Below are 57671 nucleotides of genomic sequence, written 5' to 3'. Positions count from 1 at the left end.
TTTTAGGTGGCGCTAATTGCGTATCAGGGTTAGCGACCAATTTTTTTAATTGGCTAGGAGGTAAATGAATGGCATCGATTGCTGCCAAACTCACATGTACAGTTTTATCTACTGGTGTGCCCGTTGGGGCCAAAATACCACTTACAGTAAATGGCGCTTGGTCATGATTCACAAAGCTAGTACTACCAATGCCGTGGGCTATTACAATTTTATCGCCTTGCTTGTATCCTAACTCTTTGGCTACATCGGCACCTAGCACGGTTTCGAATGGACTGGCGAACTCTGTACCCGCGGCCATAGTGAGGGGCTTATCACTACCGTATTTAAAATATTTAAAATAATCAGTATTGGTACCCATCACGCGAAAACCACGATGGGAGTCACCCAAAGAGACCGGAATAGCCCAAGACACCGATTTATTGGCCTTTAACATAGTAAAACTATTGTAATCGATATTATTAGTGGGGCTCCCCATTCTAAATACCGAGTACAAAAGTAAGTTTAATTCACCACTAGGTGCACCTACTATTAAATCCACACCGGATATGGTTCGGTTGAAGCTTTCTTTTGCTTGCAAGCGTATATGCTCAACGCTTATCAAGACACTAATACTTACCACTAAAGATAAGAAGGTTAGAAATACAGTTTTTCTTCGGCTAACTAAACTGCGCCACGCGATTGAAGTAAGCATTAACCAACCACCTCATCACTGATGCCATTGCAAAATGACGTAATTGGTGTACGCAACGAAAAAAATGGCTCTAGACCAGTATCATGACTCACAAAAATCATGGTGGTGTTGTGAGCCTGACACATTTCTAGTAGTAAGGTCATAAATCCATGTTTAGCAGAGTTATCAAGTGCTGAGGTTGGCTCATCAATTAAGAGTAATTTAGGCGCATTAATAAAGGCTCGCATAATCGCCACCCTTTGCTGTTGCCCCACACTTAAACTTGAAACCGGCGTATGTAAAATACTACTAGGTAATTTCAGTGCTGCCATCAGCTGTTGTAAAGATTCAACTAATTGCTGTTTTGAGGATTTAGCCAAGTACACAGCTAACTCAATGTTTTTTGCAACACTTAAGTAAGGGATCAAATTAAATTGCTGAAACACCACACCTATGTTTTCAGCTCGAAAGCGGTCTCGCCCACTGTTAGACAAGTCGCTCATTTCGGTTCCAAATAGCTTAATGCTACCCTGCTGAGGGGCTAAAATTCCTGACAGTAAATTAAGTAAGGTTGATTTGCCCGAGCCTGAGTCGCCATACAGAAATACCTGTTGGCCTATCTCAACTTTCCACTGGCTAAAGTGTAATGATTTGCTATTGGCTTGTTGCTTACCATAGGTATGCACCACATTTTGCAACTCAATGGCTGCAACTTGGTTAATTATTTTATCGTTTGAAATACTTTCTTTTAAGGTCATAAATAAGATGGAGCTAGCGCTTATTATTATTGATATGATATAACATTATTCATAGTATTACTGGTCACACTGACAATCAATCATGAACACTAAAAAAATATGCCATTTGCAGTACCTTAGCATTGTTCTTATAGCAACACTTTGGTTCGCCAATGTAAATGTCAAAGCAGCTGAAACACAAAACTATCAAGAGGTTGAATGGATTCAGTTGATGCCGCAAGATGATTTAGAAGCCTTACTCAATCCGCCAGACTATCTAGCTGATATTCAAGATGGCAGTGAGCAAGACTCGGTTGATGCTTTCTCTGGTGTAACAAGTGAAGATGCAACAACCCAGCGCTTTCAACAGGCATTAACCTCAGTTAGAGTTATGACAGAATTTGATAACAAGCCCATTAGAATTCCTGGGTTTGTCGTCCCTTTAAAGTCTGATGAGCAACAGCGAGTCACAGAGTTTTTTATTGTTCCCTACTTTGGCGCGTGCTTACATATGCCACCTCCACCCCCTAATCAAATGATATACGGTAAGGTAGAAACAGGCTTTGAATTAGCCCAGCTGACTGAGCCTTTTTGGTTTGAAGGTGTACTGCAAATAGAAACCATGAGCAATACCACAGGTACATCTGCTTATGGTATGTCCTTAGACAATATTAAAGCTTACGAATAGAGAGTCGTTCAATGAAACTTAAACTGGTTACCTTACTATTATTGATACCTAGCACTATGCAGGCTTTGGCGTGTGAATTTCACGGCGGTGGTTTTGGAATGGGCTCTTTTGGGCAATTTCACCCCCTTGCACAACAGCATATGAATAACTCTGCCCCAGTCGAGTTGAAAGTAACCCACGATAACCGAGTAAAAGTAACCGCAGCCACAGATGCTAAACTTCAGTTACGTTACGTGGTACCTGATGACTATACCAATGCCGAAGTCATTCTTACCCCTAGTAAAAATTTGATACTGGCTGATTCATCCCCTCTTAGTTTATCTAAAGATAAAGGCTTGATAGATGTCACCTTCCAAGCCACGGGGCCAGGTGAGCACTTTATTATGGTTAGAATAGATGCCACACAAAGCTACAGACCCTATTCAAAAATTCAACGAGTGAGTGTAACCGCTATCTAGTTAGGCTGTATTTTCCTACAATGGGATCGCAACTAAAAAGTAAGCTTAAAATCATCTTAACCTTTGTACTATGCATTGGCTTAGGTGTGGGGGTTGGGCGTTTAGTCTTAGATAATTGGGCAAGCATCAAACAAGCTGTATTTCATAAGCAAACCCTGTATGCAACGTCAGATCCTGCACTGCAATCTTTGGCCAACCAAGCTCAACCCTTTGTCCTAAAATGGGCTTCACTGTTACCCAGCGAAGAACATGAAGTGATTGCTCGCTATCAAACTACACAGCCTCAAAACTTAGAAGAAATGACAGCACAGGTAATGCGCTCTATCAACGCGTCAACAGACCAAGATTATCAAAATGCCTTAATCTCTACCCAAACCATGACTGAGTTTGAAAATAAAATGGTGAGTATTTCCGGGTTTATTGTTCCCATCGATTTTTATGATGATAAAAGCGTAAAAAGCTTCTTTTTTGTTCCTTACTTTGGGGCGTGTATCCACTTACCCGCTCCACCGCCAAATCAAATGATATACGTTGAACTAGAAAAAGGTTTTAAAGATGTGGACATCACTAATACCTATACCTTAACGGGCAAACTCAACATAGAATTGTTTGAAGATTTAATGGGGACGTCAGCCTACACTCTAGACTTGGTTTCTATTATACCTTTTTACGGCCAACCCGATGACTTTCGGACACACTAACCAGCGTGCCAACGAAACCTTTAAGTCCTAAGACAAAAAATCTAAGGTAAGTAATAAACGTTTCTCACCTTCACGATATGGTGGCGATCTATGCACTACAGCAGTCTCTTCATTACCTATCCAAGCAGACCCTTTAAGTAAGGCGACGTCTCCAGTGGTCATATTTTTTATGTTTGCATCCGATATATACAGCCCAGACTCGCTATCATCCAAGCCTTTACTACCGTGACCTAACTTACTTCTATCGATATGATTACTGCTTAACCACTGTGTACCTTGCCCGCAAAACGTAGTGACTAAACGGCAAGGTACGCGGTCAATATGAAATCGTGGGCACATAGGAGAGTCAAGTAAACGAATCCGAAAACCCACTTGGTCTAAATCAAACAAAGTGCAAAACATATCTATCACTTCACTGGCGTTACTAATAAAGGCATTACCTAAAGTAGTGTATTTTAATTCATCACGGAGATCGTCTTCAATGTGCTGCATTCGGATAAAGGCCGATCGATCCAAATGTGATGCTGTATTAATAAAGCGTGTGACATCCGCCTTAATTTCATTGGATAAATCACGTTGCCAAATGGCTAAATTCACCGACTCATCATAAATGTCAGTAAGAATACTTGGTTCATCAAAACAGCTGGAACGTCTAATGAGGCTATTAGTTGTTTGGTCTTTTAAAACAGCTTGCGACGGCATACTCCACTCCGATTTAAATTTAAAATGTTAACTGGTGCTTTTAGCTGAAACAGGATGACATTGATTTAACTGTCTGCGGGCTTTAAAATTTATGATATGGCCGTAAGCCACCAAGATAGACCCTAATACTGAGGCAAATACCTCGCCCTGTTCACCAAAGACATCGTGCCCCAAAATAGCCACAGTCACTAGAACTCCCATGCCCATTGATGTAATCAATATCACTAACCAGCTGCGATGATGGAAATACCCTAGCACCACGGCAAAAGCACTAATCGGCAGTACCGCATACAGTAGCCAAGTATGAAAGCGCTCATCGCTAAAGAAGGTCAAGGTCGTTAAAGTAGGTAGTAGAATTAAAATAAGCGGCAACACTAAACAGTGGATCATGCAAAGTGTCGATAGAAATATAGCTGAACGATCAGCAAGGTTCATAAACCTCTTAAACATAATAACCCTTTACTAATAACGCCTTTAAAAAAGCTAAGTTAGACAGCTGTTTTTGCTTAGGCCTATTTAAGCCAATGCTCACCATTAATTAAATTCCATATCTGTAACACTGTTTGTAAGAGTCGCCGACCCTTGCCCAGACTCTATACTCCATTGCACCTCAAGTGTTTGCAGACTATGCATCTTGTCAAATATGACGAAAGACAAGCCTTTCACTTGGTTTGTACATTGCAGTGTATAAGACACTTCAATATTCTGATGATGAACTTCGTGCTCTTCATCATGGCCGTCGTGATCACCGTGAGTCTTATGGTGCTCGTCATGCTCATCATGTTCATCATGTTCATCATGTTCGTCATGATGATGCTCTTCTTCCTCATCATGAAGGTTGCCATGTTTGTGTTCTGCGCCTTCTTGACCTTCAAATACATCTAAATTGTGAGAATAATCGAGCTGTTTACATTTACCATCTAGTTGTACTAGGTTCTCTATCTTTTCCAAGGTATGACCAAGGCTTGCAAGACTATCTCTTTGCTGTTTATCTTCAGGGGCATGCTCAAATCCCAATGCATCTGCGGCCGGCAGCACATATTGCATTTGCCAATTAGCACCATCTTGAATGACAAAAACAGTGCCCGCTCCATGCACGTGTTCTTGCGCTTTAGCAATTCCGCCAAAACAAAGACTTAAGCATATTAATTGTTTAGTAAATTTCATTTTTCTCTCCACCTAATTCAACACTATTCATCTACAAACATTAGCAAACCTAAGTTCACGATAGCTAGAAAATGATTGAAAGCCAATTTGTTACAATATAACATAACCACCACTATTGTTACAATATAACATAATAAAAGGAATATAATGCATCACTTATCTCGCATTGCAGCGCTCATGGGGCTGCTTTTACCCACAAGTGTCTTAGCTGCGCAATCTTTAGAAGGGCTAGTTGAAAACAATAGCGGTAAAGCTGTATCTGGCGCATTAGTTCGTGTTGAAGGTACCAACCTAAATGCTGTAACGGGAAAAGATGGCCGCTTTGTTATTGATGACTTAAGTATCGGAAATAACGAGTTCCACATATCGGTTTCAGGTTATGCACACTTGCATAAAGATATAGTTTTTTCTGAAGATGAGTCAAAAACCATAACACTTACCCTAACTCGCTCACCAATAGAAGTGATTGATGTAGTCGCTACACCTATTCATATGTCGGTCATGGAATCTGCTGCGCCCGTTAGTGTGCTTGCCGGTGAAGCATTACGTCGTCAACAAGCAGCCACAATAGGAGATAGCTTAGAAAAACTCCCCGGTGTGCAAAGTAATTTTCATGGCAATGTTGCCAGTACACCTATTATTCGAGGGTTAAGTGGACCTAGAGTTTTAATCGCGCAAAATGGATTAGACGTAAGCGATGTATCTAGAGTGGGGCCAGATCACTCCGTTGCTGCTGAAGCATCAACTTCGCAACAAATCGAAGTATTAAGGGGCCCTGCCACCTTATTTTATGGAAGTGGCGCGATTGGTGGCGTAGTAAATGTAGCCGATGGCCGCGTACCAACAGATAGTGCAACCCGTGGCGAATGGTTACTTGAAAATAGCTCAGTAAACGACCAAAAACTAGCTTCTTTCAATGTTACCACTGGGACAGAATCATTTGGGTTTTATGCCGATGGTTATTGGCGTAAATCAAACGACTATGAAGTCCCAGTAGACCCAGACTCAGATCACGATGAAGATGACGAAGATCATGAAGAACACGACTTTGTAGTAGAAAACAGTGCCGAAGAATCAAACGGTATAACACTCGGCGCTAGTTATCTTTTTGATAAAGGTTTTCTTGGGATAGCTGTCGAGCAGTTTAATCGTGAATACGGCATTCCTGGTCACACCCATGGCGATGAAGAAGAACACGACCACGATGAAGAAGAGGAAGAAGAAAGCGTATTTGCAGATCTAGAGCAAACTCGAGTGCAATTGCTTGGTGAGTTTAATGCCGATGGCGAGTGGATCAAAAAAATCAATTTTCGCGGGGGCTTTACTGACTACGAACATGCTGAAGTTGAAAATAGCGAAGTTGGAACTCTGTTTGAAAACCAAACCTCCGAAATAAAACTAGATTTCATTCATAGCACCTTTGCTGACTGGAATGGCGGTATCAGCTTCCATTTTAAAAACAGCGATGTCGCAGCCCAGGGTGAGGAAGCCTTTACGCCACCATCTAAAGCACAGACCTTTGCACTAGCCATAATGGAAGAAAAGCATATTGGTGAAGTTTTAGTGCAGTTTGGTGGTCGTATAGAGCAAGTAACTTTAGAAGCGGACAACGTATTACTTCCAACGCTAGAAACCCACCATGAAGACGAGGAAGAAGATGACCACGACCATGATCACGACGACGAAACCAGCATCACCCGAGTGTTTGCAGTAGATCATGAGTTTACCCCAGTCAGCTTGTCAGCTGGGCTAGTGTGGGACTTTACCGAAGGGTACAACTTAGGTCTTTCTGTATCACGCTCACAACGTGCTCCTTCAGCCGCTGAGCTTTTATCTTTTGGACCGCATATTGGTACCGGTAATTATGAGGTAGGCGCTTTGTTTGCCTTGTATGAAACGGAACACGAAGCTTATATTGGTTTGTCTGATGAAAAAATTGATCTAGAGACAGCCAACAACATTGACCTAACCTTCCGAAAAACTGAAGGGGACATAGCTTTTGTATTTAATGCCTTCTATAACCAAGTAGATAACTACTACTATCAAACGTCTACTGGGCTATCAGCTGAAAGTGGTCATGACCATGATCACGGTGATGAAGAAACCGAAGAAGAAAGTAGCGAAGAACTACTGCCTGTTTATATTTTCGAAACCGATGATGTAATTCTACATGGTTTTGAAGCGCAAGTAGCGTGGCAAGTTACCCATGTATTTAAGGCGACCTTCTTCTCTGATTACGTGCGTGCCCGACTCAAAGATGGCGGTAACTTACCTCGCACTCCCCCCCTTCGATTAGGAACTCAATTCAGCTATGAAAATGAAAGTCTTAGTGCACATTTAGATATTACTCGTTATGACACTCAAGACCGGATTACATCTGATGAAACCGTTACTGACGGTTATACCTTAGTTGATGCTAGCGTGTCTTATGACATTCCTGTTTTTAATCAAGACATCGCTCTTTACCTCAAAGGCAGCAACCTAACCAATACCGAAGCCCGAGTACATAGCTCGTTTATTAAAGATGTTGCCCCACGTCCGGGACGAAACATAGCAGTGGGCGTTAGAGGCTACTTCTAACCCCCTATATAACGTTTAAATACTTAAGGAAGATATAATGAGCAAATTACCAAAATTGAACATACTAGCAATGGCCATCGCCAGCTTAATGCTATATGGCTGCGGTGACGCAACAACAAAAATCATTGAAAAAGAGTCCATCGTTGAGGAAGAAGACGAGCATGATCATGACGAAGATGATGATGAATATACCATAGAGTCAATGGGGCGACTTGCCGTGTTGTCAGCTGAAAACAACGAAGCCACTATCTTTGATTTAGACGACAATGAATTGTTGGATACGTTTACGTTAATTCACGATACAAACACTCTTACCGCATCAGCTGACTATCGATTTGCAGTGGTCACCAGTCGAAGTAATGACTATGTAGGCTTTATTGATGGAGGAATGTGGCGAGAAGATCATGTGGAGCATTTACATGACTATGAACAGACTCCAGTTATGAGTGACTTTGAACTCGAAGGAAGTCGTCCAACACATGTCATTAAACATGACGGTCAAACTGCTGTATTTTTTGATGGTGACGCTGAAACAGGTTTAGCTGCATCAGTTCAAGTGGTATCAGATACAGACATCAGCAGTAACACCACTGAAGTTGCTACCCTAGAATACGCGGTAAACATGCATGGCGTGGCAGAACCAAATAGTGACCATTTACTATCAACCATTCGTCGTGACGATGCAGAAACCACTTCAGCGACGACTATATTACCGGACCAAGTTGGTGTTTATCATCTTCATGATGGTGAATATGAGCAAGAACAAGTGTTAGATGTTACCTGTCCTGATTTACATGGTGCCGCCCAAAATGAAGAATATACGGTATTCGGTTGTAGTGATGGTGTGTTAGTTGCTCATCAAGAAAGTGATGACGAGTATCATGCAGAAAAAATACCTAACATTGATGCGTTAAACGACGTGCGTATTGGCAGTATTTATTCCCATGAAGAAAACGATTCATTCATTGGCGTTGCCTCTGCTTACGGAGTAGAAGGAGTTATTTTAGTCAACATAACCCCCGAAAGTGGCATGGAAGTTTTAGAATGGCAACCTGAAACTGATGCGGCTCCCATCTCTTATGGATTTGCTTACGAAGGCGAACATTTTCTTATTTTAGATGAGCTAGGATTTCTTAATGTACTTAGTGGTCATGACCACGATGGTGAAATTGAGTGGGAATTAGAGACCAGTATAGATATATCTGATGAAGACTTGTCTAACATGCCAGAGGGCATGTCATTTAGTTTTGTTGCGGCTCAAAATGGTCACTATGTGTACGTATCTGATCCGATTGCACAGCATATATTGCAAATTGACCTTGAAAGCATGACTATTACAGATGATATAGAAGTAGACTTCTCACCCGCTTCTCTAACCTGGTTAGGAATTGCAGAAGAGGAGCATGACCACGACTAGCTCTGGATGGGGTATGAACAAAATAAACCTTTGTTCATACCCCCCTCAGTATAGTTTTCAATTAGGTAATAAATAATGAACAAAGCAGGACAACTAATAACACTGTGTTTCGGTGCAAGCATATTCGTAGGATGCACGGCTAACCTAGTATCAGAAGAGAGAAAAGAGAGCTGGGTAGAATATGAAAACAGCGCGAAATTGACAGCTCTTCCCCTTTCTAACTCAGTTAAATGGCACACTAAAAGTAAAGAATATCAACTTATTACCCAAGGTGTATATCAGCGAGCAGAACAACAATTACCAGTGGTTGCTTTACAAAATGAACCTTGGGTAGTGGTGATGGATGTTGATGAAACGGTATTAGATAACAGCCAGTATCAGGTTATGATAGACCAAACAGGTGGCCATTATACCTCTGAGAGCTGGGCTAATTGGATAGCAGCCAAAAAAGCGACGCTTGTACCTGGTGCTGCAGAGTTTATGAAAAAGGTTTATTCATTAGGTGGAAAAGTCGCGCTAGTCACAAACCGCGAAAAAAGTCTCGATGCATATACTTGGGAAAATATTTCAGCATTAATCCCTGCAACCTTCGAAAATACATGTTTACTGGGGCGCACTCAAGCAGACAAAGACGCGATTGACGAGCACTCCATCATTAATGATAAAGACCTACGCCGCCAGCAATTAACTAGTGGTAATCTAGATTGCTTTTCGACGCAGGCAGTTCTGCCAAGTTGGCAAAAAGCCCACACCATAGTTATGCAAATTGGTGACAACATAGAAGATGTAAATAAAATTACACAAGAAAATGCCGATATCAAGGCCTTAGGTGAGCGCCTAAATAAAAGTATTTTTATCTTGCCTAACGCTATGTACGGCTCTTGGTAAAACACTTAGAAGGAAAGTAAAACATGGTTACTCGCAGACAGTTCAATCAAGGGATGGTGGCCGTTGCTTTAAGTGGCCTAGCTACACATTTAAAAGCAGCCACTCTTTTTAGTGAATCAGCCACACTCACTGGCAACACTCAATTAATACCCGATGCTAACGGCATACTCGATTTACCCGAAGGTTTTAGTTATGAAGTGATTTCAAAACTCGATGACCCCATGAATGATGGCTTAACCGTGCCAGACAGGGCTGATGGCATGGGCTGCATTCCTATCGATGATAAACGTGTAGTATTGGTGAGAAACCACGAGATTCCTTTATCTAAAAAAGCGCAACTAGCTCAAGACAAAGTGCAGCCAAGTAGGGTATTAAAAGCCTACGACACCTATGCCTCGGGACTACCTCTATCAGGGGGCACAAGTAGCATAGTGTATAACCTGCAAACCCGTGAAGTTGAACATCAATGCATGTCTATACTTGGTACTATTCGAAACTGTTCAGGTGGCGTAACACCATGGGGTAGTTGGCTAACATGTGAAGAGTCAGTTGACAAAGCTTCAGATAGAATTGGTAAAGATCATGGTTATGTATTTGAAGTGCCGGCAACGGCTAGAGAGCTGGTAGACCCAGAGCCTATAAAAGCTATGGGGCGCTTTAACCATGAAGCAGCCTGTGTTGACCCCGCCACAGGTATTGTTTACTTAACCGAAGACAGACAAGACAGTTTGTTCTATCGCTACATACCTAATATACCCGGGAAGCTACAAGCTGGCGGCAAGCTGCAAGCTTTAATGGTTTCAGGGCAGCCCAAATTTGATACACGCAACACTAAGGCTCCTTTCATAGAAGAGCAACAAGACTATGCTTGTGAATGGCTTGATTTAGATAATGTTGATAGCCCAGAAGATGACTTGCGTCATAGGGGATACGCCAAAGGAGCCGCTTTATTTGCTCGCGGTGAAGGCATACATTTTGGCACAAATGAGATGTATTTTTGCTGCACCAGTGGAGGTAAAAAAGAATTAGGCCAGATTATGCGTTATGTCCCTACCCCACTGACCGCTAATCAAAGCAGTGATGAACAAACGGGTTCCTTAAGCATATTTGTTGAAAGTCATAGCAAAGCCACATTTAACTTTGGCGACAACATAGCCCTCGCGCCAAATGGCCATTTAATGGTATGCGAAGATCAATACTCAGCCATAGTGGATAACCACCTTAGAGGGGTAACGCCAGAAGGTGAGGTTTATGATTTTGCAAAGGTACGTTGGCAAACCGAACCCGCTGGCGCATGCTTTTCGCCAGACGGTAAAACACTGTTTGTGAATTTGTATTCTCCTACTCTTACCTTAGCTATTACTGGACCTTGGCAAAACCTGTATGGATAAAATTGCACAAGTCCCCACCAATATTATTACTGGTGCACTTGGGGTAGGTAAAACCACACTTATCCAAGCATTGTTAAAGGCTAAACCCAGTGATGAACGCTGGGCTGTGCTTGTAAACGAATTTGGCGAAATTGGCGTAGACGGAGCATTATTATCCTCACCTGAAGACAAAGGTGTATTTATAAGGGAAGTCCCGGGAGGTTGTATGTGCTGTACCTCTGGGTTGCCCATGCAAATTGCCTTAAATATGCTACTCGCCAAAGCCAAACCACACCGATTACTCATTGAGCCAACTGGACTTGGACATCCTAAAGAGGTGTTGCAAACGTTAACTGCAGAGCACTATCAAGGTGTGTTAGATGTTGGCACAACACTTACTCTTATCGACCCGAGAAAATTGGCAAGCAAACGCTGGCGCGAGCATCAAACTTTTCAAGAACAGTTACAAGTAGCAGATCATATCGTTGCGACTAAATCTGATTTGTATGAGCAAGACTTGATCCCAGAGCTACAAGCTTACTTAAACACACTAGAGATTACTGACACGCCTATTAGTTTGGCAGAGCAAGGTGAAATTGATATAAACATATTGTTTGGGCAGTCTAAATATCAACAGACAGTAAACGAAAATAGTCATTCTCATTCACATTCTGCGATTGAACACAGCCACAATATTACAGCTCCTGCAGTTGGATCCATAAAAGTTGCCAATAATGGTGAAGGCCATTATTCCTTTGGTTGGATATGCTCACCGACACTAATATTCAATTACAAGCTTGTGATGGATACATTATTCACTGTAGCTGTCGATCGTTTAAAAGCGGTGATCATTACCGAGCAAGGAGTACTTGCCTGCAACATCAGCGATGGGTGCGTATCTGTAAATATAGTGGCTCAAGAAGCAGTAGATTCGAGAATTGAGTTTATCACTGAAGATGAACAACTTGCTCTGCAAACGTCTGAAAAAATTGAAACAGTTTTTGGCTTAGCCTCTGAGTAGAAACGATTAAACGTTGATGAACGTTTTGCAGTGAATTGTTAGGTATGTAGACACTAACGATCTATAGCTCTTAAGTATTCGACTTATGATAAAAGTTTTTGAAATAAAAACTCCAGCAAACATTTCTTAACATAAAGCCCCTTATTTTCCCCGCAAAACTTACAACAGGAATGAAACATGATTAGTTTATATGAAATGACCATAACCAACTTTATACGCACCTTAGATGCGACAGTTGATGTGATGAAAAAAGGCGAAGTATATTTTAAAGAGAACAAGATCAATACAGACGAAATCGTTACTATGCGATTTGCAGAAGATATGTTGCCCTTTAGTGCTCAAGTTAATATAGCAGCCCACAATGCCGCAGGGGCTATTCAGTCTTTATTTGATGGTGAATTTAAGCCGCCTCAAGTATCTTTAGATGGCCTTAGCTATTCAGAGCTTATCGCTTACTTTGAAAAAACAGTGGAGACCTTAAAAGCTTTTGCTGAAAACGAAGTGAATGCGCTTTACGGCAAGCCATTACAGTTTAAAGTAGGCGGTAATGAGCTACCTTTCACTACAGAAAATTTCATGATGTCATTTGCGGTCCCTAATGTGTATTTTCATACGACAACCATTTATGACATGTTAAGAATTAAAGGTGTGCCACTTGGTAAGAAAGATTATTTAGGCGATATGGCAGTAGGCGCCCCAGTTTAAACAATAAACTATTTAACAATAATGCCCTTAGTAAATTACATTGAAAGGGGCTTTTATACTTATCTTCGAAACTAATATGACTATTTCAATTTTACGCTTTTTAAGTTTTCGTTTCTTCCAAAGCAACTAGTTTCAAAATTTGTCACTTACAACAGCTTGGGGGAAATTATTACCGCTGCATTTTTAAACGAATACATGTTTGCGAAAGTTATTCTCAAAAATTCTAAAAAAGCTACTTTATACCAATCAAAACGTGGTATTTTTCATGGAATATCAATATTTTATTTGTAGTTGGTACTTTTTACAGGTCAGCGACAAAATATCCTTATAAGAAGTACAGAAATAATAAAGGTTAGTATGAAGTATCTTCTTTGGCTTGGATGCACTGCACTATATTTATCATCGAGTTTAGTATCAGCCACTAAAGCTAACTTTAGTGGTTTTGCGACCATTGGCGCTACGTATTCAGATAACCGAAACCTTGAGCTTACCACTGACTTCTTAAATAAAAGTGATAGTGGCTTTACTTTTTTAAACGAATCTAAAATTGGTTTTCAAACTAACCTAACGCTAGCAGATAAATGGGATGCAGTAGGTCAAGTTGTGCTTCAAGATCGCAACCATAAAACGTTCAATGAATTTATTGAGCTAGCTTTCATTCGCTACCGCCCTAATAGAAACTGGTCATTACGAGCAGGAAGAGTAAATAGTGACTTATACCTTTTATCTGATTATCCCTATGTAGGGTATGCCTACCTTTGGAGCAGGCCACCCAATGAGTTCTATTCTATTGCTTCACCCGCCAACAACTTTGACGGCGTGGATCTCGAATATAAAAATCATATAGCTAATGGTTTCTTCAGGTTTCGATTAGGATACGGACAAACCAGCCCTGAACTACAGGGAGTAGGCAGTCGGTTTGGCTTTACATCCAAAGACTTGGTTCTCCTTAGTGCTTCTTATCAGCTCAACAATTGGTTAATACGTTTAACCCATAGCCATTCAAACTTTGACGATTTAAGAGCCCCTGAACTTTCTGAAGCTCAACTTATTTTAGAGCAAGCTCCTGACGATATATGGCCTGCAAAGGTTGAGCTTTTAGACAAGTTTGATATTTCTGGTAAATCTTCATCTTATGATGCGTTAGGTATTTCTTATGAAAGTCAGTCATGGTTATTCTATTCTGAAGGTGGCATATCAAAAAATGACTGGCTACCTTTTAGCTCATCTACTTCTGGGTATGCCACTTTGGGGTACATCCAAGAACAAACTACCTACTTTATGAGTCTATCTACCATTAAAAATTCAGATAGAATACCGACGTATTCATCCCCGGTATTTGATGCGAGCACTCCTGCAGAGTTAGCCGCCTACCTCTACGCGGTTAGTGATGCCGTTACAACCATACTAGACTCCATAACAGCGAGACAAACAACAATAAGCGCGGGTGCAAAACTTGACTTAACATCGAGTATGAATATAAAACTACAACTAGACCATACCAATATTAGCCCTAAAGGATATGGCCTTTGGAACACCACAGCAACTGAAATATTAACGACAAGAGACAAAGTAAATACACTTAGCCTCAGCTTTAATGTGTTGTTCTAATGAAATTAAAACAACTTTACATACTGCTTCTTTTCATATGTTCAACACACGTTCATGGGCTCGTTATTGTCGTTAACGAAAATAATCAAATTGATAGCCTGACTAAGCGACAAGTGATAGATATATACATGGGTAGATTCAACACTTTCCCTGACGGTCAAAAAGCAACGCCAATTGACTTCCCTGCACAATCAGCCATAAAAAGTCAGTTTTATATGCAGCTAGTACAGCAAAATGAAAGAAAGGTAAGTACATATTGGGCTCGTTTACTTTTTTCAGGAAATGCGACGCCTCCCACAACAATAGAGTCTGTCAAAGACATCATTAATACAGTACGTGCAAATAAGGACATGATTGCATATATCCCAGAGTCAGAGGTAACAGAAGGCGTAAAAGTGGTATTTAAAGTTGCTTCCAATTAGTCAAAAACTATATGTAAAAGTTGCACTGACTATTGCTTTCATAGCAATAATTATATCTTTACTAGCATCTGCACTTTCTTATTATTTGGGCCTGGAAGCCCGGAGTCAATCCAGCCACATATTAGCAGAGCAATTATCTAAGACAGTGGAAAAAACTGCCGTTGTTGCAGCCTACATAAACGATGCTGACCTTGCTCAGGAAATAGTAGATGGGCTAGTTATTAATGATTTGATAAAAGGTGTAAAGCTAAGTAATGACGTTGGCTTAGAGGCTATATCCGGTAATCTAAATGGTCAAAGTAAGAAAATTTCAACCTTATTGAAACACCCTTTCTTACATGAAGAAAAAGTAGGCACCTTAGACGTTTACTTAGATCAACAATATATTGAGCTACAAACTAAAAGAGAAATTATAAAAGAAACACTGATTAAACTACTTCTATCACTAATATTAGCTTTTTTTGTCTCTTTAGTTGTTCACCGGAAATTAACTAAGCCAATTCAAAAGTTAGTTGATAACTTCGAGTACATAGATCCACACCGCCCAGAGACAATGCAAGTTTTACCTCACAAAAATAAAGATGAAATAGGTAAACTGATTCAGGGTATTAATGCGTTAATACAAGGGTTGCACCATTCATTTAGCGTAGAAAAAAATCTACGGATCAAAACTCAAAATCTAGAAAACCAATTCAGGCTTATATTCGAGCAAGCCAGCGCTGGGATTTGCTTAGTCGATCAAAACAACAATATTTCGGCCTTTAACCCTGCTTTCTCCAGATATTTTACTCCTATTGATAATGAGACACTCAACCTCAAGCACTTTCCTAGTCTATTTGTAAACCCAAATAACTTAGAGCAGATTTTAAATTCGATGCGTAATGACCCTTTATTGGATCAAGTAGCCTTAGACCTTGAGTACTCTGCTGGTAAACAGAAGAAATGGATGCATTGCTTATTTGCTAAAGTCACAGAGCAACGTACTGAACGTAAAAAAGATACAGGCCCTATTATCGAAGTTATTTTATATGATATTACCGAGCGCACAGAACGGGAACATCAAACCCGCTTCGAGGCCGATCATGATCCACTCACACATATACTTAACAGACGAGCGGGTGAAGAAAAACTGAATAGTATGTTAGATCTTAGTGTTGAAACTCAAAAGCCATTGATGTTGATGATGATTGACCTAGACAAATTTAAGCCAATTAATGACACCTATGGCCACGAAGCTGGCGATAGAGTGCTTCAAGAAACTGCGAAAAGAATTACAAACAAATATAAGTCACAGAATGATGTATGTATCCGCTGGGGAGGTGATGAGTTTGTTGTCGCAAGTAACGCGCCGAATAGCCAGCAAACCTTCGTCGAACAAGCCGAAGAGTTACTTCTATCAATACAACACCCTATTGAAGTACATCCTAGCGTAACCTGCAGTATTGGCGCGAGTATTGGTTTAGTTATCGCACCAATTCACGGACATGACCTACATCAACTATTGATGCATGCAGATAGCACTATGTATCAAGCTAAAGAACAAGGACTTTCTCGTGTTGAATTATACTCTGCTGTAAAAAACACAAAATAAAAATAAAGTTAGAGGCCATTTAAAACCTATCAAATGACCTAGCAATTACATTTACGTTTGAGCTGAACTAGATGTGGGAGCTTCTTCAGAGAGGTCAACTTGCTCCTCAATATACTGGATAGCTTTATGCAAACTACCAAAAGCATTAATTAAATTTTGACGGCCTTTGTTCATTATATCTGGGTTGTTAGTGTCTGACATCATCCATACCCAAGTACGAATTAATGATTCAGGTGGAGCATTTTTCATATAGCAATTGTTCTTAAAAATTAGTGAATCCTCACTAATTATATCCTGTAGAATAGGCCACATTGAAGTTCTTTTTTGTAACAATATCACACACAATATGTTGCAATATCGATTTGCTTAATTTTAATAGCCTAGGGGCACACACAAGGGAAAATAGTACACCTATGATAAAAATTGCAGTGGGTTCTACTAACCCCATTAAGGTTAATGCGGTAAAAAAAGCTACCTCGGAAATTTGGCCAAATCAAGATATTCAGTGTTTCTCAATAAAAGCTCCATCCGCAGTATCTGAGCAACCTATGACAAGCGATGAAACCCTAAAAGGTGCAGTGAATAGAGTTAAATTCTGCCAGCAACAAACCAAAGCGGATTTCTATGTGGCAATTGAGGGTGGAGTAGACAACTTTGAATACGGCCCTGCCACATTTGCTTATGTGGTTATTGCCGACCACGAAAGAAGCTCAGTAGGTCGCAGCAGTAACTTACCGCTGCCGCCTGTGGTATATCAGGCCCTTAAGAATGGTGAAGAACTAGGTCACGTAATGGACGACTTGTTTACAACAGATAATGTGAAACAAAAAGAAGGGGCTATTGGCTTATTAACCAATAATCTAGCTACCAGAGAAAGCGTTTATACATTGGCTACAACACTTGCTTTAGCACCCTTTATTAATCCTGACTTATACACAGGACTTTAAGCCATTTCATTTAGTTTTTTGTCTAACATCTTGAGGATATCTCGACGAGTTAGCACCCCAACCACTTTATTAGCACCATCAACAACTGGGTATGTCGTGGCGCCACCAGATAACATTTTTTGAGCGACATCAAGGGGCTCACTATTTAATGAAACGGTGACTACATCTGTTTGCATTACATCTGCCACAGTGGCTACTCGGGTATTGTGGTAAACGACTTGAAGGGTGCAATGTAAACATTCTTGGTCTGAAATCCAGCCAATAAGTAAGCCTTCACTATCAAGAACTGGGCCTCCCAATAATGATTTCTTAATTAGATTAGCAGAAGCTTCCGCAACAGGCATATCTGGCTTAAGGATTGCGAAATCTTTAGTCATACATTCTGCGATACTAGCTAAAATCATGTGAATTTCCTTATTATTTAGGTTGCCATCGACTTGAGTGTCCCTTTGTTTAGCATTGAAGTCCAGTGTATTTATTTAACCTTTCAATCATGCCCTTAAATTAGCGACTAAACACTAGGCTAACAACAACACCCGAATCACCTTTAAGGTTATGTATATTGAGTACCCCTTCATGGTATTCAGCAATGATTTTTGCGATATACAAGCCTAACCCTAAATGGGGCTGGGTTGAATTTTGTACCTTGCGAACAGAAACCATAGAGTCGAGTAATTGATCTTGCATGTTTTCTGGTAACAAACAGCCTAGGTTTTCAACACTTAAAACACTGCCTTGCTCATGACTTTTTAAATTCACCGTAATCACTGAATTATCGTCACTAAACTCCACAGCATTGGCAATGATTTTGTCTAACATTTGTGCAAACAATTCAGGGGAGCCAGCAACGGTTACATTTGAGTGAGAAATATTTAAAGCAAACACTCTGTTGCCATATGCTAATTCGTACCCAGCGACACAACCTTGCAGTAAATCACCGAGTTCAAACTCCTCCCGCTCATTACTTTGCATCGCTTGCTCAAGGCGGGTCGCCTCGCTCATGTTAGACAAAATTTTGCTAAGCCGAGTAATACCTTGCTTAGCTCTATCAAGATATTGTTTGTTATCTTCGCTTTGCTCTTCTAATAGTAAGTTGTCTAATGAGGAATTAACGATAGCCACTGGGGTCCGCAGCTCATGAGATAATCGAGAAGCCATATTCTCTAAATATGCATTGTATTGGCTCAGTTTACTCAAGACACTGGTGAAGGTACGAGATAAGTCACCTATCTCATCTCTAGTGTGGGATGGGACTATGTCACCTATAATTTTACCTTGTTGGTCTATGGCACTTTCAGTTTCGTTACGTAATTTGCGAATGCGCCAAGACAATCTTGATGCAATCAAAAATAAGGCAATAGTACTAATAAGGATCACCAGCAAAATATAGTGGAATTGACGTTCTAAGGCTTTATTTCTTAACGTACGAATACCATGGGTAGTTTGCTCAACAACTACAGCTCCCATTACAGTATCGTCGATGTAAATTGGATGCGCAGCAGACATAATTACCGCTTTATTGTCGGGACTTAATCGCCATAAAGAACTTGGCTTACCTGTTAAGGCTTCAATAATGTCTTGACCTCGCAAAGAATAGGCATCTCGCAAATCATCAACAAAGTCTGCAGGGGGCTTAGTTAATATTTGATAGTACAAAGGCAATAACCAGTTAGTTTCTATATATTTCCACCAGCTTTGTGAAGCATCAGACTTAACAGTACTGTTTACCCCTTGAGCTTTGCTTATATCACCCGAACGCGCTAATACCCGCATGTGTTTGTCTACCACCCACACCCTAGCGTTCGAATATTTTAAACCTTTTAATATTTTTTCGATTTCTGGAGAAGGCACCAAAACCGTACCTAGGGAGTCCACCTTTGAAGGATTTGCGGTTCCCATTATGTTCTCTACTTCCCGTGTAACTGGGTTGTCCACATCAACAATTGCAAAGGCTATCTTGCTCGACATCATAGCTAATGGAAACCGCAACTCTAACTGATAGCCATTATCCGTGTTGCGCCATTGTCCTTGAATTTGCGTCTCTAATCTGTCTGGTTGCAGTGACCCTAAATCATCTTTCAGCAAATAAGCATTAACCCACCCCTCTTCTGAGGGCGCCACAATATACCGTTGAAAGACCCCTATAGAGTCAGTCATTGCAATTTGTAAATGATCATTCTTGTCGATACGCAAGCTATTTTTGGGCCGCAACAAAACTGTATTGTCTGTGACATCAAACATGGCGTAGAGATAGCGGTCATACTGTCCAACCATATGCCGAAAGTGCAAACTGCTAGCCTCATAATCGCTAACTTGGTCAATTAAGTTTTGTTGGGCGTATTCTATGGTCAATTGCTTATAATCTTGCCAATCATCTAGCTTGCCATCAAGCCGAATAGGGTAAGCAATCTTATAGGCATACAAATCTGTGCCAGGTTTAACATCTTTTAAGTAAGCCGACTGATTATCAAATAAAGCAGGTCTCTCATGCAGCGCAGTAGCAACCGCTCGAGCTGTACCCACCATAGTTTGCTCTTGTCCAATACGTAAATAGGTTTCCATTTCCCATACATATTGATACCCCAACCAGGGGATAGTCAGTAAAAAAGAGGAGAAAAATAGTAGTTTAGCTCTTAACCCAAACCTTACTCGGCTCATCGCCTAAAAGCCCTTAATAGATTGAAATTTAATCGTTTTATATTCATGACTAATTATTCTTCCATCTATAACCCATGCCATATACGGTTTCAATACAGCTAAACTCATCATCTAGTTGTACAAACTTTTTGCGAATGCGCTTTATGTGCGAAGTAATAGTGGTGTCGTCTACTACCATTTTAGACTCGTCCATTAACTGCTGACGGCTTTTCACATGACCCGAATACTTTGCAATGGCGTGTAACATCCAAAACTCTGTAACTGTTAATTCAATACTTTGGCCTTTCCAGCTTACCGTCATACGTTTACTGTCTACCGTTAAATCCCCAGTTTGAATGATATCACTGGGGAGTTGGGGCATGGCTAACAGCTCGGTTCTTCGAAACAGTGCTGCAATACGGGCCAACAAATGAGGCAGGCTAATATCTTTGGTAAGGTAATCATCCGCTCCCATACGCAGACCGCAAATGGTGTCGTAATCATTATCTCTAGCGGTAAAAAAAATAATGGGTAAGGTTTTAGACAAGCTTCGCAATTGTTGACACACAGCAAAGCCTCCGTCTATTTCATCTTCAAGACCGATATCGATAATCGCTAAGTCAGGTAAACGCTGTAAGAATACTTGTTCTGCAGAAGTTCTATTACCATAGGCTTGCACTTCGTAGCCTTGTTTCGTTAGGGCTGCAATATAGTTTTCTCTAAGGGCTAGGTCATCTTCTACTAGGGCAATACGTTTAGACATAGTTTCACTCTGTAATAATATAATTGCACTATATCGTAAAAAGTTGACTAGGTGAGGCCTTATAACCAAGGCCAATGCAATTTCCATTTTTTCGCCACAATTGCCCTCAACATTGCCATTTTGTCTCCCTGAACCGGCCACACAAACTTTGTTTACTAGAGAGGAATCAATCAACACTCTTGGAGAAAACAATGAAACTTACCAGCAAAAAGATCACAACCGCCATCACCTTTACTTGTTTATTGTCGGGTAGCACATTTGTACAAGCAGCCACTAAAGAAGAACAAACCAACGAAATAATAGGCGTTAGCTCAGGCGCTATAATTGGAACAGTTTTAGCTGGCCCTGTAGGAGGCTTTGTTGCAGCTGTATTTGGTGCCATGATTGCCGAAGATGTTAACTCGGACAAACGCCTACTTCAGGCTGAACTGTCATTAGCAGATAAAGACCAGCAGTTGCTCACCTTGCAGCAAAATTTTCAACAAGCCAAAGAACGTACCACGATACAACTCGCGGCAATGGATCAAGCCTTGGAACAGAGTATTTCTGAAATAGAAAGCAATATTCAGTTCAAAACTGGATCATATGCCCTGGAACAGCACTACCAATCCCAGTTAGATTTAATTGCCAACACCCTAATAAAAAACCCCAAGTTGAGCATAAGCTTATCTGGCTTTGCCGACCAGCGAGGTGACAGCACCTTGAACCAAGCATTATCAGAACAACGCACCATAACAGTAAAAAACTATTTGGAAAATAAAGGCGTAAAAAACAAGCAAGTAATCACTAACTCTTATGGTGAATCATTGTTAGTTAATGCAGAAAGTAACTATGAAGGGGACTTTTTTGACAGGAGGGTAATGTTGAAAGTATCAAGTGAGCAACCAGAAATGGCCACAGCTGCGACTCATTCAGACCATTAATTTAGGACACAATTATGCTATCACTACCTAAGCTTGCTCTTGTTAGTTTAGTGGTTATTGCCATAGGGGCGCTGCAACAAGCAGTGCCCGCTTTTACAGGCGAGCAATCCAAACTAGTAGACGCTGAACCCTCAAACTCACCACAACTAGCAGACTTAACCGTGCTGTCTAATCAGGCTGTCACAACCTATCAAGATACAGAAAACGGAACTTTATATTTAATAACAGACGAGCTCATTCAAGGGGCTGAAGGCAACAAAAACATACCCCCAACAACTATGAGTCCGTTGCTTAATACAAAAGTAGAAATAAACGTAAATGGCATTGTCGCCCGAACAAAACTCACTCAGTCCTTTAAAAATGCCAGTGAGAATTGGGTTAACGGCATGTATGTATTTCCTTTACCAGAAAATGCCGCAGTTGATCATTTAATGATGACAATTGGAGACCGAAAAATCGAAGGGAAAATACAAGAAAAGTCGCAAGCAAAAAAATTGTTTACTCAAGCCAAATCCGAAGGCAAAAAAGTGAGTCTAGTCGCACAACATCGCCCTAATGTATTTAGTAATCAAATTGCGAATATTGGACCAAATGAAACGATAGAAATCAGTATCGAGTATCAACAAACCTTAAATTTACAAGAACGAGAATATAGTCTGCGTTTCCCCATGACAGTGGCACCTCGATACACCCCAGCTAATTCAGACGAAATCATTGATACAGCAATACCCAAAACTGATATCAGTCCAGACCAAAATATCCAGTTATCAGTTAATTTACAGGCGGGTTTTGAGCTAGATAATATCGAAAGTGAGTTCCACTCCATAACTCAAAGCCGCTTACCTGATGGCAGCTATAACATAACCTTAAACAACGATATTCAAGTCAATCGAGACTTTGTATTGCATTGGCAACCAGAATTGGGGGCAGATCCTAAGGTTGCCCATTTGACTCAGCAGATTAATGGAGATGAGTATGGACTAATTATGATTAATGCCCCTAACAGTAAAGAATTTGTTTCGGCTTTGCCAAGGGAGGTTATCTTTGTATTAGATACATCGGGGTCAATGGAGGGTGAGTCAATCTTGCAGGCCAAACAAGCTTTATTATTAGCCATTGAACAACTTAACGAACAAGATAGCTTTAATCTCATCGAGTTTAATAGCAGAGCGCAAAATTTATGGCGAGTCCCTAAAAAAGTAACAGCCACAACCAAAAAGCAAGCGGCTGACTTTGTAACTAGCTTAAAAGCCAACGGCGGCACCGAAATACACAGAGCCCTTAACTTGGCTTTCTCACTTAGCGCAAATCAAACAACTGAATCAAGTATGAGCCAAATCATATTTATAACAGATGGCAATGTAGGGAATGAAGAGTCATTGATGCAGCTGATAAAAAGCGAGATTGGTTATTCTCGATTATTTACAGTGGGTATCGGCAGTGCTCCTAATACTTACTTTATGAGTGAAGCTGCCGAAATGGGAAGAGGCACCTTTACCTATATTGGCTCTACCAGCCAAGTACAACAGAAAATGGCTGGCTTACTTACCAAGTTAAAGCACCCCACCCTTACAGATATAGAGTTATTACTAAGCTCATCTATTAAAAATCCAAAACAGAAAATAGAAATCTACCCTAAGAAGATTAGTGACCTGTATCTAGGGGAGCCATTAATAGTAAGTTATAAAGTATCTCAACCCTCAATAGAAACTGAAGACTCATTTGGTAAAATCACCTTAACTGGCCGTTACAGGGATCAAGATTGGCAACAACAATTACCTAAAACCGTTACCTCAAGGGAAGCTGGACTCAATGTGTTATGGGCAAGAAAAAAAATAAAACAGCTCTCCCAAGATAAAAGACGAGCACAAATGCAGCCAACACATTCAGCAAATCTACAAAGCGAATATCAAGCCCAGATCACCAATACCGCTATCGAGCATCATATAGTCAGTCAATATACCAGCTTGATAGCTATAGACGTAACCCCTACAAAGCCGATGACGGAACATCACCATACACAAAAGCAGGCTGACTATTTAGCTAAAGCTAAACAAAATAGAGTAGCAAAAATGATGGGTAGCCTACCCCAAACTGCTACACCCGCAGAATTAAAAATGATTATGGGTTTATTTATAATAGGATTAGCGATATGTATGCACTTACTTACAAGAAGAAAATTTTAAGCCGAAGACTTACCTCATTTATCTATAAATATAAATGGATAACATTGATTTTACTCCTAGGGGCTTATCAATTTTCCAGTGGTATCTATATATTTGCTAAAGCAGAATTAGCACAACAACTAATTGCTAGGGCCTGGCACAAAAGTCTTGATTTCAATGAGCCTGTTAAACCATGGCCATGGGCAGACACACACCCTATGGCTGAGTTACAAATTAAGGATAAAACTTGGTTTGTACTAGCAGGGGCAAGTGGTCGTAATTTGGCCTTTGCACCTAGCCATGTTAGTGCGACTCCAAAACCAGGCCAAAGTGGCAATAGCGTCATTGTGGGTCATCGTGATACCCAGTTTAACAGTCTAAAAACATTACAAAAAGGCGACATCATTGACATTAGCACTCGCCAAACGCAACAAAGATTTCAGATTATACAATTACGAATTGCCCATGAATCACAGGTTGAATATTTGCAAAATGATGAAACCATTAACGGTGTAGCGCTTGACGGAGTAAGCTTAACGCTAATTACTTGTTATCCCTTTGATAGTATATTACCCAACCCGACCCACAGGTATGTCGTTAGAGCCATAGCCATATAACTGTAGTCAGCAGCAGACAGGAAATCACAAGTTATACAATAATCAACATCAACAAGCGGGAAAATCATTGAAAATCAATTAATTAAAAATATGGAATGGAATTCGCTAAGCATTCAATAACGCAAATAAAGCGGCTAGCCGCTGAGTAAACTAATAAAAGGAATCAAAAATGAATTTATCAAAAACGTCACTAGCAATCGCCTTAACAGCCCTAAGTCTTAGCTTAAGTGCATGTACAGAAAGTCAAAAAGAGTCTGCTGAAGCTGCAAAAGAAGACGCCAAAGATATTATGGCTGAAGCCAAAGAAAAGTCAGTGACTTTATATGAAAAAACTAAAGCTGAAACCTCTGAACTGGTAGATGACGCTGCAGATATGGCAGAAGATGTGAAAGAGAGTGCATCTGAAACTTATGATGCAGCCAAAGAAAAAGCCAATGACGCCTATGAGGCAACGGCAGAGAAAGCAAGTGAAGTTATGGACACTACAAAAGAGAAAACCGCAGAGTTAAAAGCCGATGCAGCCGAAAAAATGAAGGAAGCCTGCATATCTGCAAAAGAAAAAATGGATGAAGATCCAAAAGATTGTTAACAAGTAAACCAGTCTCTAATAAGCAACAAAGAAGCTAGCTTTTTTGTTGCTTTTTTTGCCCTCATCAATTCACATCACCTGCATATCTGACCTCTTTCTAACACCACATATATTTAAAATACGTTATGCTATGGTCTACATTGCCGACAGAAACCAAAATGTTACTCGCCCCTTAAGTTTTTAAAATAAGGAGACTTTGATGTCTTATATAGATGGGTTTATCGCTGCAGTTCTCAAAACCAATAAAGATAAATATTTAGAACACGCAAAAAGCACTGCTGTTGTATTTAAAGAGTATGGCGCTCTCAACGTAGTAGAAACTTGGGAAGATGAGGTTCCCGATGGTGAAGTCACCTCGTTTCCAATGGCAGTCAAAAAACAACCAGATGAAGCTATAGTTTTTTCTTGGATAGTTTGGCCATCAAAAGGAGTTCGTGACTCAGGATGGCAAAAAGTAATGGAAGATCCACGCATGCAGCCAGATGAAAACCCTATGCCATTCGACGGTAAAAGGCTTATTTACGGGGGCTTCAATACAATATTGGATGCTTGACCCTATATCAAATAATCAAAGTCTTACTCCTCCGATAATGTACCCACCATCAATTTAGCAGAAACTATGTGACTGTAAGAGGCGCAGGGTTGGTAATTATCGATAAACAGCATATAAGCAATAGGTCGTATACGGTAGAATAACGGGGTGGGTAAAGTTATACAGTTAAGTCACAATTCAACCTAACTGATGGACTAACTTGTGTTAGCACTAAGATAAGCACAATCTTAACTTGAAATGGTATAAACAGACGCAATATCATTAACGCTGAGCAAACCAAGCTCTCACTTCTATAACGTTCTTTTAGCAAGTTTTAGCCGCTAGAGTTCAATATACAATTCGATTTAACACATTAGCTGGCAGTTTATATGAACGCACTTAGCATTAAAGGGTTGACCAAAACTTATAAAGGCGGCACAAAAGCCTTACAAGGTGTCGACCTAGAAGTAAAACAAGGGGATTTTTTCGCACTACTTGGGCCAAATGGTGCAGGTAAATCTACGACCATCGGTATTATTAGCTCTCTAGTCAATAAAACAGATGGCGAGGTAGATGTATTTGAATACTCCTTATCTGCACAGCCAGTTCAAGCCAAATCTTGCATTGGCTTAGTCCCTCAAGAATTTAATTTCAATCAATTTGAAACACTGTCGCAGATTCTTCTAAATCAAGCAGGTTACTATGGTGTGCCTAGGCATCTAGCAAAACCAAGAGCAGAAAAATATCTGAAGCAGTTAGACTTGTGGGAAAAACGCAACTCACCTTCAAGGCAGCTATCAGGAGGGATGAAAAGACGCCTAATGATAGCAAGGGCCTTAATGCATGAACCAAGAATGCTTATTCTAGATGAACCTACCGCTGGAGTAGACATAGAAATAAGGCGCTCCATGTGGACATTTTTAAAAGAAATTAACGAGCAAGGTGTGACAATTATTCTCACTACCCATTACCTCGAAGAAGCCGAAATGCTATGCCGAAATATTGCCATAATCGATAAAGGAAAAATCGTACAAAATACCAGCATGAAGGCATTGCTTGCCACCCTAAACATTGAAACCTTTGTACTAGATTTATCTAAGAATGTTAGTTCTTTAACTATAGAAGGATTTCAAAGCAGATTAACAGCTGAACGCACCCTCGAAGTTGACGTACCCAAAGAGACTAGCTTAAACAATGTGTTTGAGCAGTTAACCACCCAAGACATTGAAGTCTTGAGTATGCGTAATAAGTCTAATCGCTTAGAGGAGTTATTTGTACGGTTAGTCGAGTCTGGTCGCGCAGAACAACAAGCATCACAAGTGAAAGCCACGATCCAAGGAGCAAACTCATGAACTCATTAAGTATGGTGGCCCTAAGAACAATTTGGATTAAGGAGTGCACACGATTTTTGAGGATTTGGATCCAAACCCTGTTACCACCAGCCATTACTATGTCTTTGTATTTTGTGATTTTTGGTAATCTGATTGGTAGTCGCATAGGAGATATGGGTGGCTTTAGCTATATGGAATTTATAGTGCCTGGGCTAATTATGATGTCGGTGATCACCAATGCTTACGCTAATGTTTCGTCTTCTTTCTACAGTGCTAAATATCAGCGCAATGTTGAAGAGCTGCTAGTTGCCCCCGTATCTAACTGGATTATTATTGCTGGTTATGTTGGAGGTGGTGTCGCTCGGGGCATGTTAGTGGGGGTGATTGTAACTTTGGTCTCACTTATATTTGTTGATGTGCACATTCATAGTTTAACGCTTATTTTAGTGACCTTATTTTTAACAGCGGTTTTGTTTTCTACAGCAGGCCTTATTAATGGAATTTATGCCAATACCTTTGATGATGTCAGCATAGTCCCTACTTTTATTTTAACGCCACTAACCTACCTGGGTGGTGTATTTTACTCCTTGTCTTTATTACCAGAGTTTTGGCAATGGGTAAGTAAAATTAATCCTATTGTGTATATGGTTAACGGCTTTAGATATGGATTTTTAGGTGTCTCTGACATGAGTCACTTCATCTCTTTAGGGATATTAGCGATATTCAATATTGTATTACTTGGCTTCGCATATAGCCTGATTAAACGTGGCGTAGGTATTCGTAGTTAAAATGAAAAGCTTCGCTCGTTCCATCACAACCAACCAAGTTGGCATACATCAAAATCTACAGAAGGTGGTGACACGCCACCTCAATTCTAGTAGTCAAAAGCCTTTATCAGATCACACTAAAAATGCCTTTCAAGAAGTATTGAAGTGGTTAGGAGATTGGCAAGGTCAACTTATTTTAGACTCCTGTTGTGGTGTAGGAGAAAGCACTGCCAATATTGCCTTAGCTTACCCAGAATCCAAAGTCATTGGGGTTGATAAATCCGCACTGCGAACTCAAAAACATCACGTATACTCAGTTGAAACAGACAACTACCTTGTGGTGCGAGCTGACTTACAAGATTTTTTAAGATTACTTGTTCTTGAAGAAAAACAGTTATACAAACACTACCTTTTATACCCGAATCCCTACCCTAAATCTGCTCACTTACAGCGTAGGTGGTACGCTTCTTCTACTTTCGCAGACATACTAAAGTTAGGTGGTAAATTCGAGGTAAGAAGTAATTGGAAGTTATATATCGAAGAATTTGCACATGCTCTACATATTGCAAACATTCGAAGTGACATCACTCAAGTTGAAAAAATCACTCCTATGACCCCCTTTGAACGTAAGTATTGGGAAAGTGGTCAAGATGCCTGGAAGGTAACCGCTACCCTCCCCGCTAACTACACCTAATAACTTCCCATAATTAATCAACATTGGCTTTAGGTTGGCTAAAGTAAAACCCTTGAGCATATTTGAGGCCTAGCTCTCTTACTTTTGTTAACGTTTCTCTTTGTTCTATGCGCTCAGCTATAAGGATCACGTCATTCTTTTTTGAAGCACTGATTAATAATGCAATAAGCTCAGAATTAGTAGTATCAGGCCCATCGGACTCAAACAAGCTCCCTTGTACCTTGATTGCAGCGACAGGCAGACTAAACACCTTTTCAACATTTTCTTTAGTCAAATCAAAGTGGTCGATAATGATTTTCACACCATAATCTGCGCACATTTCAGCAAAACGCGAGAAGCTTTGCAGGTCTGCTAAGGCGTTCTGTGCGGTGATCTCAACAGAAACTCTGTTAGGGTTAGGGTAATCACCAAGTTGGGAACGGAAAAATTGGTGGGTCTCAGAGTCTGTCATGTCTGAAAGGCTGACATTAATATTCCACGCCATATTAATGTCTCTAAAATAACTGGCACTGCGCTTAAAAATAGTTTCTGTTAGCTGAGCTACCGTGTGTTGCCTTTCAACCAGAAATAGAAACTGGCTAGGTAGGTAAGTATTGTCATGTAAGTTAACTAAACGTGCTAAACACTCGTAACTCCATACAGTATTATTTTCTAAATCCATAATTGGTTGAAAAAAGGGTACGACACATTCTAAGCTAAAACTATCTGTAACTTCCGTGATTTGCATATTTATGATTAATGATTTTAGTTAAACTTTATTTAATATAACAACTTGTTAACAAAGTTAAAATAGCTACATAAAAGGCTGGCTTAATCCTTATTAGTCGCGACAACCTTACCCTATGGATTTTGATGTAATCAACACTGAGAATGTAATGCTGCGATTAAAACCCTTTAAGCAGGTTAAAATTAGTACCATTAAGTCAATCAAGTCCTAATAGTCTTGATTCTAGCTATTGGTCTACAAGCCGATTTAATGTAAAGTTCGCGACTTATCCGATTTCATATAAGGTAACAGCGTGAGTGGAGCTGAGGTTAGTCTAGGTCATTTGTTCAAGGTATTTACTATGCCTGAAGGCAAAGATTCTAAGCTTGCACAAATTGAACAACATCTTTCAGACAACTTATCAGATTTTTTATCTCAACACGTTGTAACTAAAGTTAAATCTCTGGAACAAATCGAAAAACACTTTTCAAAAAGTAGTGTCCCAGAAGAGCCAGAGTTTGTTTCAAAACATGCTGAAGACTTGCTAGACAAGCTTGTAGCTAATTCTGTTAATACCTATTCGCCTACGTTTATTGGCCATATGACATCGGCTTTGCCTTATTTTCACTTGCCCCTCGCTAAGCTTTTGGTCGGCTTAAATCAAAATTTGGTGAAAATTGAAACATCAAAAGCCTTCACCCCCCTTGAACGTCAAGTTTTGGGGATGATGCATGAGTTGGTCTATAAACAATCTGATGATTTTTATAATACCTATCTACACAGTGCCAACCATGCACTAGGAGCCTTTTGCTCTGGGGGTACCCTAGCTAACATTACCGCTTTATGGGTTGCCAGAAACAAAGCATTACCCGCAACCACACAGTTCAAAGGAGTGGCGCAAGAAGGTCTAGCCGCTGGCATGATGCATTATGGCTATAAAAAAATGGGTATTATTTCTTCAAAGAGAGGCCATTATTCACTTTCTAAAGCTGTTGACATACTTGGGTTAGGTAGACAGCAAATGCTTACTATCGACTCTCCATCACAACGCTTATCGCCCGAGAAAGCATTAGAGGTCGGGCGTCAATACCAACAAGCTGGTAATAAAGTATTAGCCATAGTAGGAATTGCCGGTACTACTGAAACTGGCCACATAGACCCACTTGATGAGTTGGCTGATGTAGCTAAAGAGCTAGGTTGTCACTTTCATGTGGATGCTGCTTGGGGCGGAGCAACATTATTTTCAAATGAGCACAGCCAGTTATTAAAAGGTATTGATAGAGCTGACTCTGTAACCTTAGATGCCCACAAACAAATGTACGTGCCTATGGGCGCAGGTATGGTGTTATTTAAAGATCCTAACGATAGTAATACTGTGCGTCACCATGCCCAGTATATTCTCAGAGCTGGCTCAAAAGATTTAGGGGCAACCACCATCGAAGGCTCCCGTAACGGCATGGCAATGATGGTATATGCATCCTTACATATATTCGGCCGCCAAGGTTATGAACTGTTAATCAATCAAAGCATTGAAAAAACCAAGACCTTTGCGAGAATGATCCAGTCTCACCCTGACTTTGAACTAGTAACTCCCCCTACTTTGTCATTATTAACCTACCGAGTTAATCCTGAAGAAGTTCAGCTGAAAACCAAAGCCCAACCACAAATTGGCCATGCTATTAACATGGAGTTAGATAAATTAACTGTGTCTGTGCAGAAACAGCAAAGGGAAGCTGGAAAATCTTTTGTATCTCGTACTCGTTTACAAACAGAAAAATATCCCGATCAAGCCATTACTGTCTTTAGGGTGGTATTAGCGAACCCTTTGACCACAGAAACCGATTTACAAAATATTTTGGATGAACAAATTGCTATAGCAAGCAAAACCAAAATTTGGAAAAAGCTTTGTTATAAACACAAAAAAGCGAACTGATTAGCTCGCTTTTCGAGGGACAGTACCCGCTATAAATTAAACTGAATATTGTCGATCAATCTTGTTTTTCCTAAAAACGCCGCTGCCAATAACACTAAGCCTTTATCTTCGTGACCAGGCTGCAGCAAAGTTTCATCATTACGAATCTCTAAATAGTCAGGGCTAAAGCCTAGCTCAGCTAACTGAGTTTTATACTCCTCTGTTAACCTGTTGAAATCCCGTCTACCATCCGTGATCTGTTTCACCATTGACTGCATTTTTACATATAAAGTAGGCGCTAACTTACGCTCTTCCTCTTTTAAATACTGGTTTCTGGAACTCATAGCTAAACCATCGTCTTCACGAGTAGTTGGCACACCAAATACTTCTAAATTCATAGATAAATCAGTCACCATGGCCTTTATAACCTGTAGTTGCTGAAAGTCTTTTTCACCAAAAAATGCTAAATTAGGCTGCACCATATTAAATAACTTACACACTATGGTGGCCACGCCTCTAAAGTGCCCAGGGCGACTTGCTCCACAAATCATGTAAGAAATACCCGGGACTTCAACAAAGGTTTGTTGCTCTAAGCCCCTAGCGTAAATATCGCTAGCGTGTGGTAAAAACAAAGCTTCAACGGATAGCTCTTCTAATAAACGTTTATCGTTTTCAATGGTTTTTGGATAAGCATCTAAATCTTCGTCAGGCCCAAATTGCATAGGGTTAACAAAGATAGAAACCACTACAATATCGGCATGATTTTTAGCTTCTCTAACTAAGTTCAAGTGACCTTGGTGTAAATTTCCCATGGTAGGAACAAAAGCGATTACCTTGCCATTATTTTGCCAAGTACGCCTTACTTCACGAAGATCTGAGATCTCACTAATAACTCGCATAAATCTAATTTACCTTACTAGCTTTAGTTAAAGCTATGTTCATCAGAAGGAAAGCTCCCTTCCTGTACTTCTTGAATATAAAGTCTGACTGCTTCACGCATATCGGTGCTGTGCTGTAAGTAATTTTTCGAAAACTTAGGCATATAGTTAGCACTGATCCCAAACATGTCATGCATGACTAAAATCTGACCGTCAGTTTGTACTCCTGCCCCTATACCGATGACAGGGATAGATAAACGCTCGGATATTTTAGCGGCTAAGTCTGTCGGAATACACTCCAGTACCAACATCTGAATACCAGCTTGCTCTAACTGAATAGCTTGTTCAAGAATACGCTCAGCTTGTAAATCGTTACGACCTTGAACTTTAAAACCACCAAACACATGCACTGATTGTGGTGTTAAACCTAAATGGCCACAAACAGGCACACTTCTTTCTTGTAATCCTTTGATGGTTTCTAATAACCATTCGCCACCTTCTAGCTTCACCATACTGGCACCAGCACGCATTAATGTTGCAGCATTTACGTAACTTTGTTCAGGTGTGGAATAAGACATAAACGGCATATCAGCAACAACAAACGCTCTGTCTACCCCTGCTCTCACTGAGCGAGTATGGTAAGCAATATGCTCTATGGTGACACTTAGTGTGTCTTCGTCACCTTTTAATACCATACCTAAGGAATCGCCAATCAGTAAAACGTCTACCCCTTGTTCATCAAACAATTTGGCAAAACTTGCATCGTATGCAGTTAAAGCGGTGATTTTTGTATTGTCTTGCTTCATTTTTAGCAAGCTTGAAGTCGTCACTTTCTTCATTTGAGATACCTCAATATTTATTTGATCAACTTAGTTGTAGACCAACGACATTAGCGGTCAGCTAGGTATGCGCACTATACGGATTTTTTTCTGAAATTCTAGGGATCAGTATTTAGCAGAATTTGTTGTAACCCATTTTTGGGTGTACGACTAACTAACTCACTCAATATTTTACCATCAGGTAACACAAGGTCTGGTGTTATTTCATATAAAGGATACAACACAAACTCTCGTTGCTGCATACCATAGTGGGGAACGGTTAGGGTCTCAGTAGAAATAACTTGTTGCCCGTATAGTAGAATGTCTAAGTCTAAGGTTCTTGGACCCCAGCGCTCACCTGTTCTTTGTCTACCTTGTTCATTTTCAATAGCTTGGGTATGATTTAACAACACTTCAGGTAACAATTGAGTTTCTATTAAGGCGACACTATTAACATAGTCAGGCTGATCTTGAGGGCCCATTGGCTGACTGCCATAGAAACTGGACACACACACCAAACTAGAATCAGGTAAAGCACCTAAAGCGGAAATGGCTGATTGCAGTTGTTGTAATGGCTCAGCTAAATTACTACCCAAGCCAATATAAACTTGGGTCATGCTTGAGGTTTAGGTTTAGGCTTACGTCTTTTTCTTGGACGACGAGTTGGTCCGCCCTCTTTTTCACGTAATACTTGTAGCATATTTTTACGGCCGCCTTCGTCAGCCTCTTGAAAATCTGTCCACCAGTCTGCCAACTCAAGCAATGGTCCACCTTCAATTTGACCACGCATTAACAAAAAGTCATAAGCCGCTCTAAATTTAGGGTGTTCAAGCATTTGATAGGCTCTACGCCCATAGCGTTTTGGTAAACGATTTTGTAGTTGCCAAATATCGCGTACAGGTATGCTAAACCGCTTGGGGATCATAATCCGTTGAATTTGGCGGTGCATCACATCATTTAAAGCTAGGTTAAAGGCATCAAAATGATTTAAGCCCCCCTCAGCCATTAATTGTTGGCAACGCTCTTCTAATGGGTACCACATAAAGGCTGCAAATATAAATGCTGGTGTGACACGCTGACCTGTATTAATACGGTTATCAGTATTAGTAAGTACCAACTCAACAAAATTAGATTCTTTACCTTCTGGATGTACTAACAATGGTGCTAGTTGCGGAAACAAAGGTTCGAATAAATGAAACTGACTCAATAATTTGTAAGTCTCTAACCCTTGACCGGACAGCAATAACTTGAGAACTTCCTCAAATAACCGGGCAGGTGGAATATTTGCCATCAGAGGCGCCATAGCTTTTATAGGCTCTGCACTTTCTTTACTAATTGTCATATTGAGCTTGGCAGCAAACCTAACTGCGCGCAACATTCTAACGGGATCTTCTCGGTAACGAGTTTCTGGGTCACCTATTAAGGCAATTTTTCTATCTTTTATCGCTTGCATACCTCCAGCAAAGTCACTGATTGAATAGTCTGCAATATTGTAATACATAGCATTGATAGTGAAATCTCGTCGCTGTGCGTCTTCTTCAATGGTGCCAAAAACGTTGTCTCTTAGTAATTGCCCATGGTCACTTTGTTTACTTAACTTAGACTCATCGTCATCATTATTCTGATGATGCCCTCTGAAGGTAGCGACTTCTATAATTTCGCGGCCAAATACAATATGAGCTAATCGAAAGCGACGACCTATTAGTCTACAGTTTCTAAATAAGCCTTTAATCTGCTCTGGCGTGGCATCAGTGGTGACATCAAAATCTTTTGGCTCTTTGCCTAATAAAATATCTCTAACACAACCACCCACTAAATAAGCTTGGTAACCACTATTATGTAAGCGATAGAGTACTTTTAACGCGTTATCACTAATCGCATCCCTTGAGACTGGGTGTTCACTTCTAGGAATAATGGTGGCGACAAGGGGGGCTGGACTTGAACCAGAGTTACCGCGAAATGCGCCTTTCATTTTGTCGATTACACGAGAAATAATAGTGCTTTACTCCATAATTACGGATGGCTGAAAATGTGCCGAAAAATTCGGCGCTTATCATATACTGTCTAGGCCACCAATTCTATTGTCAATACGTGCCGTTTTGGCTGTTATTTGCCTTAAATCCCAGCGATCTACTGCCCAAGCAATAATATTTTGTGGTGTTTCAGTTCGGCAACTCTTGGGGACTGTCATTCCCAAAAACGCTAGGGCATCACACAAGTTGTGATTTACTTGCTTAACATCAATAGCCTTAGCATGATTTTGCTTGCTCAACTTTTTACCACTTGGGGTCACAACCACAGGAAAGTGCATAAAAGAAGGTGCTGAAACTTGAAGTGCCTTATACAAAGCTAACTGAAATACGGTGGCGTCTAGCAGGTCTGCACCTCTTGCCACTTCAGTAATGCCTTGCTGAATATCATCTACCACTACGGCTAACTGATACGCATATAAACCATCTTTTCTTTTTAAAGAAAACTGAGCGGGTATGGCATTTTTGTCGAACGTTTGCGTACCCAACAACCCATCTTGAAATTCTAGTATAGGGTCAAGGTGTTTAAATTTAATAGCAGAGTTTTGAGTCAATGATGGTGATTCTGCACAGCCGCACACGTTACCATTTGCTAGCTCAGACAGCTCAGCACGAGTACATTGACAAGCATAGGTATGACCTTGTTCCATCAACCCGTGTAGTGTTTGTTCGTATAAAGCACTTCGAGTACTTTGGTAAGTTACGTCTTCATCCCAAAAAAGATGATGGGCTTCTAGACACCTAAATATATTTTTAGAGGCGCCTTTTATTTCACGGGGAGGATCGATATCTTCTATTCTTAGCAACCAACGCCCTTGCTGTGATTTAGCTTGCAAATAACTCGCTAATGCAGTGACTAATGAGCCGAAATGTAGCGGGCCCGATGGGGAAGGTGCAAAACGCCCAACGTATTGAGACATATCTGAGGGAGAGTCGATTAAAATATATTCATTAAATATTTTCATACTCGCTGTAGACGAGTATCAGCCTAACCCCAAGTAGTACCTATTCGAAAATATTTACTACTTAGGATTATTATTGCTGTTAACCTTGCAGTTGTTTCTCTTTGATCTCTGCCATGGTCTTACAATCGATGCACATATCTGCTGTAGGTCTTGCTTCTAGGCGTTTTACACCTATCTCAATTCCACAAGCATCACAAAAACCAAAGTCATCGTCTTCAATTTTTTTCAGTGTTTTTTCAATCTTCTTAATCAACTTACGTTCTCTATCACGAGTTCGTAACTCCAAGCTAAACTCTTCTTCTTGAGCTGCTCTGTCAACTGGGTCAGGAAAATTAGCGGCTTCATCTTGCATATGATGTACGGTACGGTCAACTTCTTGACGAAGCTGATCGCGCCATGCTGAAAGTAACAAACGAAAATGCTCTAATTGAGCGTCGTTCATGTACTCTTCGCCTTTTTTCTCTTCGTAAGGCGATAAACCGGCTAAGGCTAATAATCCAAGTGTTTTATTTGTTTTTGCTGTTGGCATCTGCCAAATCTCCTAAACGACGGCACTAGCTGCATGTGCAGGCGGCTATGTATACCAGAAAGCCACTTAACAGGCAATTTTTTGCTCGTTAGTATTAAGTAAAAAAGAAAACAATTTTGAGCCAAAGATATTGGGACGATGCTTAATAAATCAACTTATTCTTAACTATTAAACTTTAGTGCTTGGTTTATATAGATTTTTTTAGAACTAATAGCACTTCCGTAACATATAACTTCGACGCCATTTTTAATGGCTATCTTGAGTTCTTTGGCATAAGCAGGATCAATATGTTCTGCAACTTTTACATTTTCTATACCTGTATGCTGCACACAAAATAACAAAACGGCTCGCTTACCCTGACGAATAACTTGCTGTAATTCTCGCAAATGTTTTAGCCCTCGTGTTGTTTTTGCGTCTGGAAAGTAGCCTACATTATTATCTAATAGAGTGACGGACTTTACTTCTACATAACAATCTTGTTTATTTGGGTCGGATAACAAAAAATCTATTCGGCTATTTTCAGTGCCGTATTTGACTTCAGCTTTAAGACTTTCGAAGCCCCGCAATTCGCTAATTACTCCGTTTTCAATAGCTTCTTGCACCAGCCCGTTGGCCCTATGGGTATTAATGCCAATCCAATGATGTTGCTCAGTTAAAACCACCTCCCAAGTAAAAGCCAATTTACGCTTTGGATTGGTGCTCGGTGATAACCATACTTCCCAACCTGGTTCTGCACAACCAGTCATTGAGCCAGTATTTGGACAGTGAGCAATTACTAACCCTCCACTTTCTAATTCAACATCAGCTAAGAAACGTTTATATCGCTTTAGCAATTTGCCTTTAATAAGAGGTAACGGGAATTCCATAAATAACTACTTTTTAGATGCTCGACTATCAGAGCATGGTATTGTATATCTAATCTTGCTCATTCCCAAAGACGCTAAACTAGAGCTCACTTAAACCATTTGGAATTACTATGCCTAACTTATCTGTTTTACTCTCAACTCAAGCCGCTGCAGACTTCTATGCACCAGGCACTGCTCTTTCAATTACGGCTCAAAGCGCAACCATTCATATTACAGACGCTTTGGGTGACCTACGCACAATCCAAAGAGCGGCACGAAGCCTTGATAGTTCTGGAGTGTTAAAAGTCGAACTTACAGGTGATTGGGAAATTGAACAACAATGGGCTTTTGCCAAGAGTTTCAGTTCTATTAAAAAGCAAAATACTATTACTTGGTGTAAAAACACCGACGCTCAAGAACTCGAAAACCGTTACCAAGCTATGATTTTTACTCGTAACTTAGTTAACGTTACGCCAGAAGATTTATCTCCTTCTGACTTGGCTGACAAATGTAGTCAATGGATTTCCTCTTTAGCTGATGATGCAGTGCAAGTTAAAAGGTGGACCGGTGAAGAGTTAAAGCAAGAAGGTTGGATGGGTATTTACCATGTTGGACGAGGCAGTGTTCGACCACCAGTTTTACTTGAGCTTGATTACAATCCAACCGGTAACCCTGATGCACCAGTTACCGCTAGCTTAGTAGGTAAAGGCATTACCTTCGATAGTGGTGGTTACAGCATCAAAAGTAGCGAAGGTATGCTAAGTATGAAATGCGATATGGGCGGTGCAGCTACCGTAACAGGTGGATTAGGATTAGCTATTCTAAGAGGCTTAAATAAGCGAGTGAAATTGTTTTTATGTTGCGCCGAAAACCTCATAAGTGGGCATGCTTACAAGCTAGGCGACGTTATCACTTATAAAAATGGCACCACGGTAGAGGTAGTAAATACCGATGCTGAAGGGCGACTCGTCTTAGCAGACGGACTCATGGCGGCGACAGAGACTAATTCGCCGCTAATCATAGATGCAGCAACCCTAACAGGTGCCGCTCAAGTGGCGGTAGGCACAGATTACAATGCCTTCTTTGCTTTAGATAAAGCCTTATGTTCACAGGTATTAGCTTATTCAGAACAAGAGTTTGAACCTTCATGGAGCTTGCCATTAGAAACATGGCATAAAGATGCTTGCCCATCTCCGTTTGCAGATACTGCCAATAGCCGTTCGCAAAAAGGCGGAGGCTCAGGTGGCGCGTCTAACGCAGCGGGTTTTTTGTCTAGATTTGTTGGAAACGAAGGTAAAGGGTGGCTACATATAGACCTTGCCGCTGCATATAATGCAAGCAGCAACGCCATATTGCCAGCAGGAGGAACAGCTCAAGGAATAAGAACCATCGCGCGGGCACTTCTAGAGCAATAAAAATCTTGCTCTAGACACTAAATTAGTTAAGAAAGCATGCGGTTTATAAAATTATAAGCCGCCTAAACGCTCAGCTAACACTTTATATTTTTCAACTGCAACTTTCTCAAATAATGGATTACCGTCAGCATCTTTATCTGCCGAAGGCAATAAACTCTCTCTTTCAAGTCTTTCAACTCTTACGTTTTGTACACCTAAAAACTCTGCTACTTGATCAACTGTCATCAAACTCATTGCTTGTTCCTCTTAAATTAGTCGTTTATTTGATAATACATTCGCGCTGCAAGCTGTAAATATTACAAATGCAAATATTCATCAATCGTGTGAAAACTTATAAATAAAGATAAAATTAATTTACCCTATTAAATCATTAAGCCATTGAAATTAAAATTTTTTTTAGTATATAAAAATCGAATTTAGTTATGTAAACGGATAACTAATATAAACTTAAGTATTATAGATCCTTAGTAGTAATTGCTTAACAGGCATTGCTCAATACTAGTTTATTAACGACAATAGTCGATTATTAGAAACTTTAAAATGAGGTCCTCTATGGATACTTGGTCAGCAGCCGTTACCCTATTTCTGATTATGGACCCTCTTGGTAACCTGCCAGTATTCATGTCTGTACTTAAAAGTATAGAGCCAAAAAGAAGAAAATTCATTCTCGCAAGAGAACTTTTATTCTCGCTTATTATCATGATGACCTTTTTATTTAGCGGTCAAGCTGTACTGGACTTTTTAAACGTCAGACAAGAAAGCGTAAGTATTGCTGGTGGTATTATTTTATTTCTAATAGGTTTGAAAATGATCTTTCCACAACCTGGAGGTATTACCGGTTTGGCTTCAGGAGAGGAGCCTTTTATTGTACCCTTAGCCATCCCTATGATTGCGGGTCCTTCAGTTTTAGCAGCGTTAATTCTATTGGCCAACCAAGACAGTACTAGAATGCTAGATTGGTCTCTAGCATTGGGAGCGGCATGGTTTGTCTCTGCTGTTATATTAATGTTATCTGGAACATTTCATCGTTTGTTAGGGGAAAGAGGCTTAACGGCAATAGAAAGATTGATGGGCATGATACTCATCATGATATCTATACAAATGTTATTAGACGGCATTGGGCATTATTATTCATTAGGATAAACAATGAGTGACGAGTATACCCGTACTCCTCTCAATATAGATAAAGAGATTAGATTGAATAAAAAATTAAATATATTCCAACAAGTGAGAGAATTAGAAGGTTGGTATGCCATTGCATTTTCAGCCACCCTTCTAGAGAGAATGCTACCTAACTATATTTTGTTCTGTGAAACGACAGAATTTGCTGATCCTACTCAATACAGAAATAGTTTAAATACAGTGTGGGAATGGTTAGCCACGCCTAAAGCAAAAATAAACTTTGCTGCTCAACTGGAAAAAATTGAAGAAGCAGTTCCAGATGCCAGCGACTTTGATAATTATGGGGTTTACCCAGCAATAGATGTGGCCATGTCAATGTCGGCTACCATAATGTTGATACAGGGCGAGGATCCTCAAGGGGCTGTGGTAGTAAGTAAGCTATCTCAAGGAGGCGTCGAAGCCTTTATTGAAGCTAGCAGTGATGAAACAGTCACCCCTAGTGATATTAAACAGCACCCACTTATGTTGTGGGAAATTGAAACTCAAAAAGAACTATTGGCAATGTTAAGTAATTGCCCCAAAAATGCAGCAAGCTGTAAAAAGTTAAGAGCATTAGCCACCAGCGAAGGCATGAGCAATATAGGCCTAGAAATATAGGCCTAGAAATATAGGCCTATAGTTTACTTTTAATTAAGAACTCACTCGCTGATATAATCTCGACAAAATTTGTGAGCTTTGCTTCTCCTTGAGCAACTGCCAATTTGAAGGAACAGTATATAATCCTGCGGCTGGCTCGCACTCAATGTAGATGAGTCCATCCATGTTCAATAAATCTTGGCGGGCAATAAGTTCGATTACAGTGGGTAATAGCTTTTGATTAAAAGGAGGATCAAGAAAAATCACATCGTAAGCGTGATTCAGTTGCCCCAATACTGAGAGTGCATTGCCTTGCTTAATACTCACTTGCTCAGAAGATAAACACAATAACGCCGCATTATCAGTTAGCTTTTTAGCTGCTGCTTGGTCTAACTCTATAAAAGTACAGTGCTGCGCATATCTAGAAAGTGCCTCAAATCCTAAGCTTCCACTACCAGAAAATACATCTAAACACTTAGCACCTGTTACGTCTTGCATTAGCCAATTGAACAACATTTCTTTGTTTCTATCTGTTGTTGGACGCAGACCTTCGACATCAATAACGGGTAGCTTCCGACCTCTAAATTGCCCACTGATAATTCGCACAGAGCCAGTTGCTTTGAGCTGTTTTTTGCCCTTATGCTTGATTGATTGTTTTACGCCTCGCTTCATGAAAGGTAGAAATGCTATTATTAGGAATAAGATGTAAATAGTGTACTCAATTAGTCCAAGGATTTCTCACCGGTATGTCAAAGTTTTTTAAATGGCTTAAAAAAGATAAGCAGCAAAGCGAGCCAGAAGCTAACAGCGAAGAAGCACTTCAAACAGATAGTTCTCCTGAAATACTTCAAGAAGAATTAGAGAATTTAGATTCTGATAAAGAAGTGTTACCTGAAGTACTGCCTACGGCCAAAGACAGCAGTGTCGATGAAGTAGATGCTGAAGAAAGCCAACAAGAGTCTCTAGAGCTAGTTAACGAGGTAAACGAGCCTACTGTCACAGATGATAGAGAGCCCCTTCATATTGAAGCAGAGCTTACCCCCGAACTTAAGCCAGAGACGAACACCTCAGAAGAGCCTGCGCATCTAAATGGCTCCTCACCTGCAGAAGCAAATGAAAAACAAAGCTTTTTCAGTCGCTTAAGAAAGGGACTGTCACGTACCAAAGAAAGTATTGGTAGTGGTATTGTTAACCTATTTAAAGGCAAAGCGATTGATGATGAGTTATTTGAGGAATTAGAAACTCAATTATTAATAGCTGATGTGGGCATGAACACCACAGTTAAGATCATCAAACAGCTAACAGAAAGTGCAAACCGTAATCAATTAAAAGATGGCGATGCTCTGTACAAAGTCATGAAAACTCAAATGGCTGAAATTTTAGATGGTGTTGACGCCCCCCTCACGTTAAGCGCCCCTTCTGGTCCTTTTGTTATCTTAATGGTCGGTGTGAACGGTGTTGGTAAAACCACGACTATCGGTAAAATGGCTAAACAATTTCAACAGCAAGGTAAAAAAGTCATGTTAGCTGCAGGCGACACTTTTAGAGCCGCAGCGGTTGAACAATTACAAGTATGGGGCGAGCGAAATAACATTCCTGTGGTTGCACAGCAAACCGGTTCCGATAGTGCTTCGGTAATATTTGATGCATTTCAATCTGCAAAAGCCAAAAATATTGACGTATTAATTGCGGACACCGCCGGTCGCTTACAAAATAAAGACCACCTAATGGAAGAGTTGAAAAAAGTCGTTAGGGTAATGAAAAAGATAGCTCCTGAAGCTCCCCACGAAATAATGCTGACATTAGATGCGAGTACAGGGCAAAATGCTATTAGCCAAACCAAACTGTTTCATGAAGCGGTAGGTTTAAACGGCATAACCTTAACCAAGCTAGACGGCACGGCTAAGGGTGGCGTTATTTTTGCCATTGCAGACCAATTTGATATTCCTATTCGATACATAGGAGTTGGTGAAGGTATCGATGATTTACGACCCTTTAACAGCAAAGATTTTGTTAATGCGTTATTTACAGAATCTGAAGATCAACCTAAATAGACCATTAAACTCATACTATGATTAAGTTTGAACAAGTTAGTAAAACATATCCAGGCGGGCAACAAGCCCTCAGAAAAGTTAATTTTCATATTGAACCTGGTGAGATGGCATTTCTTACCGGTCACTCTGGCGCTGGTAAAAGTACTTTATTAAAACTAATTTCTATTATGGAGCGGCCAACCGTTGGCAAGGTTTTCATTAATGGTCATGACTTAGGTAGCATTCAACGTAAACAAATTGCCTATATTCGCCGTGACATTGGCATGATTTTTCAAAGCCATCAATTACTCATGGATAAAAGTGTATTTGATAATGTTGCACTGCCTCTAGTGATTGAAGGTTATTCACATAAAGAAATAGCCAAACGAGTTCATGCGGCACTTGAAATGGTAGGTCTTAGAGACAAAGTCAAAAATTTACCTATGATGTTATCAGGTGGAGAGCAACAAAGAGTGGGTATAGCTAGGGCCGTTGTGAACAAGCCTCCACTCCTTTTAGCCGATGAACCAACGGGTAACTTAGACCCTAAATTATCAATGGAAATTATTCGTTTATTCGAGGACTTTAATCAAGCTGGAGTATCGGTTTTTATCGCTACCCATGACCTTGGACTTATTGCTCGTATGAAGTACCGCACCCTCACCCTAAAACAAGGGCAAATGATTACTGATGGGCTAACTGAAGATTTCCAAAGTGATGAACTATATGTTTAACAATATACCGCAACAGTCACAATGCGCTTTATTTAAAAAGAATAGATCACTATGAGTATATTATTCAAAGGCCGCATGCAAGGGGCACAAGTATCCAACATTTCACTTTATCAAAGAGTCGTTATGTTTTTTGTGAGTCACCTTAGACAAGCTTTAAGTAGTTTAGGAGCTATGTGGCGCTCAAGAGCGGCATCACTAATGACAATAGGTGTATTAGGCTTGAGTATCACTCTCCCAACCACTTTGTACGTTATGGTTAAAAATGTTGAGAAAATTAGTTCTGGTTGGGAACAAGCTTCACAAATATCTCTATTCCTGAAACCAAATATTAGCCAAGGGGATATAGACCAATTGTTGAAGCGCATTCAACTTTGGCCTGAAATTGATGCTATTAACTATATTTCTGCAGAACAAGCGTTGAATGAATTTAAAGATATGTCAGGTTTTGGAGATGCCATTGCTTATTTAGACGACAACCCTTTGCCTAATGTGGTGTTAGTGACTCCCACTAGCAGGCATGCAAGCCCTATTTCCGCGAGGCTATTACTTGATAGACTGCGAAATGAACGAGAGGTCGACATTGGAAAGTTAGACATTGAATGGCTAGAAAGGCTGCATGGAATACTTAATGTAGTCAAAAACCTAGTATCCGTGGTTGCTGCTTTACTGTTTTTAGCTGTAGTGCTTATTATTGGCAATACTATAAGACTAAATATTCTCAACAAAAAAGACGAGATCTTAGTAATGAAACTCGTGGGTGCAACCGATGCTTTTATTCAAAGACCTTTCATGTATACGGGTTTCTGGTACGGCTTTTTAGGGGGAGTGCTAGCTTGGTTTGCGGTAATATTATTACTTTTGTGGATGAGTAATAGCGTGTCTGCAGTTAGTGCCCTGTACCAAAAAAACTTCGAGATCACTGGAGTAGATTTCAGTACATTTTTATGGGTAATAGGCATTTCGGTATTTTTAGGCTTGAGTGGTTCGTTATTATCAGTAAAACGCCATGTTAGAGAAATTGAACCTAAATAAAGCCACCATATAAACCAAGTTTTAAAGATTAATCACACTCTTTGGTCAACATATCCTCTACGTGCTTTAACTTTCCATCATTGTTTGCTGGTACTAAATCGAGTATACAACTTAATATATTGTAAACTTCTATGTTATCAAAGGGCTTAACCCTAACCCCAGCTTTAAAAGCCTTTCCAGACGCAATAAAGGTAGCCTGCATCAAAGGGTGTTTATTATCATAACCATGAGTAGCAATAGAACGCCCAGAACCCTTTAAGGGGGCAGGAGGTAATCTATTTTTACTCCCATACAAAGTCCATCCCACATCTGCTAGCAACATTAAATCAGGCCCTCGATCAAGGTGATCAAAATGATAGTCTTTCGGAAAGTTACCGCGGCGTAACACTTTTATATTGGGGTGCTTATTTGTTAGCTTAACGAATGCTTTCTCTACCTCTACTTTGTCGCCATACAGATTCAAATAGGGTGCATACACTGTATTTTTGGTGCTGGACCAATCTGGAATAATAAAATGTGATAAATCAACCCACTTATCTAGGTTGACTACTCTGTCGTCTGACAAATTAGCCATTCCATGGTCGGCGACTATCACTAAGTTCGTATCTTCGTACAGACCTAGCGCTATTAAACCAGCAATTAAATCTCCTATGTGATCATCAACCTTTTTAATTGCAGCTAATTCTTCCAGAGAACCCACTCCAAAAGTATGTGCTGCGCTATCTACAGCAGAAAAATATAAAGTGACAAGTCGCGGTCTTTTTTCATTAGGTAAAGCAAACCACTGTAATACCTCGTCAACACGCTCACCATAATCTTTACTTTGATTAAAGGGTTTCCAGTAACTTGGCTTAATACTATCGATAGCTACTTCTGAGCCAACCCAAAAATAAGTTGCAGAGGTAACCCCTTGTTTTTCTGCAGTAATCCAAATAGGCTCACCACCCCACCAAGCAGGATCATCAGTATGCTTAGTGCGGTTAAAGGTTTCACCTAGCTTTCTGTCATAAAAGTAATTTGAAACCATTCCATGATTCTTTGGGTGTAAACCAGTAGCTAAAGAATAAAAATTCACAAACGTTTTGGAGGGCATAGCGGGATACATATTGGCTCTGACGCCATTTTCTGCCAACAACTGAAGGTTTGGAGCAGAAGCTCTCTCTAATGAATCGGCTCTTAAGCCATCTACTCCAATCATTAATACTAGAGGCTGCGACTGATCAGCCACAGCAATATTACTAACCAGTACTAATACACTAACTAAAGCCTTAAGCATGGTAATCTGTGTATAGTTTTAAGGTGAAATCTAACAAAATTAGTATTAAATCCTTAAAGTTTAAGGTTTATTGTCGTCTTCTTGAGGACTCTCTGCTTCATTACCTGATTGGCTTGAAGTTTCTACTTCAACGCCATCAACTCGCTGTAGACCTCTAGGCAATTTATTACCTCTGCGGCCTCTTTCACCTTGATAGTGTGTTAAGTCTATAGCTGAGAGTGTCATACCTCGTTTACCAGCTAATACTTTAACATTGGCCCCTTCAGGCACTACGACTAGCTCTTTTACGTACTCTTCTCTTGATTGCGCCTTGGCCGAGGGAATACTAATCAGCTTATTGCCTTTGCCCTTACCCAAACTAGGTAAATCACGAAGTGGAAACATTAACATGCGCCCTTCGTTAGAAATAACTAAACACCAATCACTTTTTAGATCATGCACCAATTGCGGTTTAAACACTTTGGCACTGGTAGAAAGTGAAAGATAGGCTTTCCCCGCTTTATTCTTGCTGATCATATCGCTGAACTTACCCACAAAACCATACCCAGCATCTGACGCCATTAGATATCGTTGCTTGTCCAAGCCCATCACAACATGTTCGACATTTTCCCCCCCTACAATATTAAAGCGGCCCGTTAATGGTTCACCTTGGCTTCTGGCGGACGGTAACCCGTGAGCATCACAAGAAAATGCTCGGCCAGACGAGTCTAAAAATACAACTTGTTGGTTACTTCTTCCTTTGGCGCTAGCTTGATATGCATCTCCGGCTTTATAACTCAGTCCTTCTACATCAACTTCATGACCTTTAGCACAGCGGGCCCAACCTTTCTCGGATAACACTACTGTCACTGCTTCTGAGGGAATTAGCTCTTTCTCTGTTAAGGCTTTAGATTCGCCACGGGCGACAATTGGCGACCGCCTGTCATCACCGTATAGCTCAGCTGCAGCGAGGATCTCTTTTTTCATTAAAGTTTTGAGACGACGATCTGACCCTAATAGTGTTTGTAATGCATCACGCTCTTTTGCCAATTCATCCTGTTCACCTTTGATTTTCATTTCTTCTAATTTAGCGAGGTGACGTAGTTTTAAATCGAGAATTGCTTCAGCTTGAATGTCCGTTAAGGAGAATTGCGCTATCAATTCTTGCTTAGGTTTATCTTCATAGCGAATAATGCGTATCACTTCATCTAGGTTTAAAAATGCAATCATTAAACCTTCAAGAATATGAAGTCTTGCTAGAACCTTATCTAAACGGAACTGCAGTCTGCGGGTAACGGTTTCTTTTCTGAAACTTAGCCATTCTGTTAAAATAGTTCGTAAGTCTTTTACTTGAGGACGACCATCTAAGCCAATCATATTAATATTGACGCGATAGCTCTTCTCTAGATCTGTGGTCGCAAACAAGTGCTGCATTAACTGCTCTGTATCGACTCTGTTTGATCTTGGGGTAATGAGTAGCCTTGTGGGGTTCTCATGATCTGACTCATCTCTTAAGTCACTGACCATGGGTAACTTCTTAGCTTGCATTTGTGACGCTATTTGCTCTAGCACTTTTCCGCCAGATGCCTGATGAGGCAATGCCGTAATTACGATATCACCGTTATCTTCAGTATAAACTGCACGCATTTTTATCGAGCCACGACCCGTTTCATAAATTTTGGCAATATCTTTTTTGGGAGTAATGATTTCCCCATCTGTTGGGTAATCAGGACCTTCTACAAACTCTAATAATTCAGCCAACTCTGCTTTACTGTTATCTAACAGGTGCGCACAAGCATTAGCAACTTCTCTAACGTTATGAGGGGGGATATCGGTGGCCATACCCACTGCAATACCTGTTATGCCATTCAATAAAATATGGGGCAGCCTAGCCGGCAAGACTTTAGGCTCATCTAGGGTGCCATCAAAATTGGGCTGCCAATCCACTGTACCTTGCCCTAACTCAGAAAGTAACACCTCACTAAACTTAGACAATCTAGATTCTGTATAACGCATAGCAGCAAAAGACTTAGGATCATCTGGTGCTCCCCAGTTACCTTGACCATCGACCAGTGGGTAACGATATGAAAATGGTTGCGCCATTAGCACCATTGCCTCATAACAGGCAGAGTCACCATGGGGATGAAACTTGCCTAACACATCCCCAACAGTACGAGCGGACTTTTTATACTTAGCAGCATTATTAAGGCCTAACTCTGACATGGCATATACAATCCGCCTTTGCACAGGCTTCAAACCATCACCAATATGCGGCAGGGCTCTGTCCATAATGACGTACATTGAATAATTAAGGTAAGATTCTTCAGTAAAGCGATGCATCGATAGCTGTTCGATACCGTCTTTGTTAATGATTGTGTCTTGACTCATGGGGGGCTATTTTCACCGTTATTATTGTCGTTTTAATTGTTGTCAATGTGAGCTGACTAGCACACAACTAGATTACATGATAAATGCCTTCAATTAAAATAGTTCAGCAAAAGCTTTATGTGAACTCCTGTTGTTAATTTGCCTTGTCACCTAAACGAGTGGTTTAATGTCCATACACAAATACAGCTATTGACTCAATTAAATGCATCTGCGCTTTCTTAATCCCTTAGTATTCATTTTATTGCTATTACCCAATTTGGTGTACGCGCAAAGTGATGTACAACTCATTTCTACAGATGAAACAATTCAGCTTTCATCAAAATTAAAAGTATTGAGGGAAGCAGATAATCAATTAAGTTTATACGACGTCAAAGAACAGAAAAGTCAATTTATTTGGCACCCTGAACACAATCAAAATTATGGTTTTTCTCATTCTGGCGTGTGGCTATATACTAGTTTAAATAATGTTACAGACATCAATGAGTGGGTAATCGATCTAGGTTATGCGCAGTTAGATAAAGTTGATATTTACGTCATATCTGATGACAAGTTAATCGCTCAAACCAGTCAGGGGAAGTTACGAGCGAACGCCAAACACCGTTTTCCAACCTTAAATGTGTCTTTACCTTACGCTCAACCTGTTGAGATATTTATACGTATAGAAAGCCAACACTCTAGCCTTATTGCTCCTATCGATATACAAACAGCGGAAAAGCACGCTAATCAACTATTTTTTGATAACCTTTTTTGGGGAGTATTTTATGGCGGCTTATTAATGCTAGCCTTATACAACCTAATGCTTTTTATATGGATTAAAGACACGAGTTTATTTGCATTCATAGGTTACACCTTTGCCATAGTAATATGGCAATTTGTTTGGGGGGGGCATGTACATCAAGTTGTATCGCCTGGGATCTCAATTTGGATATGCGCCCATACGGATTTAATATTTGTAATATTGGGAGTTGGCTCAGGACTTTTCACAATAAATTTTTTGGAAGGGAGGCACAACGCTCTCTTTTCATGTTTATTAATCCGCACCTTTTTAGGCGTGTTTATTATTCTAGCCTTACTATCTATTTTTAATATTTTAGACCCGATTTGGTTAATGGTAGCCGTGTTGCTGACTTACGTATCTTCAACTCTAATATACACTTATGCTGGATTTGAAAGCAGAAGAAAGAATATTAAAGCTGCGGTCTATTTTATTGTGGCTTGGTTGCTCTTTGATGTTTGCATGTTGGTTGGTTTAGGTAGCTTACTCTCTCTGTATCCTTCAAATATCATTACTGCTTACGCTTTTCAGGTAGGACTGTTTTCACAAGCGGGTTTGTTTTCATTAGCCCTAGTGAGTAAAAGCCGACATAAACTAGAAGAAGAAATTGAAGAAGCAACTGATGATTTACGAAATAATATTGAGTTAGTTGAAGAGCAAAACGTAAGACTAGACATTGCTAGAAAAGATGCCATAGAAGCAAGTCATGTCAAATCTCAGTTTTTGGCAAACATGAGTCACGAAATTCGTACCCCATTAAATGCCATTCTAGGGTTTAGTAAAGAACTTCACTCAGAGTCATTGCCACCAGAGAGACAAGAACAAGTTAGTATAATAAATGCGGCTGCAGACAACCTACTCAGCATAGTTAATGACGTTCTCGACTTTTCAAAAATTGAAGCTAAAAAGCTAAAAATTAACAACCATCCCTTCTCCCCAACCGCTGTTTTAGAGGACATGGTGAGCATTATGGCAAAATCTGCTCACCTAAAAAATCTAGAGTTTATTTATGATGCAGACCCCCTGCCGGAAAAACTCATAGGGGATAGTTACAGAATTAAACAAATTTTGAATAACTTACTGGGCAATGCACTTAAATTTACTGACCATGGGTATATAAAACTATCCGCAGTAGGCTCTGAAAAAGCTCATGGCATCTACGAGTTAGTCATACAGGTTGAAGATTCTGGAATAGGTATCAGTCGTGAAGATCAAAGAAAGTTATTTGCGGCATTTTCACAGGTAGAAGACGCGCTAAATCGATCCTACCAGGGCACGGGCTTGGGGTTAGTAATCTGCCAAGAACTTGTTAATTTGATGCGCGGCGAACTCACTTTAAGCAGTGCTCCTGGAATAGGAAGTACGTTTACTGTGACGCTGCGAACTAATCTACTTAACCGCAGTCTATCCCTCAATTCAAATAGTGATTGGGAAGATAAAAATATTTTATATTTTGACCCATACCCCCAAGCGCGCCATGCCGCAGTTAAATTATTAAAAAATATGGGAGTCAAAGTAACTGGGGTTGAATCACTATTGTATTTACGCCAATTACACACTCAATATGACTTTGTTTTTATAAGTGTTCCTAATAGTAAAGAGAACATTTTACCAAGTATTCTCGAAGCGACTCGCCATTTAAACACATCAACAACTGTGATGTTGTACTCGGGTGAAGAATCCTTATCTAAAAGGGATGACTTGTCGCAATATTTTACTCACAAAATCCGTTTACCATTAACCCTGAGAAAACTTAATAGCCTAATGCATGTGCCAGAGGAAAGCCCAACAAATAAACTTCAACAACGATTAGAAGTACTCCCAGCGGCAAAAGTCTTAGCTGTTGATGATATGGAGATAAACTTGCGGCTACTCACCACTTGGCTAAAAAATACTAACTTGCAACTTACCTTGGCATTTAGCGGCAATGATGCAATAGAGCAGTGTAAAGAAACTGAATTTGACTTGATTTTGATGGATGTGCAAATGCCGAACATGGATGGCTTAGAGGCGACTAAATTAATAAGGCAAACTAAGTTAAACCTTGGCACCCCAATTATTGCAGTCACCGCCCATGCTTTTAAAGAAGAACAAGACAAATTATTAGCATCTGGGATGGACGATTATTTACCTAAACCCATAAATTTATCCGACTTAATTGATTTGATTAAACGTTGGTGTCAGATAATAGATTCTAATGAATCAGAGCAGACTAGCTTTGATTGGGAGTTAGCATTAAAACGCACTAACCAAAATGAAGATGCAGCCAGAGATATATTACAAAAATTTGTACAACAGTTACCAGAATTAACGGAAGCTATTCTAGCTTCCAGACAAGAACAGATGTACGAAGTTATGCTAGCAAGAGTACACCAGTTGCATGGCGCATGCTGTTATACCGGCGTTCCTGCATTACATTCACTATGTGAAGAGTTAGAAAGTGCACTAAAAATAAAACATTATGAAGCCGCTTTTTACAAAGCGCCTGAGTTAAAGACGGAGTCCTTAAATATACTACTTGCTGTGGAGCAAGCTAAGGTTTTGCGGGATATAGGTCCGGCTAATTAGTGGGATATAATACCTGTTGCTGACATTGTTGTAGTAAGGTAACAAACTCATGTTCAGTCCTATCTAATTCTGACACAGGTATATATAAATCATAACCTAGCCGTTGCCGTAACTTGGTCATTCGGTTAGCGAACATCCCTTGTATCCCTTTATAGACTTTACCTTGAGAATGTTTATAAATATCATCTTCAAGTAATTCATCACTATAACAGTTACCCGTAGCGCAATTTTCTGACTCTGAAGGCATATTGTGAAACAACAAAGGGCGTTGCTCCATAAGAATATTACTCATTAGGCGAGGTGACATATTCTCTAATAAAGGAGAGTAGTCTTTTATCTTAATGGCAACCATGTGTAAGTTTTTTCTTTCAAGGCCAGATGTAACAAGAGGAACATCAATTCTTTGAATACTACTCCAAGGCAAAGTCCACTGCCCGTTTTTATGATGGTAACAAATACATGTTTTGGTTAGTAAAAAGCTAAACTGAGGCTCTCGATATTTAACCCAAGCAATCAAAAAAGCAATAATAGAAGCACTTAATAAAAAAATTCCAACCAAATAAAAAGATTCGGGTAATGCGACCAACATAACAATAGATAGCCCAAATAAGCCCAGTCCGATTAACCCAGTGACAATGACATTGCGCTTACCATGACTACGAATTTTAATCACTTCTTCCATCACTACCCCCAGACAAGCATATAAATAACGCACACAAAAATGGCCCAAATCACCATAGCTCGAAGCCTTTTGCATTTAATACAATCTGTTTCCCACCAAGATGGAGTTTTGCGTTTAAAGGTCATAGTAAAGATTACCCTTGAATATATGCCTTATCCTATCAAGCATAAATCCAATTGCATAATCACTGAAAAATAAAAAGGGTTTTCGATTGATGAAAAAGGAAGGAATTAATACTGAAAAAAATAAAAATTGAAGTATCAGAATAGAATGTCTGAAACCTAAAAAGCAGAAAAAATAGCCCGCCTAACGAGCTATTTGCTCAGGATTGTATGATTAGAACTGAACATGTTACTTTTCATTTGAAAGAAAAGAATACACATTAGTTGCTTCGCGTTCTTTAGAAAAAGACACTAAATCAACACCATTACAACGCATACCATTAGCAGCAGTTAATCGTTTTAATACTCGTTTAGATGAACCTGCGATCACACCAATACGGCTCGTTAAACTGCGCTCTAACATTGCAACGTCATCTTTTACTACAGCTTCACATAAATCTTGATAGTTTAAATCACCAACATATTTAACTTTCTCGTCTGAACCCATTTTAGCGTTTGCACCTAAAGCAGCAAAGACTAGAGATAATGCAATTATTTTTTTCATTTCAATTTATCCTATCTAAATAACAACATTTAATTTGTACGACTCTTGGCCGCAGTTAATTAATGACTGATTTAAATTATAAAAGCTGTATTTTTAATGTTTTCAGTACGTGAACACTATGTAAAATGTAATAAGACATTTTAATGACAAGTCTAAACCACTGATACTATTGAAGTTTATATATTTAACTATTTAATAATGGAATATAAAAAAAGATATTTATTTCAAAAGGTTCTATACAAATCGGGGATTAATTTTTACCTAATTGGACAAAATCATCTTTCTTAACATAAAAGTAAAAACATTTACTAAAAAGTCCACAAAACCCACTGGCTTATACTCAACTAACGATAATTTTTAGCCAGACACCGTTTGTGCAATCTTATTTATACCTAGTTTATTTTTCCAAATTAACTATATTTTTAGCGAGACGAGCTCGACCCTAAAGCTTATAATTTATAGAAAACGTAACCACCCTTTTAACTATGAATAACAAATTTAAACTTCTCCCAGAATGGGCTTTACAGGAAGCAGTTATACTTGCTTGGCCAGATGAAAATACAGACTGGCAGCCTTGGTTACACCAAGTACGAGCTGTTTACATTGAAATAATACGCACTCTCAATCTAGCAGATACAGCTGTAATACTGTTAGTCAGGCAAAGCGCAATCGAACCTTGCAAAAGCCTAATTCCTAAAGACGCTAAAGTGTTGTTAGTTGATGCTGATTACAATGATACATGGCTAAGGGATTATGGTTTCTTGAGTGTTTCAGATGGCAACTTAGTTACGCCTATTGAATTTATTTTTAATGGTTGGGGCGAAAAGTTCGATGCCAATAACGACAACGCTATCAATAAATATGCGCTACAGCAGTTATGCCAATCTGATATTCGCTCAATCGGCCTTGTGTTAGAAGGCGGAGCGATTGAAATTGATGGGAATGGTCATTTGCTTTCCACTGCCTTATGTTTACAAAACCCAAAGCGCAATGGCGATAAATCACTCATTGATTATCAACACGACTTTGCATCTTATTTGGGAGCAACAACCAGTACGATTTTAAAACATGGGCATTTAGAAGGCGATGATACCGATGGTCACATTGATACATTAGTTAGATTTACGCCAAGTAATGGCTTGGTTATACAAACAGCCTTTAATCGGCTAGATGATCCGCACTTTAAAGCGTTAGAGGATTTAAAGTTAGAGTGTAATGCTAGATTGCCTAAGCATCAGATTTTTGAATTACCTTTACCCTATATAGTGAATAGTGAAGGTCAAAGATTACCAGCATCTTACGCTAATTATCTTATTTCTAATCAGCAGATTTTATGCCCTATATACCAACAGCCTGAAGATGAACTTGCCATTAATACCATAAAAAATGCCTACCCTAATTTTACTATAGTTGCTATTAATTGCCTGCCTTTAGTACAGCAGTTTGGTAGTTTACATTGCATCACCATGCAGGTGCCTGAAGGGGTGCTTAAGCCAGAGGTTTTACGAAGTCTCAAAAATGGAGTTTTTTTATATGAATCAACACAAGCTTAAAATAGGCGTTGTTCAACAGGCCGTAGAAGGCAATAACAAACAAGTAAACTGGCAACGTAGTAGCGATCAAATCACAGAGTTGGCCGCGCAAGGCTGTGAGTTAGTTTTATTACAAGAGCTACACAGTACTCTATATTTCTGTCAGCAGGAAGATATTGACAACTTTGATTTGGCCGAACCTATACCAGGGCCAGCCACAGACTATTTTGCAATGCTAGCCGCTAAATTAGATATTGTATTAATCACCTCGTTATTTGAAAAACGCGGCTCAGGGCTTTATCACAACACAGCCGTGGTATTTGATAGAGAGCAAGGCTTAGTTGGTAAATATCGAAAAATGCATATTCCAGATGATCCTGGCTTTTATGAGAAATTTTATTTCACCCCCGGAGACATGGGCTTTGAACCCATTCAAACCAGTGTAGGTAAATTAGGAGTACTAGTGTGCTGGGATCAATGGTATCCAGAAGCTGCTAGGCTAATGGCGATGGCTGGAGCAGATATGTTATTTTACCCAACAGCGATCGGATGGGACAAAAACGATACACCAGAAGAACAAAGCCGCCAACATGGCGCTTGGGAAACAATTCAACGCTCCCATGCCGTGGCAAACTCCATACCTGTTGTAGTAGCCAACAGAACAGGCTTCGAAGCCTCACCTGTCGCTGGTGATCCAGGTATTCAATTTTGGGGACAAAGTTTTGTTGTTGGGCCCCAAGGGGAAGTACTTGCCAAAGCGCCTAGCCATGAAGAGCAGAATCTAGTGGTTGAGATCAACTTACAAAGAACCGAGCAAATAAAAAGAATTTGGCCCTACTTTAGAGACCGTAGAATTGAATCCTATGAAGACTTAACTAAAAGATGGCGAGACTAAACTAAATTCATGCATTGGTTAGCACCAACACCAATATTTTGCTGTTGTAGCTAACCCTTATGATTTACATCTAGTGTTGAAGCAAGACTCAACAGCTAAGCTTTGGCACTAGGACGACTACTAACAGAGGCATACCAGCGTTTTAAATTGGGGTGCTTTTCGGTTAACTTAATATCTACCACACGTGCAAAATCGAGTGCACACAAAGCAGTTATATCAGCGATGCTATAACTATCACCAGCGATATACTCGGACTCCCCTAAGCGTCTTTCTAAGACCTTTAGAAATCCAGCTGCATTTTTACCTGCCACTACACCATACTCTTTAATAGGCGTCATCCGGTCTTTGAAATAACCCGTGCTATGTTGGAAACACATGCCAACCTGGCCAAAAAAGTACAATTCAACTTGTCTATGCCACATATCTATTTGGGCTTTTTCTAAGGGCGTGCTGCCCATCAAACAAGGCTCCCCTTGAATCTCTTCAAAATAACGACAAATAGACGCCCCTTCACTGATACAAGTACCGTCATCTAATTCCAATACTGGGATTTTCCCAACGGGATTCTTAGCTCTCATCTCTGGGGATAGGTTTTCACCTTTTTGGAGGTCCACTTGTATGTATTCCATTGGAATACCTTTTTCTGCAAGAAAAATTCTAACTCGTCTCGGTGAAGGGGCGGTTTTGGTATCGTAAATTTTCATATATTTATTCCTATAATCCTAAAGCTTTAGTGTCTCGCCACAAGTAATATGGCGATGAGTTAAAAGGCATGATTAAGGAGCGGTATTTAACCTTGAGACTGTTTCCAAGCAGCCAGTTTTTCTTCACTATGCCTTTGAATATCTTGGTGCTTATTACTCACCCACCACTTTTCCATGATACGAACATTTTTTTCATTACTTCTATAAAACAAGTCAAAAATATCTCCTAAAAAAGGAATAAGGCCGAGTAAAAAATCAATCACTATATTTTTTAGCATGCTAAAAATCAAAGGTTTAGGAACTCCCATTTTTACAGCTAAACGAACAATCACTAACGAAATACAAGCCATAATGACATCACCTACAAAAGGAATCAGGCCAATAATAAAATCTAATCCAAGCCTAATACCAATCACAGGAATACGGATTTTGTTATCGCTTAAGTTAGCCAACGTCTGTGCTTTTAAAAGCTCCTTAGGCGCTTTATAGTTATCATTCATAGTTATCCTATACTTTGTAATATTTGGCCGCAAAACCAAGCCATATATGTGCCTACTGTATAACCCAACACTGCCAACATTACCGCGACGGGAGCTAACGAAGGATGAAATGCCGATGCAACAATAGGTGCAGATGCTGCCCCACCTACGTTTGCTTGACTACCCACAGCCATATAAAACAGTGGCGCTTTAATTAGTTTCGCTACACCTAACATCAACGCAGCATGGACCACCATCCAAATTGCTCCAATTATGAAGAATAAAGGCTCTTCTATAATCATAGTGACGTCCATTTTCATACCAATGGTTGCAATTAATATATACAAGAATACCGAGCCTAATTTGGATGCGCCTACACTTTCTAATTTTCTAGCTTTTGTGAAAGATAATGCAATACCTATCGTACTTGAAAAAATAATCATCCAGAAAAATTTACTGTGGAAACTAAATTTAGCCATGCTCGGAAAATGTTCAACAAAATAGGGGGTAACATTGTCGGCAAAAAGATGAGCCGCACCCGTCACGCCAAAGGCCACAGCAACAATTAGCATTAAATCTGCCACAGTAGGAATTTTAGAATGTTTCGCCTCAAAGCTACTTACTTTTTCTTTAAGCTCGTCGATTGCAGAGGTATCAGCACCGGTTTTTGCATCAATAGCCTTAGCATTGGCAGCCATGACTAGCAGTACTGCCATCCATAAATTAGCCACTATTATGTCTACGGTAACCATGGCAGAAAACATTTGGTCGCCAGCACCATAAATTTCTTTCATAGCGGCTTGGTTAGCACTACCGCCAATCCAACTACCCGCTACCGTTGTCATTCCCCGCCATACAGCTTCCGGACCATCAACCCCCACTAACTCTGGAACGAAAGTAGCAACAACTAATAATGCGATAGGGCCACCAATGACGATCCCTAACGTGCCAGTAAGAAACAATATAATAGCCTTACTACCCAAACGAGAAATAGCTTTAAGATCGACACTTAGGGTGAGTAAAACCAAACAAGCAGGTAATAGATAGCGGGACGCCACGTAATAAAGTTGCGACTTTTCGCCATCAACTAAACCAAAGGTATTCAATAGAGAAGGTAAGAAATAACAAAGCAGAACAGAGGGAACAAACATATAAAACTTTCGCCAGAATGGAGCTTCACTACTAGCAGTATAAAAAACTAAACCTAGTAGAATCGCCAAAACCCCCATTATGGTAGCGTCGTTTGTAAATAATGGACTATGAAGTACAGCTTGATCTGTAAGTACGGGTGTCGACATAAATGATTCCTGTTGTGCTATTGTGCTGTTCCTGAAAACCAACTCAACTTTTATAATTATTATTTTTGGTTCTAACCACTA

Annotated in this window: 57 protein-coding genes (1 of these 57 only partly in view); 31 read left to right on the top strand and 26 right to left on the bottom strand. The window is 39.9% G+C overall.

What is annotated here, in order from left to right:
• Both ABJE44_RS12495 and ABJE44_RS12490 read right to left on the bottom strand, forming a co-directional pair.
• A protein-coding gene (locus ABJE44_RS12495; protein WP_348110405.1) for an FtsX-like permease family protein crosses the window boundary here: on the bottom strand, positions 1-691 show its 5' portion. The gene continues 545 nt to the left of window position 1, outside the view; the window shows 691 of its 1236 coding nt (coding positions 1-691); its start codon is at positions 689-691; its stop codon lies beyond the left edge, outside the window.
• The gene (locus ABJE44_RS12490; protein WP_348110404.1) at positions 691-1428 is read right to left on the bottom strand and encodes an ABC transporter ATP-binding protein; all 738 of its coding nucleotides are present in this window, start codon (positions 1426-1428) and stop codon (positions 691-693) included. The genes ABJE44_RS12495 and ABJE44_RS12490 overlap by 1 nt, the downstream gene beginning before the upstream one ends.
• An 82-nt stretch (positions 1429-1510) precedes the next feature.
• On the opposite strand from ABJE44_RS12490, the gene ABJE44_RS12485 reads away from it, so the two are divergent.
• From ABJE44_RS12485 to ABJE44_RS12475, 3 genes are read left to right on the top strand one after another with little or no spacing between them, the layout of a single operon-like run.
• A complete protein-coding gene (locus ABJE44_RS12485) occupies positions 1511-2095 on the top strand; it encodes a DUF3299 domain-containing protein (protein WP_348110403.1) in 585 nt (194 codons plus the stop codon).
• 11 nt (positions 2096-2106) lie between these two features.
• Complete coding sequence (locus tag ABJE44_RS12480; RefSeq protein ID WP_348110402.1) at positions 2107-2553, top strand: hypothetical protein; 447 nt, start codon at positions 2107-2109, stop codon at positions 2551-2553.
• Between the two features lie 20 nt (positions 2554-2573).
• On the top strand, positions 2574-3254 hold the full coding sequence (locus ABJE44_RS12475) for a DUF3299 domain-containing protein (RefSeq protein ID WP_348110401.1): 681 nt from the start codon (positions 2574-2576) through the stop codon (positions 3252-3254).
• 27 nt (positions 3255-3281) lie between these two features.
• Here the strand turns inward: ABJE44_RS12475 and ABJE44_RS12470 are convergent, their stop codons facing one another.
• From ABJE44_RS12470 to ABJE44_RS12460, 3 genes are all read right to left on the bottom strand, one after another.
• The gene (locus tag ABJE44_RS12470; RefSeq protein ID WP_348110400.1) at positions 3282-3956 is read right to left on the bottom strand and encodes a DUF1826 domain-containing protein; all 675 of its coding nucleotides are present in this window, start codon (positions 3954-3956) and stop codon (positions 3282-3284) included.
• A gap of 27 nt (positions 3957-3983) precedes the next feature.
• Positions 3984-4391 carry a MerC domain-containing protein gene (locus tag ABJE44_RS12465; protein WP_348110399.1) on the bottom strand — a complete coding sequence of 136 codons (408 nt, stop codon included), beginning with the start codon at positions 4389-4391 and terminating at the stop codon, positions 3984-3986.
• A 99-nt stretch (positions 4392-4490) separates the two neighbouring features.
• Positions 4491-5123, bottom strand: a complete 633-nt coding sequence (locus ABJE44_RS12460; RefSeq protein WP_348110398.1) for a DUF2796 domain-containing protein — start codon at positions 5121-5123, stop codon at positions 4491-4493.
• A 147-nt stretch (positions 5124-5270) separates the two neighbouring features.
• Here ABJE44_RS12460 and ABJE44_RS12455 point away from each other — a divergent pair, with 147 nt between their 5' ends.
• From ABJE44_RS12455 to ABJE44_RS12415, 9 genes are all read left to right on the top strand, one after another.
• Entirely contained in the window at positions 5271-7703 is a 2433-nt protein-coding gene (locus ABJE44_RS12455) for a TonB-dependent receptor (protein WP_348110397.1), read from the top strand.
• Between the two features lie 37 nt (positions 7704-7740).
• The gene (locus ABJE44_RS12450; protein ID WP_348110396.1) at positions 7741-9120 is read left to right on the top strand and encodes a 5-methyltetrahydrofolate--homocysteine methyltransferase; all 1380 of its coding nucleotides are present in this window, start codon (positions 7741-7743) and stop codon (positions 9118-9120) included.
• A gap of 75 nt (positions 9121-9195) precedes the next feature.
• Positions 9196-10008 carry an HAD family acid phosphatase gene (locus tag ABJE44_RS12445; RefSeq protein WP_348110395.1) on the top strand — a complete coding sequence of 271 codons (813 nt, stop codon included), beginning with the start codon at positions 9196-9198 and terminating at the stop codon, positions 10006-10008.
• A gap of 23 nt (positions 10009-10031) precedes the next feature.
• A complete protein-coding gene (locus ABJE44_RS12440) occupies positions 10032-11399 on the top strand; it encodes an alkaline phosphatase PhoX (protein WP_348110394.1) in 1368 nt (455 codons plus the stop codon).
• Positions 11392-12399: a GTP-binding protein gene (locus ABJE44_RS12435; protein WP_348110393.1), complete on the top strand. Its 1008-nt coding sequence runs from the start codon at positions 11392-11394 to the stop codon at positions 12397-12399. The genes ABJE44_RS12440 and ABJE44_RS12435 overlap by 8 nt, the downstream gene beginning before the upstream one ends.
• Positions 12400-12576: 177 nt before the next feature.
• Positions 12577-13104, top strand: coding sequence for a DUF1993 domain-containing protein (locus ABJE44_RS12430; RefSeq protein WP_348110392.1), 528 nt, complete (start codon positions 12577-12579; stop codon positions 13102-13104).
• Positions 13105-13461: 357 nt separating this feature from the next.
• On the top strand, positions 13462-14715 hold the full coding sequence (locus ABJE44_RS12425; RefSeq protein ID WP_348110391.1) for a hypothetical protein: 1254 nt from the start codon (positions 13462-13464) through the stop codon (positions 14713-14715).
• A 128-nt stretch (positions 14716-14843) separates the two neighbouring features.
• Entirely contained in the window at positions 14844-15137 is a 294-nt protein-coding gene (locus ABJE44_RS12420; protein ID WP_348110390.1) for a hypothetical protein, read from the top strand.
• Positions 15138-15282: 145 nt separating this feature from the next.
• Complete coding sequence (locus ABJE44_RS12415) at positions 15283-16728, top strand: diguanylate cyclase (protein WP_348120780.1); 1446 nt, start codon at positions 15283-15285, stop codon at positions 16726-16728.
• Between the two features lie 51 nt (positions 16729-16779).
• Here ABJE44_RS12415 and ABJE44_RS12410 read toward each other — a convergent pair whose 3' ends face one another.
• Positions 16780-16977, bottom strand: a complete 198-nt coding sequence (locus ABJE44_RS12410) for a hypothetical protein (RefSeq protein WP_348110388.1) — start codon at positions 16975-16977, stop codon at positions 16780-16782.
• 164 nt (positions 16978-17141) lie between these two features.
• Here ABJE44_RS12410 and yjjX point away from each other — a divergent pair, with 164 nt between their 5' ends.
• Entirely contained in the window at positions 17142-17675 is a 534-nt protein-coding gene (yjjX, locus tag ABJE44_RS12405; RefSeq protein ID WP_348110387.1) for an inosine/xanthosine triphosphatase, read from the top strand.
• Here the strand turns inward: yjjX and ABJE44_RS12400 are convergent.
• The 3 genes from ABJE44_RS12400 to pdsR all read right to left on the bottom strand — a co-directional run bounded on the left by ABJE44_RS12400 (position 17672) and on the right by pdsR (position 21075).
• Positions 17672-18079, bottom strand: coding sequence for a CBS domain-containing protein (locus ABJE44_RS12400; protein WP_348110386.1), 408 nt, complete (start codon positions 18077-18079; stop codon positions 17672-17674). The two genes, yjjX and ABJE44_RS12400, sit on opposite strands and share 4 nt — an antisense overlap.
• Before the next feature lie 100 nt (positions 18080-18179).
• Positions 18180-20333 (bottom strand): proteobacterial dedicated sortase system histidine kinase, encoded by a 2154-nt coding sequence (pdsS, locus tag ABJE44_RS12395; protein ID WP_348110385.1) that lies wholly within the window; start codon positions 20331-20333, stop codon positions 18180-18182.
• Positions 20334-20382: 49 nt separating this feature from the next.
• On the bottom strand, positions 20383-21075 hold the full coding sequence (pdsR, locus tag ABJE44_RS12390; protein ID WP_348110384.1) for a proteobacterial dedicated sortase system response regulator: 693 nt from the start codon (positions 21073-21075) through the stop codon (positions 20383-20385).
• 191 nt (positions 21076-21266) lie between these two features.
• Between pdsR and pdsO the strand changes: the two genes are divergently transcribed.
• From pdsO to ABJE44_RS12350, 8 genes are all read left to right on the top strand, one after another.
• Positions 21267-21998: a sortase-associated OmpA-like protein PdsO gene (gene pdsO / locus ABJE44_RS12385; RefSeq protein WP_348110383.1), complete on the top strand. Its 732-nt coding sequence runs from the start codon at positions 21267-21269 to the stop codon at positions 21996-21998.
• Positions 21999-22012: 14 nt separating this feature from the next.
• Positions 22013-24184, top strand: a complete 2172-nt coding sequence (locus tag ABJE44_RS12380; protein ID WP_348110382.1) for a VIT domain-containing protein — start codon at positions 22013-22015, stop codon at positions 24182-24184.
• Between the two features lie 44 nt (positions 24185-24228).
• Positions 24229-24780 carry a class GN sortase gene (locus tag ABJE44_RS12375; protein ID WP_348110381.1) on the top strand — a complete coding sequence of 184 codons (552 nt, stop codon included), beginning with the start codon at positions 24229-24231 and terminating at the stop codon, positions 24778-24780.
• A 169-nt stretch (positions 24781-24949) separates the two neighbouring features.
• On the top strand, positions 24950-25369 hold the full coding sequence (locus ABJE44_RS12370; RefSeq protein WP_348110380.1) for a hypothetical protein: 420 nt from the start codon (positions 24950-24952) through the stop codon (positions 25367-25369).
• Between the two features lie 199 nt (positions 25370-25568).
• Positions 25569-25922: a DUF1428 domain-containing protein gene (locus ABJE44_RS12365; protein WP_348110379.1), complete on the top strand. Its 354-nt coding sequence runs from the start codon at positions 25569-25571 to the stop codon at positions 25920-25922.
• A 368-nt stretch (positions 25923-26290) separates the two neighbouring features.
• A complete protein-coding gene (locus ABJE44_RS12360; protein WP_348110378.1) occupies positions 26291-27253 on the top strand; it encodes an ABC transporter ATP-binding protein in 963 nt (320 codons plus the stop codon).
• Positions 27250-28020, top strand: coding sequence for an ABC transporter permease (locus ABJE44_RS12355; RefSeq protein ID WP_348110377.1), 771 nt, complete (start codon positions 27250-27252; stop codon positions 28018-28020). Before ABJE44_RS12360 ends, ABJE44_RS12355 begins: the two co-directional genes overlap by 4 nt.
• 1 nt (position 28021) lies before the next feature.
• The gene (locus tag ABJE44_RS12350; RefSeq protein ID WP_348110376.1) at positions 28022-28693 is read left to right on the top strand and encodes an SAM-dependent methyltransferase; all 672 of its coding nucleotides are present in this window, start codon (positions 28022-28024) and stop codon (positions 28691-28693) included.
• Positions 28694-28706: 13 nt separating this feature from the next.
• On the opposite strand, the gene ABJE44_RS12345 is transcribed toward ABJE44_RS12350, so the two are convergent.
• Positions 28707-29420: an EAL domain-containing protein gene (locus tag ABJE44_RS12345; RefSeq protein ID WP_348110375.1), complete on the bottom strand. Its 714-nt coding sequence runs from the start codon at positions 29418-29420 to the stop codon at positions 28707-28709.
• Positions 29421-29712: 292 nt separating this feature from the next.
• Here ABJE44_RS12345 and panP point away from each other — a divergent pair, with 292 nt between their 5' ends.
• Complete coding sequence (gene panP, locus ABJE44_RS12340; protein WP_348110374.1) at positions 29713-31332, top strand: pyridoxal-dependent aspartate 1-decarboxylase PanP; 1620 nt, start codon at positions 29713-29715, stop codon at positions 31330-31332.
• 29 nt (positions 31333-31361) lie between these two features.
• Here the strand turns inward: panP and panC are convergent, their stop codons facing one another.
• From panC to sfsA, 7 genes are all read right to left on the bottom strand, one after another.
• Positions 31362-32210 (bottom strand): pantoate--beta-alanine ligase, encoded by an 849-nt coding sequence (gene panC, locus ABJE44_RS12335; RefSeq protein ID WP_348110373.1) that lies wholly within the window; start codon positions 32208-32210, stop codon positions 31362-31364.
• A gap of 23 nt (positions 32211-32233) precedes the next feature.
• Positions 32234-33028 carry a 3-methyl-2-oxobutanoate hydroxymethyltransferase gene (panB, locus tag ABJE44_RS12330; RefSeq protein ID WP_348110372.1) on the bottom strand — a complete coding sequence of 265 codons (795 nt, stop codon included), beginning with the start codon at positions 33026-33028 and terminating at the stop codon, positions 32234-32236.
• A gap of 98 nt (positions 33029-33126) precedes the next feature.
• A complete protein-coding gene (folK, locus tag ABJE44_RS12325; protein ID WP_348110371.1) occupies positions 33127-33624 on the bottom strand; it encodes a 2-amino-4-hydroxy-6-hydroxymethyldihydropteridine diphosphokinase in 498 nt (165 codons plus the stop codon).
• Positions 33621-34919 (bottom strand): polynucleotide adenylyltransferase PcnB, encoded by a 1299-nt coding sequence (gene pcnB, locus ABJE44_RS12320; protein ID WP_348110463.1) that lies wholly within the window; start codon positions 34917-34919, stop codon positions 33621-33623. The genes folK and pcnB overlap by 4 nt, the downstream gene beginning before the upstream one ends.
• Positions 34920-35060: 141 nt before the next feature.
• Entirely contained in the window at positions 35061-36002 is a 942-nt protein-coding gene (gluQRS, locus tag ABJE44_RS12315) for a tRNA glutamyl-Q(34) synthetase GluQRS (RefSeq protein ID WP_348110370.1), read from the bottom strand.
• A 79-nt stretch (positions 36003-36081) separates the two neighbouring features.
• Positions 36082-36531 carry an RNA polymerase-binding protein DksA gene (gene dksA / locus ABJE44_RS12310; protein WP_348110369.1) on the bottom strand — a complete coding sequence of 150 codons (450 nt, stop codon included), beginning with the start codon at positions 36529-36531 and terminating at the stop codon, positions 36082-36084.
• A gap of 161 nt (positions 36532-36692) precedes the next feature.
• Positions 36693-37397: a DNA/RNA nuclease SfsA gene (gene sfsA, locus ABJE44_RS12305; protein ID WP_348110368.1), complete on the bottom strand. Its 705-nt coding sequence runs from the start codon at positions 37395-37397 to the stop codon at positions 36693-36695.
• A 110-nt stretch (positions 37398-37507) separates the two neighbouring features.
• On the opposite strand from sfsA, the gene pepB reads away from it, so the two are divergent.
• The gene (pepB, locus tag ABJE44_RS12300) at positions 37508-38791 is read left to right on the top strand and encodes an aminopeptidase PepB (RefSeq protein WP_348110367.1); all 1284 of its coding nucleotides are present in this window, start codon (positions 37508-37510) and stop codon (positions 38789-38791) included.
• Positions 38792-38842: 51 nt separating this feature from the next.
• Here pepB and ABJE44_RS12295 read toward each other — a convergent pair whose 3' ends face one another.
• Positions 38843-39025, bottom strand: a complete 183-nt coding sequence (locus tag ABJE44_RS12295; RefSeq protein WP_133467848.1) for a helix-turn-helix domain-containing protein — start codon at positions 39023-39025, stop codon at positions 38843-38845.
• A 318-nt stretch (positions 39026-39343) separates the two neighbouring features.
• Between ABJE44_RS12295 and ABJE44_RS12290 the strand changes: the two genes are divergently transcribed.
• Positions 39344-39934 carry a YhgN family NAAT transporter gene (locus tag ABJE44_RS12290; RefSeq protein WP_348110366.1) on the top strand — a complete coding sequence of 197 codons (591 nt, stop codon included), beginning with the start codon at positions 39344-39346 and terminating at the stop codon, positions 39932-39934.
• Positions 39935-39937: 3 nt separating this feature from the next.
• Entirely contained in the window at positions 39938-40570 is a 633-nt protein-coding gene (locus ABJE44_RS12285) for a YjaG family protein (RefSeq protein WP_348110365.1), read from the top strand.
• A 33-nt stretch (positions 40571-40603) separates the two neighbouring features.
• On the opposite strand, the gene rsmD is transcribed toward ABJE44_RS12285, so the two are convergent.
• On the bottom strand, positions 40604-41221 hold the full coding sequence (gene rsmD, locus ABJE44_RS12280; protein WP_348110364.1) for a 16S rRNA (guanine(966)-N(2))-methyltransferase RsmD: 618 nt from the start codon (positions 41219-41221) through the stop codon (positions 40604-40606).
• A gap of 74 nt (positions 41222-41295) precedes the next feature.
• On the opposite strand from rsmD, the gene ftsY reads away from it, so the two are divergent.
• Genes ftsY through ftsX form a run of 3 tightly spaced genes read left to right on the top strand, consistent with a single transcriptional unit; the run spans position 41296 to position 44348 of the window.
• Positions 41296-42603, top strand: a complete 1308-nt coding sequence (gene ftsY / locus ABJE44_RS12275) for a signal recognition particle-docking protein FtsY (protein WP_348110363.1) — start codon at positions 41296-41298, stop codon at positions 42601-42603.
• Positions 42604-42620: 17 nt separating this feature from the next.
• Positions 42621-43316, top strand: a complete 696-nt coding sequence (ftsE, locus tag ABJE44_RS12270) for a cell division ATP-binding protein FtsE (RefSeq protein ID WP_348110362.1) — start codon at positions 42621-42623, stop codon at positions 43314-43316.
• Positions 43317-43367: 51 nt separating this feature from the next.
• Positions 43368-44348 carry a permease-like cell division protein FtsX gene (gene ftsX, locus ABJE44_RS12265; protein ID WP_348110361.1) on the top strand — a complete coding sequence of 327 codons (981 nt, stop codon included), beginning with the start codon at positions 43368-43370 and terminating at the stop codon, positions 44346-44348.
• Positions 44349-44376: 28 nt separating this feature from the next.
• Here the strand turns inward: ftsX and ABJE44_RS12260 are convergent, their stop codons facing one another.
• Together ABJE44_RS12260 and parC are read right to left on the bottom strand one after the other, a co-directional pair.
• The gene (locus ABJE44_RS12260; RefSeq protein WP_348110360.1) at positions 44377-45624 is read right to left on the bottom strand and encodes an ectonucleotide pyrophosphatase/phosphodiesterase; all 1248 of its coding nucleotides are present in this window, start codon (positions 45622-45624) and stop codon (positions 44377-44379) included.
• A gap of 60 nt (positions 45625-45684) precedes the next feature.
• Positions 45685-47991 carry a DNA topoisomerase IV subunit A gene (parC, locus tag ABJE44_RS12255; RefSeq protein ID WP_348110359.1) on the bottom strand — a complete coding sequence of 769 codons (2307 nt, stop codon included), beginning with the start codon at positions 47989-47991 and terminating at the stop codon, positions 45685-45687.
• A gap of 241 nt (positions 47992-48232) precedes the next feature.
• Here parC and ABJE44_RS12250 point away from each other — a divergent pair, with 241 nt between their 5' ends.
• A complete protein-coding gene (locus ABJE44_RS12250) occupies positions 48233-51334 on the top strand; it encodes a 7TM diverse intracellular signaling domain-containing protein (RefSeq protein ID WP_348110358.1) in 3102 nt (1033 codons plus the stop codon).
• On the opposite strand, the gene ABJE44_RS12245 is transcribed toward ABJE44_RS12250, so the two are convergent.
• Positions 51327-52091: a DUF2982 domain-containing protein gene (locus ABJE44_RS12245; RefSeq protein ID WP_348110357.1), complete on the bottom strand. Its 765-nt coding sequence runs from the start codon at positions 52089-52091 to the stop codon at positions 51327-51329. The two genes, ABJE44_RS12250 and ABJE44_RS12245, sit on opposite strands and share 8 nt — an antisense overlap.
• Positions 52092-52367: 276 nt before the next feature.
• A complete protein-coding gene (locus ABJE44_RS12240) occupies positions 52368-52682 on the bottom strand; it encodes a hypothetical protein (protein ID WP_348110356.1) in 315 nt (104 codons plus the stop codon).
• Between the two features lie 485 nt (positions 52683-53167).
• Between ABJE44_RS12240 and ABJE44_RS12235 the strand changes: the two genes are divergently transcribed.
• Both ABJE44_RS12235 and ABJE44_RS12230 read left to right on the top strand, forming a co-directional pair.
• A complete protein-coding gene (locus ABJE44_RS12235) occupies positions 53168-54235 on the top strand; it encodes an agmatine deiminase family protein (protein WP_348110355.1) in 1068 nt (355 codons plus the stop codon).
• Positions 54216-55109 (top strand): carbon-nitrogen hydrolase, encoded by an 894-nt coding sequence (locus ABJE44_RS12230; protein WP_348110354.1) that lies wholly within the window; start codon positions 54216-54218, stop codon positions 55107-55109. The genes ABJE44_RS12235 and ABJE44_RS12230 overlap by 20 nt, the downstream gene beginning before the upstream one ends.
• Positions 55110-55204: 95 nt before the next feature.
• Here ABJE44_RS12230 and ABJE44_RS12225 read toward each other — a convergent pair whose 3' ends face one another.
• The 3 genes from ABJE44_RS12225 to ABJE44_RS12215 form a co-directional block, all read right to left on the bottom strand.
• On the bottom strand, positions 55205-55813 hold the full coding sequence (locus ABJE44_RS12225) for a glutathione S-transferase family protein (RefSeq protein ID WP_348110353.1): 609 nt from the start codon (positions 55811-55813) through the stop codon (positions 55205-55207).
• 86 nt (positions 55814-55899) lie between these two features.
• Positions 55900-56313, bottom strand: a complete 414-nt coding sequence (locus ABJE44_RS12220) for a DUF4112 domain-containing protein (protein WP_348110352.1) — start codon at positions 56311-56313, stop codon at positions 55900-55902.
• A 2-nt stretch (positions 56314-56315) separates the two neighbouring features.
• Positions 56316-57590 (bottom strand): DUF819 family protein, encoded by a 1275-nt coding sequence (locus tag ABJE44_RS12215; RefSeq protein WP_348110351.1) that lies wholly within the window; start codon positions 57588-57590, stop codon positions 56316-56318.
• Between the last annotated feature and the right edge of the window lie 81 nt (positions 57591-57671).

Origin of the sequence: Paraglaciecola sp., assembly GCF_039942875.1 — a bacterium.
GTDB lineage: Bacteria > Pseudomonadota > Gammaproteobacteria > Enterobacterales > Alteromonadaceae > Paraglaciecola.
The sequence above is the reverse complement of the archived record's forward strand: the minus strand, read 5'-3'. Positions and strand labels throughout refer to the sequence as shown.

What these genes read in the sequence shown, in the direction of transcription:
- ABJE44_RS12295 (WP_133467848.1), bottom strand. Translation starts at nt 39,025, where the DNA reads ATGAGTTTGATGACAGTTGATCAAGTAGCAGAGTTTTTAGGTGTACAA.
- ABJE44_RS12475 (WP_348110401.1), top strand. Translation starts at nt 2,574, where the DNA reads ATGGGATCGCAACTAAAAAGTAAGCTTAAAATCATCTTAACCTTTGTA.
- rsmD (WP_348110364.1), bottom strand. Translation starts at nt 41,221, where the DNA reads ATGAAGCGAGGCGTAAAACAATCAATCAAGCATAAGGGCAAAAAACAG.
- ABJE44_RS12365 (WP_348110379.1), top strand. Translation starts at nt 25,569, where the DNA reads ATGTCTTATATAGATGGGTTTATCGCTGCAGTTCTCAAAACCAATAAA.
- ABJE44_RS12220 (WP_348110352.1), bottom strand. Translation starts at nt 56,313, where the DNA reads ATGAATGATAACTATAAAGCGCCTAAGGAGCTTTTAAAAGCACAGACG.
- ABJE44_RS12350 (WP_348110376.1), top strand. Translation starts at nt 28,022, where the DNA reads ATGAAAAGCTTCGCTCGTTCCATCACAACCAACCAAGTTGGCATACAT.
- gluQRS (WP_348110370.1), bottom strand. Translation starts at nt 36,002, where the DNA reads ATGAAAATATTTAATGAATATATTTTAATCGACTCTCCCTCAGATATG.
- ABJE44_RS12360 (WP_348110378.1), top strand. Translation starts at nt 26,291, where the DNA reads ATGAACGCACTTAGCATTAAAGGGTTGACCAAAACTTATAAAGGCGGC.
- ABJE44_RS12260 (WP_348110360.1), bottom strand. Translation starts at nt 45,624, where the DNA reads ATGCTTAAGGCTTTAGTTAGTGTATTAGTACTGGTTAGTAATATTGCT.
- panB (WP_348110372.1), bottom strand. Translation starts at nt 33,028, where the DNA reads ATGAAGAAAGTGACGACTTCAAGCTTGCTAAAAATGAAGCAAGACAAT.
- ABJE44_RS12455 (WP_348110397.1), top strand. Translation starts at nt 5,271, where the DNA reads ATGCATCACTTATCTCGCATTGCAGCGCTCATGGGGCTGCTTTTACCC.
- ABJE44_RS12235 (WP_348110355.1), top strand. Translation starts at nt 53,168, where the DNA reads ATGAATAACAAATTTAAACTTCTCCCAGAATGGGCTTTACAGGAAGCA.
- pepB (WP_348110367.1), top strand. Translation starts at nt 37,508, where the DNA reads ATGCCTAACTTATCTGTTTTACTCTCAACTCAAGCCGCTGCAGACTTC.
- ABJE44_RS12440 (WP_348110394.1), top strand. Translation starts at nt 10,032, where the DNA reads ATGGTTACTCGCAGACAGTTCAATCAAGGGATGGTGGCCGTTGCTTTA.
- ftsY (WP_348110363.1), top strand. Translation starts at nt 41,296, where the DNA reads ATGTCAAAGTTTTTTAAATGGCTTAAAAAAGATAAGCAGCAAAGCGAG.
- ABJE44_RS12355 (WP_348110377.1), top strand. Translation starts at nt 27,250, where the DNA reads ATGAACTCATTAAGTATGGTGGCCCTAAGAACAATTTGGATTAAGGAG.
- ABJE44_RS12225 (WP_348110353.1), bottom strand. Translation starts at nt 55,813, where the DNA reads ATGAAAATTTACGATACCAAAACCGCCCCTTCACCGAGACGAGTTAGA.
- ABJE44_RS12400 (WP_348110386.1), bottom strand. Translation starts at nt 18,079, where the DNA reads ATGATTTTAGCTAGTATCGCAGAATGTATGACTAAAGATTTCGCAATC.
- ABJE44_RS12460 (WP_348110398.1), bottom strand. Translation starts at nt 5,123, where the DNA reads ATGAAATTTACTAAACAATTAATATGCTTAAGTCTTTGTTTTGGCGGA.
- ABJE44_RS12285 (WP_348110365.1), top strand. Translation starts at nt 39,938, where the DNA reads ATGAGTGACGAGTATACCCGTACTCCTCTCAATATAGATAAAGAGATT.
- pdsO (WP_348110383.1), top strand. Translation starts at nt 21,267, where the DNA reads ATGAAACTTACCAGCAAAAAGATCACAACCGCCATCACCTTTACTTGT.
- ABJE44_RS12230 (WP_348110354.1), top strand. Translation starts at nt 54,216, where the DNA reads ATGAATCAACACAAGCTTAAAATAGGCGTTGTTCAACAGGCCGTAGAA.
- dksA (WP_348110369.1), bottom strand. Translation starts at nt 36,531, where the DNA reads ATGCCAACAGCAAAAACAAATAAAACACTTGGATTATTAGCCTTAGCC.
- ABJE44_RS12410 (WP_348110388.1), bottom strand. Translation starts at nt 16,977, where the DNA reads ATGAAAAATGCTCCACCTGAATCATTAATTCGTACTTGGGTATGGATG.
- yjjX (WP_348110387.1), top strand. Translation starts at nt 17,142, where the DNA reads ATGATAAAAATTGCAGTGGGTTCTACTAACCCCATTAAGGTTAATGCG.
- ABJE44_RS12370 (WP_348110380.1), top strand. Translation starts at nt 24,950, where the DNA reads ATGAATTTATCAAAAACGTCACTAGCAATCGCCTTAACAGCCCTAAGT.
- ABJE44_RS12420 (WP_348110390.1), top strand. Translation starts at nt 14,844, where the DNA reads ATGGGTAGATTCAACACTTTCCCTGACGGTCAAAAAGCAACGCCAATT.
- ABJE44_RS12290 (WP_348110366.1), top strand. Translation starts at nt 39,344, where the DNA reads ATGGATACTTGGTCAGCAGCCGTTACCCTATTTCTGATTATGGACCCT.
- sfsA (WP_348110368.1), bottom strand. Translation starts at nt 37,397, where the DNA reads ATGGAATTCCCGTTACCTCTTATTAAAGGCAAATTGCTAAAGCGATAT.
- ABJE44_RS12240 (WP_348110356.1), bottom strand. Translation starts at nt 52,682, where the DNA reads ATGAAAAAAATAATTGCATTATCTCTAGTCTTTGCTGCTTTAGGTGCA.
- pdsS (WP_348110385.1), bottom strand. Translation starts at nt 20,333, where the DNA reads ATGAGCCGAGTAAGGTTTGGGTTAAGAGCTAAACTACTATTTTTCTCC.
- ABJE44_RS12425 (WP_348110391.1), top strand. Translation starts at nt 13,462, where the DNA reads ATGAAGTATCTTCTTTGGCTTGGATGCACTGCACTATATTTATCATCG.
- ABJE44_RS12345 (WP_348110375.1), bottom strand. Translation starts at nt 29,420, where the DNA reads ATGCAAATCACGGAAGTTACAGATAGTTTTAGCTTAGAATGTGTCGTA.
- ABJE44_RS12380 (WP_348110382.1), top strand. Translation starts at nt 22,013, where the DNA reads ATGCTATCACTACCTAAGCTTGCTCTTGTTAGTTTAGTGGTTATTGCC.
- ABJE44_RS12485 (WP_348110403.1), top strand. Translation starts at nt 1,511, where the DNA reads ATGAACACTAAAAAAATATGCCATTTGCAGTACCTTAGCATTGTTCTT.
- ABJE44_RS12465 (WP_348110399.1), bottom strand. Translation starts at nt 4,391, where the DNA reads ATGAACCTTGCTGATCGTTCAGCTATATTTCTATCGACACTTTGCATG.
- ABJE44_RS12450 (WP_348110396.1), top strand. Translation starts at nt 7,741, where the DNA reads ATGAGCAAATTACCAAAATTGAACATACTAGCAATGGCCATCGCCAGC.
- ABJE44_RS12430 (WP_348110392.1), top strand. Translation starts at nt 12,577, where the DNA reads ATGATTAGTTTATATGAAATGACCATAACCAACTTTATACGCACCTTA.
- ABJE44_RS12435 (WP_348110393.1), top strand. Translation starts at nt 11,392, where the DNA reads ATGGATAAAATTGCACAAGTCCCCACCAATATTATTACTGGTGCACTT.
- ABJE44_RS12245 (WP_348110357.1), bottom strand. Translation starts at nt 52,091, where the DNA reads ATGCAAAAGGCTTCGAGCTATGGTGATTTGGGCCATTTTTGTGTGCGT.
- panC (WP_348110373.1), bottom strand. Translation starts at nt 32,210, where the DNA reads ATGCGAGTTATTAGTGAGATCTCAGATCTTCGTGAAGTAAGGCGTACT.
- ABJE44_RS12470 (WP_348110400.1), bottom strand. Translation starts at nt 3,956, where the DNA reads ATGCCGTCGCAAGCTGTTTTAAAAGACCAAACAACTAATAGCCTCATT.
- ABJE44_RS12445 (WP_348110395.1), top strand. Translation starts at nt 9,196, where the DNA reads ATGAACAAAGCAGGACAACTAATAACACTGTGTTTCGGTGCAAGCATA.
- ABJE44_RS12480 (WP_348110402.1), top strand. Translation starts at nt 2,107, where the DNA reads ATGAAACTTAAACTGGTTACCTTACTATTATTGATACCTAGCACTATG.
- parC (WP_348110359.1), bottom strand. Translation starts at nt 47,991, where the DNA reads ATGAGTCAAGACACAATCATTAACAAAGACGGTATCGAACAGCTATCG.
- pdsR (WP_348110384.1), bottom strand. Translation starts at nt 21,075, where the DNA reads ATGTCTAAACGTATTGCCCTAGTAGAAGATGACCTAGCCCTTAGAGAA.
- ABJE44_RS12215 (WP_348110351.1), bottom strand. Translation starts at nt 57,590, where the DNA reads ATGTCGACACCCGTACTTACAGATCAAGCTGTACTTCATAGTCCATTA.
- ftsE (WP_348110362.1), top strand. Translation starts at nt 42,621, where the DNA reads ATGATTAAGTTTGAACAAGTTAGTAAAACATATCCAGGCGGGCAACAA.
- folK (WP_348110371.1), bottom strand. Translation starts at nt 33,624, where the DNA reads ATGACCCAAGTTTATATTGGCTTGGGTAGTAATTTAGCTGAGCCATTA.
- ABJE44_RS12490 (WP_348110404.1), bottom strand. Translation starts at nt 1,428, where the DNA reads ATGACCTTAAAAGAAAGTATTTCAAACGATAAAATAATTAACCAAGTT.
- ftsX (WP_348110361.1), top strand. Translation starts at nt 43,368, where the DNA reads ATGAGTATATTATTCAAAGGCCGCATGCAAGGGGCACAAGTATCCAAC.